54 protein-coding genes (1 of these 54 cut by a window edge) are annotated in these 54,619 nt (G+C 72.1%); 32 read left to right on the top strand and 22 right to left on the bottom strand.

What is annotated here, in order from left to right; all coding sequences use genetic code 11:
* The 7 genes from BSB02_RS28505 to BSB02_RS28475 all read left to right on the top strand — a co-directional run.
* On the top strand, positions 1–2,167 hold the 3' portion of the coding sequence (locus tag BSB02_RS28505) for a BTAD domain-containing putative transcriptional regulator (RefSeq protein ID WP_084963655.1). Its footprint begins 674 nt before the window's first position; only the last 2,167 of its 2,841 coding nucleotides appear in the window; its start codon lies off the left edge, out of view; it ends in the stop codon at positions 2,165–2,167.
* The gene (locus tag BSB02_RS28500; protein ID WP_143591259.1) at positions 2,164–2,793 is read left to right on the top strand and encodes a hypothetical protein; all 630 of its coding nucleotides are present in this window, start codon (positions 2,164–2,166) and stop codon (positions 2,791–2,793) included. Before BSB02_RS28505 ends, BSB02_RS28500 begins: the two co-directional genes overlap by 4 nt.
* Positions 2,793–3,704 carry a hypothetical protein gene (locus BSB02_RS28495; RefSeq protein WP_240506703.1) on the top strand — a complete coding sequence of 304 codons (912 nt, stop codon included), beginning with the start codon at positions 2,793–2,795 and terminating at the stop codon, positions 3,702–3,704. The genes BSB02_RS28500 and BSB02_RS28495 overlap by 1 nt, the downstream gene beginning before the upstream one ends.
* A 59-nt stretch (positions 3,705–3,763) precedes the next feature.
* Positions 3,764–4,174, top strand: coding sequence for a VOC family protein (locus BSB02_RS28490; RefSeq protein ID WP_084963652.1), 411 nt, complete (start codon positions 3,764–3,766; stop codon positions 4,172–4,174).
* An 18-nt stretch (positions 4,175–4,192) separates the two neighbouring features.
* On the top strand, positions 4,193–4,657 hold the full coding sequence (locus tag BSB02_RS28485; protein ID WP_084963651.1) for a helix-turn-helix transcriptional regulator: 465 nt from the start codon (positions 4,193–4,195) through the stop codon (positions 4,655–4,657).
* A gap of 5 nt (positions 4,658–4,662) precedes the next feature.
* Positions 4,663–5,130: a pyridoxamine 5'-phosphate oxidase family protein gene (locus tag BSB02_RS28480; RefSeq protein ID WP_240506702.1), complete on the top strand. Its 468-nt coding sequence runs from the start codon at positions 4,663–4,665 to the stop codon at positions 5,128–5,130.
* 97 nt (positions 5,131–5,227) lie between these two features.
* Positions 5,228–5,716: an iron chaperone gene (locus tag BSB02_RS28475; RefSeq protein WP_084963649.1), complete on the top strand. Its 489-nt coding sequence runs from the start codon at positions 5,228–5,230 to the stop codon at positions 5,714–5,716.
* A gap of 52 nt (positions 5,717–5,768) precedes the next feature.
* Here the strand turns inward: BSB02_RS28475 and BSB02_RS28470 are convergent, their stop codons facing one another.
* Positions 5,769–6,248, bottom strand: coding sequence for a MarR family winged helix-turn-helix transcriptional regulator (locus BSB02_RS28470; protein ID WP_084963648.1), 480 nt, complete (start codon positions 6,246–6,248; stop codon positions 5,769–5,771).
* Between the two features lie 51 nt (positions 6,249–6,299).
* Between BSB02_RS28470 and BSB02_RS28465 the strand changes: the two genes are divergently transcribed.
* Positions 6,300–6,716 carry a nuclear transport factor 2 family protein gene (locus tag BSB02_RS28465; RefSeq protein ID WP_240506701.1) on the top strand — a complete coding sequence of 139 codons (417 nt, stop codon included), beginning with the start codon at positions 6,300–6,302 and terminating at the stop codon, positions 6,714–6,716.
* Here BSB02_RS28465 and BSB02_RS28460 read toward each other — a convergent pair.
* The gene (locus BSB02_RS28460) at positions 6,713–7,144 is read right to left on the bottom strand and encodes a MarR family winged helix-turn-helix transcriptional regulator (protein ID WP_084963646.1); all 432 of its coding nucleotides are present in this window, start codon (positions 7,142–7,144) and stop codon (positions 6,713–6,715) included. The genes BSB02_RS28465 and BSB02_RS28460 overlap by 4 nt on opposite strands.
* Before the next feature lie 88 nt (positions 7,145–7,232).
* Between BSB02_RS28460 and BSB02_RS28455 the strand changes: the two genes are divergently transcribed.
* Positions 7,233–8,429 carry an MFS transporter gene (locus tag BSB02_RS28455; RefSeq protein WP_084963645.1) on the top strand — a complete coding sequence of 399 codons (1,197 nt, stop codon included), beginning with the start codon at positions 7,233–7,235 and terminating at the stop codon, positions 8,427–8,429.
* On the opposite strand, the gene BSB02_RS28450 is transcribed toward BSB02_RS28455, so the two are convergent.
* The 3 genes from BSB02_RS28450 to BSB02_RS28440 all read right to left on the bottom strand — a co-directional run bounded on the left by BSB02_RS28450 (position 8,426) and on the right by BSB02_RS28440 (position 11,707).
* Positions 8,426–8,926, bottom strand: coding sequence for a methylated-DNA--[protein]-cysteine S-methyltransferase (locus BSB02_RS28450; RefSeq protein ID WP_084963644.1), 501 nt, complete (start codon positions 8,924–8,926; stop codon positions 8,426–8,428). The genes BSB02_RS28455 and BSB02_RS28450 overlap by 4 nt on opposite strands.
* A 1-nt stretch (position 8,927) precedes the next feature.
* Positions 8,928–10,382, bottom strand: coding sequence for a DNA-3-methyladenine glycosylase 2 (locus BSB02_RS28445; RefSeq protein WP_084963643.1), 1,455 nt, complete (start codon positions 10,380–10,382; stop codon positions 8,928–8,930).
* Positions 10,383–10,480: 98 nt separating this feature from the next.
* Positions 10,481–11,707 carry an MFS transporter gene (locus BSB02_RS28440; protein WP_084963642.1) on the bottom strand — a complete coding sequence of 409 codons (1,227 nt, stop codon included), beginning with the start codon at positions 11,705–11,707 and terminating at the stop codon, positions 10,481–10,483.
* 61 nt (positions 11,708–11,768) lie between these two features.
* Here BSB02_RS28440 and BSB02_RS28435 point away from each other — a divergent pair, with 61 nt between their 5' ends.
* A complete protein-coding gene (locus tag BSB02_RS28435; RefSeq protein ID WP_084963641.1) occupies positions 11,769–12,737 on the top strand; it encodes an ArsR/SmtB family transcription factor in 969 nt (322 codons plus the stop codon).
* Here the strand turns inward: BSB02_RS28435 and BSB02_RS28430 are convergent.
* Entirely contained in the window at positions 12,692–14,332 is a 1,641-nt protein-coding gene (locus BSB02_RS28430) for an amidohydrolase (RefSeq protein ID WP_084963640.1), read from the bottom strand. The genes BSB02_RS28435 and BSB02_RS28430 overlap by 46 nt on opposite strands.
* Before the next feature lie 12 nt (positions 14,333–14,344).
* Positions 14,345–15,634 carry an MFS transporter gene (locus tag BSB02_RS28425; protein WP_084963639.1) on the bottom strand — a complete coding sequence of 430 codons (1,290 nt, stop codon included), beginning with the start codon at positions 15,632–15,634 and terminating at the stop codon, positions 14,345–14,347.
* 122 nt (positions 15,635–15,756) lie between these two features.
* Between BSB02_RS28425 and BSB02_RS28420 the strand changes: the two genes are divergently transcribed.
* Positions 15,757–17,295 (top strand): PucR family transcriptional regulator, encoded by a 1,539-nt coding sequence (locus tag BSB02_RS28420; RefSeq protein ID WP_158088743.1) that lies wholly within the window; start codon positions 15,757–15,759, stop codon positions 17,293–17,295.
* On the opposite strand, the gene BSB02_RS28415 is transcribed toward BSB02_RS28420, so the two are convergent.
* From BSB02_RS28415 to BSB02_RS28405, 3 genes are all read right to left on the bottom strand, one after another.
* Entirely contained in the window at positions 17,253–18,194 is a 942-nt protein-coding gene (locus BSB02_RS28415; protein ID WP_084963637.1) for an NYN domain-containing protein, read from the bottom strand. The genes BSB02_RS28420 and BSB02_RS28415 overlap by 43 nt on opposite strands.
* A gap of 102 nt (positions 18,195–18,296) precedes the next feature.
* Complete coding sequence (locus BSB02_RS28410; protein ID WP_084963636.1) at positions 18,297–18,497, bottom strand: acyl-CoA carboxylase subunit epsilon; 201 nt, start codon at positions 18,495–18,497, stop codon at positions 18,297–18,299.
* A 42-nt stretch (positions 18,498–18,539) separates the two neighbouring features.
* On the bottom strand, positions 18,540–20,129 hold the full coding sequence (locus BSB02_RS28405) for an acyl-CoA carboxylase subunit beta (protein ID WP_084963635.1): 1,590 nt from the start codon (positions 20,127–20,129) through the stop codon (positions 18,540–18,542).
* Between the two features lie 65 nt (positions 20,130–20,194).
* On the opposite strand from BSB02_RS28405, the gene BSB02_RS28400 reads away from it, so the two are divergent.
* The 3 genes from BSB02_RS28400 to BSB02_RS28390 are packed head-to-tail and all read left to right on the top strand — an operon-like array spanning position 20,195 to position 25,190.
* Positions 20,195–20,956: an ABC transporter ATP-binding protein gene (locus BSB02_RS28400; RefSeq protein WP_084963634.1), complete on the top strand. Its 762-nt coding sequence runs from the start codon at positions 20,195–20,197 to the stop codon at positions 20,954–20,956.
* Positions 20,953–22,512, top strand: coding sequence for a hypothetical protein (locus tag BSB02_RS28395; RefSeq protein ID WP_084963633.1), 1,560 nt, complete (start codon positions 20,953–20,955; stop codon positions 22,510–22,512). Before BSB02_RS28400 ends, BSB02_RS28395 begins: the two co-directional genes overlap by 4 nt.
* 59 nt (positions 22,513–22,571) lie before the next feature.
* A complete protein-coding gene (locus BSB02_RS28390; RefSeq protein ID WP_084963632.1) occupies positions 22,572–25,190 on the top strand; it encodes a phosphoenolpyruvate carboxylase in 2,619 nt (872 codons plus the stop codon).
* On the opposite strand, the gene BSB02_RS28385 is transcribed toward BSB02_RS28390, so the two are convergent.
* The 6 genes from BSB02_RS28385 to xylA all read right to left on the bottom strand — a co-directional run bounded on the left by BSB02_RS28385 (position 25,153) and on the right by xylA (position 32,965).
* Positions 25,153–26,301: a DUF418 domain-containing protein gene (locus BSB02_RS28385; protein ID WP_084963631.1), complete on the bottom strand. Its 1,149-nt coding sequence runs from the start codon at positions 26,299–26,301 to the stop codon at positions 25,153–25,155. The two genes, BSB02_RS28390 and BSB02_RS28385, sit on opposite strands and share 38 nt — an antisense overlap.
* Before the next feature lie 73 nt (positions 26,302–26,374).
* Complete coding sequence (locus tag BSB02_RS28380; RefSeq protein ID WP_084963630.1) at positions 26,375–27,814, bottom strand: MFS transporter; 1,440 nt, start codon at positions 27,812–27,814, stop codon at positions 26,375–26,377.
* Positions 27,815–28,006: 192 nt separating this feature from the next.
* Positions 28,007–29,101, bottom strand: coding sequence for an epoxide hydrolase family protein (locus BSB02_RS28375; RefSeq protein ID WP_084963629.1), 1,095 nt, complete (start codon positions 29,099–29,101; stop codon positions 28,007–28,009).
* 87 nt (positions 29,102–29,188) lie between these two features.
* The gene (locus BSB02_RS28370) at positions 29,189–30,271 is read right to left on the bottom strand and encodes an epoxide hydrolase family protein (protein WP_084963628.1); all 1,083 of its coding nucleotides are present in this window, start codon (positions 30,269–30,271) and stop codon (positions 29,189–29,191) included.
* 121 nt (positions 30,272–30,392) lie between these two features.
* Positions 30,393–31,814, bottom strand: coding sequence for a xylulokinase (locus tag BSB02_RS28365; protein WP_084963627.1), 1,422 nt, complete (start codon positions 31,812–31,814; stop codon positions 30,393–30,395).
* Positions 31,811–32,965, bottom strand: coding sequence for a xylose isomerase (xylA, locus tag BSB02_RS28360; RefSeq protein WP_084963626.1), 1,155 nt, complete (start codon positions 32,963–32,965; stop codon positions 31,811–31,813). The genes BSB02_RS28365 and xylA overlap by 4 nt, the downstream gene beginning before the upstream one ends.
* A gap of 21 nt (positions 32,966–32,986) precedes the next feature.
* On the opposite strand from xylA, the gene BSB02_RS28355 reads away from it, so the two are divergent.
* On the top strand, positions 32,987–34,129 hold the full coding sequence (locus tag BSB02_RS28355; RefSeq protein WP_240506700.1) for an ROK family transcriptional regulator: 1,143 nt from the start codon (positions 32,987–32,989) through the stop codon (positions 34,127–34,129).
* On the opposite strand, the gene fdhD is transcribed toward BSB02_RS28355, so the two are convergent.
* Positions 34,107–34,955, bottom strand: a complete 849-nt coding sequence (fdhD, locus tag BSB02_RS28350) for a formate dehydrogenase accessory sulfurtransferase FdhD (RefSeq protein ID WP_084963624.1) — start codon at positions 34,953–34,955, stop codon at positions 34,107–34,109. The two genes, BSB02_RS28355 and fdhD, sit on opposite strands and share 23 nt — an antisense overlap.
* Positions 34,952–37,150, bottom strand: coding sequence for an FdhF/YdeP family oxidoreductase (locus BSB02_RS28345; protein ID WP_084963623.1), 2,199 nt, complete (start codon positions 37,148–37,150; stop codon positions 34,952–34,954). The genes fdhD and BSB02_RS28345 overlap by 4 nt, the downstream gene beginning before the upstream one ends.
* Before the next feature lie 31 nt (positions 37,151–37,181).
* Between BSB02_RS28345 and BSB02_RS28340 the strand changes: the two genes are divergently transcribed.
* The 7 genes from BSB02_RS28340 to BSB02_RS28310 all read left to right on the top strand — a co-directional run bounded on the left by BSB02_RS28340 (position 37,182) and on the right by BSB02_RS28310 (position 42,529).
* Positions 37,182–38,039: a biotin--[acetyl-CoA-carboxylase] ligase gene (locus BSB02_RS28340; RefSeq protein WP_084963622.1), complete on the top strand. Its 858-nt coding sequence runs from the start codon at positions 37,182–37,184 to the stop codon at positions 38,037–38,039.
* On the top strand, positions 38,036–38,551 hold the full coding sequence (locus BSB02_RS28335) for a PH domain-containing protein (RefSeq protein WP_084963621.1): 516 nt from the start codon (positions 38,036–38,038) through the stop codon (positions 38,549–38,551). The genes BSB02_RS28340 and BSB02_RS28335 overlap by 4 nt, the downstream gene beginning before the upstream one ends.
* Positions 38,552–38,577: 26 nt before the next feature.
* Positions 38,578–39,540 (top strand): adenylate/guanylate cyclase domain-containing protein, encoded by a 963-nt coding sequence (locus BSB02_RS28330; RefSeq protein ID WP_084963620.1) that lies wholly within the window; start codon positions 38,578–38,580, stop codon positions 39,538–39,540.
* Between the two features lie 139 nt (positions 39,541–39,679).
* Entirely contained in the window at positions 39,680–39,859 is a 180-nt protein-coding gene (locus tag BSB02_RS28325; RefSeq protein ID WP_084963619.1) for a (2Fe-2S)-binding protein, read from the top strand.
* Between the two features lie 17 nt (positions 39,860–39,876).
* On the top strand, positions 39,877–40,362 hold the full coding sequence (gene bfr / locus BSB02_RS28320; protein ID WP_084963618.1) for a bacterioferritin: 486 nt from the start codon (positions 39,877–39,879) through the stop codon (positions 40,360–40,362).
* 217 nt (positions 40,363–40,579) lie between these two features.
* Complete coding sequence (locus BSB02_RS28315; protein ID WP_084963617.1) at positions 40,580–41,248, top strand: response regulator transcription factor; 669 nt, start codon at positions 40,580–40,582, stop codon at positions 41,246–41,248.
* A gap of 3 nt (positions 41,249–41,251) precedes the next feature.
* Positions 41,252–42,529 carry an ATP-binding protein gene (locus tag BSB02_RS28310; RefSeq protein ID WP_084963616.1) on the top strand — a complete coding sequence of 426 codons (1,278 nt, stop codon included), beginning with the start codon at positions 41,252–41,254 and terminating at the stop codon, positions 42,527–42,529.
* Here BSB02_RS28310 and BSB02_RS28305 read toward each other — a convergent pair.
* Positions 42,513–42,995 (bottom strand): GtrA family protein, encoded by a 483-nt coding sequence (locus BSB02_RS28305; RefSeq protein WP_084963615.1) that lies wholly within the window; start codon positions 42,993–42,995, stop codon positions 42,513–42,515. The two genes, BSB02_RS28310 and BSB02_RS28305, sit on opposite strands and share 17 nt — an antisense overlap.
* Positions 42,996–43,214: 219 nt before the next feature.
* Here BSB02_RS28305 and BSB02_RS28300 point away from each other — a divergent pair, with 219 nt between their 5' ends.
* From BSB02_RS28300 to purE, 3 genes are all read left to right on the top strand, one after another.
* Positions 43,215–43,988 (top strand): hypothetical protein, encoded by a 774-nt coding sequence (locus BSB02_RS28300; RefSeq protein WP_143591255.1) that lies wholly within the window; start codon positions 43,215–43,217, stop codon positions 43,986–43,988.
* A 63-nt stretch (positions 43,989–44,051) separates the two neighbouring features.
* The gene (locus tag BSB02_RS28295; protein ID WP_084963613.1) at positions 44,052–45,209 is read left to right on the top strand and encodes a 5-(carboxyamino)imidazole ribonucleotide synthase; all 1,158 of its coding nucleotides are present in this window, start codon (positions 44,052–44,054) and stop codon (positions 45,207–45,209) included.
* Entirely contained in the window at positions 45,206–45,721 is a 516-nt protein-coding gene (gene purE, locus BSB02_RS28290; protein ID WP_084963612.1) for a 5-(carboxyamino)imidazole ribonucleotide mutase, read from the top strand. Before BSB02_RS28295 ends, purE begins: the two co-directional genes overlap by 4 nt.
* Here the strand turns inward: purE and BSB02_RS28285 are convergent.
* Positions 45,704–46,315 (bottom strand): VOC family protein, encoded by a 612-nt coding sequence (locus BSB02_RS28285; protein WP_084963611.1) that lies wholly within the window; start codon positions 46,313–46,315, stop codon positions 45,704–45,706. The two genes, purE and BSB02_RS28285, sit on opposite strands and share 18 nt — an antisense overlap.
* A gap of 236 nt (positions 46,316–46,551) precedes the next feature.
* On the opposite strand from BSB02_RS28285, the gene BSB02_RS28280 reads away from it, so the two are divergent.
* The 6 genes from BSB02_RS28280 (at position 46,552) to BSB02_RS28255 (ending at position 51,504) form a co-directional block, all read left to right on the top strand.
* Positions 46,552–47,469 carry a GNAT family N-acetyltransferase gene (locus BSB02_RS28280; protein WP_143591253.1) on the top strand — a complete coding sequence of 306 codons (918 nt, stop codon included), beginning with the start codon at positions 46,552–46,554 and terminating at the stop codon, positions 47,467–47,469.
* Between the two features lie 66 nt (positions 47,470–47,535).
* The gene (locus BSB02_RS28275; protein ID WP_084963609.1) at positions 47,536–48,720 is read left to right on the top strand and encodes a sugar ABC transporter substrate-binding protein; all 1,185 of its coding nucleotides are present in this window, start codon (positions 47,536–47,538) and stop codon (positions 48,718–48,720) included.
* Between the two features lie 92 nt (positions 48,721–48,812).
* Positions 48,813–49,847: a carbohydrate ABC transporter permease gene (locus BSB02_RS28270; protein WP_240506699.1), complete on the top strand. Its 1,035-nt coding sequence runs from the start codon at positions 48,813–48,815 to the stop codon at positions 49,845–49,847.
* Positions 49,847–50,677 carry a carbohydrate ABC transporter permease gene (locus tag BSB02_RS28265; RefSeq protein ID WP_206184937.1) on the top strand — a complete coding sequence of 277 codons (831 nt, stop codon included), beginning with the start codon at positions 49,847–49,849 and terminating at the stop codon, positions 50,675–50,677. Before BSB02_RS28270 ends, BSB02_RS28265 begins: the two co-directional genes overlap by 1 nt.
* 89 nt (positions 50,678–50,766) lie before the next feature.
* Positions 50,767–51,051: a hypothetical protein gene (locus BSB02_RS28260; protein WP_084963606.1), complete on the top strand. Its 285-nt coding sequence runs from the start codon at positions 50,767–50,769 to the stop codon at positions 51,049–51,051.
* 267 nt (positions 51,052–51,318) lie between these two features.
* The gene (locus BSB02_RS28255) at positions 51,319–51,504 is read left to right on the top strand and encodes a hypothetical protein (RefSeq protein WP_084963605.1); all 186 of its coding nucleotides are present in this window, start codon (positions 51,319–51,321) and stop codon (positions 51,502–51,504) included.
* A gap of 114 nt (positions 51,505–51,618) precedes the next feature.
* On the opposite strand, the gene BSB02_RS28250 is transcribed toward BSB02_RS28255, so the two are convergent.
* Positions 51,619–52,950: a UDP-glucose dehydrogenase family protein gene (locus tag BSB02_RS28250; RefSeq protein WP_084963604.1), complete on the bottom strand. Its 1,332-nt coding sequence runs from the start codon at positions 52,948–52,950 to the stop codon at positions 51,619–51,621.
* Positions 52,951–53,047: 97 nt separating this feature from the next.
* On the opposite strand from BSB02_RS28250, the gene BSB02_RS28245 reads away from it, so the two are divergent.
* Positions 53,048–54,214, top strand: a complete 1,167-nt coding sequence (locus tag BSB02_RS28245) for an acyl-CoA dehydrogenase family protein (RefSeq protein WP_420855893.1) — start codon at positions 53,048–53,050, stop codon at positions 54,212–54,214.
* A gap of 89 nt (positions 54,215–54,303) precedes the next feature.
* Here the strand turns inward: BSB02_RS28245 and BSB02_RS41630 are convergent.
* Positions 54,304–54,619 (bottom strand): hypothetical protein (locus BSB02_RS41630; protein WP_206184936.1); only part of this gene is annotated, 316 nt, incomplete at its 5' end.

The raw sequence follows: 54,619 nt of genomic DNA, 5'->3' as shown, positions 1-54,619 counted from the left end.
CATGCCGGATGACGCGCGCAACGTGCACATCGTGCCCCGCGACCAGGGACGGGCGGAGATCCTGGCGCGGCATCCGGGCGTCCCGGGTGAGGCGCGGTCCGGGGTGGAGGGCCCGGCCGTACGCGATGACCGCGCCGACCGGGCCGAGCGCGCCGACCGGGCCGACCGCGCCGACCGGGGTGCTCGTCACGAGGCCGGTACGCCGGAGGGGCGGGGACAGCGGCAGGAAGAGCGCCGCCCCGAGCACCGGCAGGCCGACGCCAAGAGCCGTCCAGGCACGCCTGCCGAAAGCGGCAAGGACGTGCCCGCCCAGAGCGGCCAGGACGCGCCCACGCCCAGCGCCGGGAACGGGCAGACCGCCACCGGCCACGAAGACGCCTCAACCCCCGCCCTCGACCTCGTCGACTACCTCGCCGGAGCCTCCCTCGCCGCCGCCGGGCTGCTCGTGCTCCTCGGCCGGCGCCGCCGCCATCAGCTCTGGCGCAGGGTGTCCGGCCGCCGCCTGGCACGGCCACGGGACGACGCCGCCAAGGCCGAGGTGGCCCTGCGGCTCGGCGCCGACGCCCCCGGCACGAGGATGCTCGACATCGGCCTGCGCGTCCTGGGCGCCGAGCTGGCCGCGCGGGGCCGCACCCCGCCCACGGTCTACGCCGCCCACCTGTCGGCCAGGACCCTCGACCTGTGGATCCACCCGCCCGACGAGGACGCGCCGAGCCCCTGGACCGCGTTCGACGGCGGCCAGATCTGGCGGCTGGCCGCGCACGAGGGCCGGCTGCTGGAGGACCAGCGGGGCGGCGCGCCGTACCCGGGCCTGGTGTCCCTGGGCACCGACGCCAACGGGCGCGTGCTCGTCGACCTGGAGGCGGCGCAGGGAATCGTCAGCGTCCGCGGTCCCCAGACGACGGCGGCGCTCGCCGCGCTGGCCGTCGAGCTGGCCACCAACCGCTGGTCGGACCGGATGCGCGTCACACTGGTCGGTTTCGGCGAGGAGCTGACCGCGATCGCGCCGCACCGCGTGAAGGCGGTGGGCAGTCTGGGGGAGATCCTGCCCGAGCTCGAGGCGACGGCCGCGCCGCGTGAGGAGGTGCTGAGGGGCCGCGTCACCGGGCGCCCGCGCGACGCCCACTACCTGCTGTGCGCGCACCCGCCGACCCTGGAGGAGGCGCGCCGGCTGGCGTTGCTGGCCAGGCGCGACACGGCCGGGTACGTCGTCGCGGGCGACGTCCCGCACGCCACCTGGACGATCGACATCACCGAGGACGGCCGGGCCAGGCTGGCCGAGCTCGGCCTGGAGGTGACCGCCCAGCTGCTGCCGCGGCGGCACTACCAGGCGCTGATCGACCTGTTCACGACCGCCGAACGCCTGGACGGCGAGGCGATCCCCGAGCCCGAGCCGCTGGCGGAGCCGACGCCGCCGCAGGTCGAGATCAGGATGCTCGGCCCGATTGAGATCGTCGGCGTGGAGCCGCTCGAGGAGGGCCGGATGGCGCTGGCCGCGGAGATGCTGGTGTATCTCGCCACGCATCCGGGGGGCGTCCATCCGGTGGTGCTGGGCGGCGTGCTGTGGCCTCGCGGCGTGCAGTCCATGATCAGGGACGCCACGATCGCCAGGGTCATGGCGTGGATCGGGCGCGAGCACCTGTTCGCGGACGACGCGGGACGGCTGCGGCTCGGCCCGGGCGTGCGCACCGACTGGGCGCTGTTCCGCGAGCTCGTGCGCCGCTCGCGCCGCGACCCGGCGGCGCAGGCCGTCCTGCTGGAAAGGGCCCTCGCGCTGGTGAGGGGGCCGCTGCTGGCCGGGCGCCCGGCGGGCCGGTATGCGTGGCTGGCGGCCGACGAGCTGGAGTACGACGTGGCGGCCGAGGTTGCCGACGCCGCACACCAGCTGTGCGAGGTACGGCTGGCGCAGGGCGAGCCGGAGCAGGCGGTGGCGGCGGCGCGTGCGGGGCTGCTCCTGGCCGCCGACGACGAGAGCCTGTGGCGCGACCTGCTGCGGGCCACGCACGCGACGGGCGACCTGGTGCAGCTGCGCGCCGTCGTCGACGGGCTGGCGCGCCGGTCGGCGTCGCACCCGTACGGCGGGGGCCTGGCCCCCGAGACGGAGGCGCTGATCGACGAGCTGCTGCCGTCGTGGCGGATCCACATGGTGAAGGAGTCCACCGCATGACAGCCGTCCACCGCATGAGAGCCGCTCATCGCATGACAGCCGTCTACGGCCGGCCAGTCGCCCGGATCGGAGTCGCAGCAGCCGCCGCCCTCCTCGCCGCCGGGTGCGCGCCCGCCGCCGACCCGCCGTTCGTGCCGAGCCAGGCGACCCCCGTCGCCTCGGCGAGCGTCCGCGCCACGCCCGCCATCGAGACCATCCGGATAAATCCGGAAATGTCGGTCAGCATCGAGTGGCCCGCCGGCACCGACACCACCCTGGTCCAAGCCTTCACCGACCTGTACGTCAGCTCCTGGCGCGCCGTCCTGTCCGGCGACGAGACCTACCTCGACATGGTCGAACCCCCCGCCACCGGACAGGCCCACGCCTGGGTGCGCGGCTTCGGGAGCGCCAAGGTCAGGGGCTCCGCCCGCCTCTACGCCCTGCGCGTCACCGCCGTCATGGGCGACGGCGCCCGGGTCGACGCCTGCGTCGATGAGACGGGCGTCCGCCTGGTCTCCCCGAGGGGCCGCGAGAGCCGCCCGAGCTGGGCCCACGCCCCCTACCTGCAGGCCGCAGTGCTGCACCGCGCCCGCGACGGCGTCTGGCGGGTGAAGGACTTCCGTCACGACCTGAAGGGATGTGCCTGATGCTGCTGCGCGTTCTGACAGCCGCTGTGCTGGTGCTCGATCCCGGCGGCCCGCGCGGCGAGGGATTCCAGGACGACCGTACGGCCGGCGTCAAGCTGGAGAACTCCAGCATCGTCGTCACCGGCAACGGGGTGCGCGGCGGCAGGGGCGACGGCTACCGGATCAAGCGGCCCTGCTGGTACGAGCCCGGCCCCGACGGCGCCTCCATGCTCAGGACGCAGGAGAGCCTGCGGGCCTACTGGTTCCGCCAGTACCCCAAGGGCACCGAGGAGCAATACCAGAAGTTCCTCAAGCAGTTCAGGGACAAGGCCGGCAGTCAGGGCCGCTGGTGGACGCCCGCCTACAACGGCTCGGACCCGCGCGGGCACGCCTGCTGGGCGGGGCTCGAGCCGTTCGTGTGGGTGCCGCCAGGCGCCACGCCGCCCGCCGGGATCACGCTGGCCGAGCTCGTGGAGATCGCCCGCGCCGCGCTGACCGTGCCGGAGCCGCGCATCAGGCTCAACCCCGACGCCAAGAGCTACGTCAACCTGCCCACCTACGTGTGGCTCGCCGGCATCGGCGAGCCGCGCCGCTCGGTCACCGCCACCCTGCCGGGCGTCATGAGCGCCACCGTGACCGCGCGCCTCGACAGCGTCAAGATCGATCCCGGCACCACGCCCGACCGGGCCGAGGTGCGCCAGCGGTGCGGGGCGGGCGGCACGCCGTACCGCAAGGGCGCGGCCTTCACCTGCGGCGTGCGGTACCTGCACTCGTCGGTCGACTGGGACCGGCAGGTCTACCGGCTCACGGTCACCACGGTGTGGCCGGTGGAGGTCGAGGACGACGTCGTGCCGTTCTCCTACTCGCCGATCGAGGTCGGTGCCTCGCGAGACGTGCCGGTGGGCGAGGTCCAGAGCGTGGTCAGACCCTAGAGCCGACCGGTCAGGATCCGAGAAGCACTGGTCACGAAGCCGTGGATAACGTGACAGCCATGGACATCACCATCCACACCAGCTACCTCCCGCACGACGACCCGGACGCCGCCCTGGCCTTCTGGCGCGACACCCTCGGCTTCGAGGTGCGCAGCGACGTCGGACACGGCAAGATGCGCTGGATCACGGTCGGCCCCAAGAACCAGCCCGGCACGTCCATCCTCCTCGCGCCGCCGGCCGCCGACCCCGGCGTCACCGAGGAGGAGCGCCGCATCATCACCGAGATGATGGCCAAGGGCACCTACGGCTGGATCCTGCTGGCCACCCGGGACCTCGACGCCGTCTTCGAGAAGCTGCAGGCCGGCGACGCCGAGGTCGTCCAGGAGCCGATGGAGCAGCCGTACGGCGTGCGCGACTGCGCCTTCCGCGACCCCGCGGGCAACCTGGTCCGCATCCAGGAGATTCGCTGAGCCGGAAGGAGTCGTTTCATGTGTCATCCCGCATGGGGGCGCGCGCTCACCGAGGCGCACCGCCTGAAGGACCTCGCGCGGCTGCGCCGCGTCCGCGACCGGATCGACCGGGAGTACGCGCAGCCGCTGGATGTGGAGGCGCTGGCCCGCGGCGTGCACATGTCGGCCGGGCATCTGAGCCGGCAGTTCCGGGCCGCCTACGGCGAGTCGCCGTACTCCTATCTGATGACCCGGCGCATCGAGCGCGCGATGGCGCTGCTGCGCCGGGGCGACCTGAGCGTCACCGAGGTGTGTTTCGCGGTCGGCTGCTCCTCGCTGGGCACCTTCAGCACGCGCTTCACCGAGCTGGTGGGCGTGCCGCCGAGCGTGTACCGGCGTGAGGCGGCGCGGGCGACCGTGGGGATGCCGCCGTGCGTGGCCAAGCAGGTGACCCGACCGGTCAGGAATCGAGAAGCGCAGGTCAAGGAGCCGCAACTAGCGTGACGGACATGACTGGAGGAAGCGTGACAGACGTGCCGCCCCGTGAGCTGGAGGAGAGGCTGCGGGACACTCGCGCGAAGCTGGAGAACGACGTCGATCTCTGGGTCGCGACGTCGGGCCCCGCGGGCGTCCACCTCGTCCCGCTCTCGTACCTCTGGGACGGGTCCGCGTTCCTCATCTCGACGCCCCGGGCCTCGGTCACCGGCCGCAACCTGCTGGCGGACGGCCGGGTGCGGCTCGGTCTCGGGCCGACTCGCGACGTCGTCGTCGTGGACGGCACCGCCGAGCCGGTGGACCTCGCCGACCTGCCTCCGGGGACGGGTGACTCGTTCGCGGCCAAGACCGGGTTCGACCCGCGCAAGCTCGACGAGCCCTACCAGTACTTCCTGATCCGGCCTCGGCGCATCCAGGCCTGGCGGGAGGCGAACGAGTTGCCGGGACGCGACCTCATGCGCGACGGCCGCTGGCTCGGCTGACCGCCGTACGGGATCATGCCGTCGCCGTTCTCACCCGGGCGACGAGCGATCAATTGCGAAGAATCCCCCTAAGACCTGTTATGAGAGGAAATTTGCCATGAAGGACACGCGGACGTCCGTCAAGACCACCGGCGCGGCCAAGGAGAAGGCCGAGGAGAAGTACGACGGGTTCACGGACGAGGAACGCAGCGCGATGAAGGAGCGCGCCCGGGAGCTGAAGGCGTCCACGCGGCGCGGCTCGCGTGCGGCCAAGGCGGACGCGGAGGGCGAGGTGCTTGCGAAGATCGCCGAGATGGAGGAGGCGGACCGCGTCATCGCCGAGCGGCTCCATGAGATCGTCAAGGCCAACGCGCCGGCTCTGTCGCCGACGCTCTGGTACGGGATGCCCGCCTATGCCAAGAATGGCAAGAACGTCTGCTTCTTCCAGCCCGCGAAGAAGTTCAAGACGAGGTACGCCACGCTCGGCTTCAACGACCCGGCGAACCTCGATGAGGGCACCATGTGGCCGACCGCCTACGCTCTGACGGAGCTGACCGCCGACGCCGAGGCACGGATCGCCGAGCTCGTCAAGAAGGCCGCGAGCTGAGGCGGACCTTTCCACGGGCGCGGCCCGGCACCGGGCCCCGGCACGGGGCGGCTCAGCGGGGCGGGCGGACTTCGCGGCGGCGGACGGCGCCGGTGCCGCCCAGCTCGTCGAGCAGGTCCGCGAGGACGGCACGCGCCTCCCCCAGCTGGTCCTCGCCGATGCGACGCCGGAAGCGCTCCTCCAGGGACCGCCGGGCGCGCCGGGCCGCCTCCACCGCGTCCCTGCCGCGCGAGGTCAGGCGCACCCGGCGGACGCGGGCGTCGCGGGGATCGGCGAACCGCTCGGCGTAGCCGAGGCGTTCGAGCTCGGCCACCGCCTTGGACGCGCCCTGCTGCGTCACCTCCAGCTTGACGGCGAGCTCGCCCACCGTCGGCTCGCTCTCGACCAGGTGCTGAACGAGGTAGCCGTGTGAGAGCCGCAGGCCGGTGAAGCCGGCGGCCTCCAGGTCGTCCTGCACGACGGCGGCGGCGGCCGTGCCGAGGAACAGGGCCAGCGTGCCGGTGTCCAGGTCGCGAGCGTCGACGGGCTGCATGGAGCCCATCGTGCATTGAACAACCATGGTTGTACAACTATGGTTGTCGATATGCCGAACCTTCAGACCCACCCCAACGTCGAGATCGCCGTCCGCTACCACGAGGCCGTCTCCCGCTTCGCCGCCGGCGAGGAGCTCGCCCGGTTCCTCCACGAGGACGTCGTGCACCACGAACTGCCCAACGCGCTCTTCCCCGAGGGCAACGTGCGCGACCTGGCCGGCATGCTGAAGGCGGGCGAGGCGGGCCGCGGGGTGCTCAGCGACCAGGTGTTCGAGGTCGTCAACGCGGTCGCGGCCGGCGACCAGGTCGCGCTGGAGGTCAAGTGGCGCGGCACCCTGGCCGTCCCGCTGGGCGAGCTGCCGGCGGGCCACGTCCTGCGCGCCCACATCGCGGCGTTCCTCGACTTCCGCGACGGCAAGATCGTCGCCCAGCGCAACTACGACTGCTACGAGCCCCGCCGCCTCTAGGCGATCGCCGCGGCGAGCGCCGCGAGCTCCGGGGTGCGGGCGGCCTCGTCGAGCACCTCGCGCAGCACCGCGTCATGCGTGGGCCGGGCGGCGTCGAGCAGTTCCCGCCCCTTATCGGTGACCTCGGAGTAGATGCCGCGCCGGTCGTCCTCGCACAGGTAGCGCCGCAGCAGCCCGCGCGACTCCAGCCGAGTGACCAGGCGCGTGGTGGCGCTCTGGCTCAGCACGACGGCGCGGGCCAGCTGCTGCATGCGCATGTGCCAGCCGTCCTGCCGGGCGAGCACGTCGAGCACGGTGTACTCGCTCACGCTCAGGTCGTGCGCCTTCTGCAGCTCCCTCTCCAGCCGTTCCTCGATCTTGGCGTGCAGCGCCGCGAGGGTGCGCCAGCCCTGGGCGCGCGCCTCGACGGCGTCGTCGGCGATGGGCATGGTTTGCCCTCCCAGCTACTTGTGTGCTCATATAGTGAGCGTCTGCAATTATTTCTCACGCTCACTAACGTCTCTTGGGAGCAATTCTATGCCTCTCGCCCTGTTCGCGCTCGCGATCAGCGCCTTCGGCATCGGCACCACGGAGTTCATCATCAACGGCCTGCTGCCGGAGATCGCCCGCGACTTCGGCGTCTCCATCCCGGCGGCCGGGCTGCTGGTGTCCGGCTACGCCCTGGGCGTGGCCGTGGGCGGGCCGCCGCTGACCATGCTGGGCGCGCGGCTGTCGCGCAAGACCATGCTGCTGGCCCTGATGGGCCTGTTCGTCGCCGGCAACCTGCTGTCCGCCCTCGCCCCGTCGTACGGCGTGCTCATGACCGGGCGCTTCCTGGCCGCCTTCGCCCACGGCGCGTACTTCGGCGTGGGCTCGGTGGTCGCCGCCGACCTGGTCGAGCCGCGCAGGCGGGCCAGCGCCATCGCGTTGATGTTCACCGGCCTGACGCTGGCCAACGTGCTCGGCGTGCCGCTGGGGACGTGGATCGGCCAGGGGTACGGCTGGCGCGCGACGTTCTGGGCCGTGGTCGCGATCGGCGTGGTGGCCGCGCTCGGCGTGATCGCGCTCGTGCCGCGGCAGCCGCGTCCGGCCGGGTCGGGCGTGCTGCGGGAGCTGGCGACCTTCCGCGAGGGCGGCGTGTGGCTGGCCCTGGCGATGACGGTGTTCGGCTTCGCGCCGGTCTTCGCGGTGATCACGTTCGTCGCGCCCACGATGACCGGCCCCGGCGGCTTCTCACCGGGCGCGGTGCCGGTGGTCATGGCGCTGTTCGGCGTCGGGCTCGTCGTCGGCAACTTCGTCGGCGGACGCCTCGCCGACCGGGCCGTGATGCCGGCCGTCTACGGCTCGGTCGGGACGCTCGCCGTCCTGTCGGCGATCGTGGCGCTGGCAACGGCGCACCAGGTCGCCTTCGTCGTGGCGATCACGCTGTTCGGGGTGGCCGCCTTCGCCACCGTGCCGCCGCTCCAGACCCGCGTGCTCGATGCGGCCGGCGGCGCGCCGACCCTGGCCTCCGCGGCCAACATCGGGGCGTTCAACGTCGGCAACGCGCTCGGCTCGTTCGCGGCGGGCCTGACCATCGACGCCGGGTTCGGCTACACCGCTCCGGCGTGGACGGCGGCCGTGCTCGGGCTCGTGGGACTGGCGACGGCGGGCCTGGCCGGGAGGCAGGCCCGCCGCTCGGCGCCGTCGCCGGCCCGCGCGCCCGAGCCTGGCGCGCGGGCGGGCGTCGGCTAGCGCCTGGCGCCCTCGTGGGCCAGCAGCCACTCCTTGACCGTGGTGCCGTAGTAGTAGCCGCCGAACCCGCCGGTGGACGGCAGCACGCGGTGGCAGGGCACGAACGGGGCGACCAGGTTCTGCGCGCAGGCGCCGCCGGCCGCGCGGGCCGCCGTCCTGGGCAGCCCGGCACGCTCGGCCAGCTCCGCGTACGACACCGTGGTCCCCGCCCGCACCTCGCGCAGCGCCTTGTGGAGCCGCCTGCGCGTGGCCGAGCCCGGCTGGTCGACCGGCACGGCGTCCAGGGCGTCCAGGTCGCCGGCGAAGTAGGCGCGGACGGCGGCGGACGCCGCGCCCAGGTCGTCGACCACCTCCAGGCCCTCGGCCTGGAGCGCGGGCGACAGCCGCATGAACATCTCCTTCGGGTCGGCGGTGAAGCCCGCCGCCACCAGCACGCCGTCGCGCTCCAGCACGGACAGGGGGCCGATGGGGGTCGTCTCGACGCTTGCCTTGATCATGTCAGCTGCTCCAGAGGTAGAGGGCGGCGTAGGCCCGCCAGGGCCGCCACCGTTCGATGTCGTCGTCGGTCAGGTCCAGGGCGGCCATGCGCCTGCGCAGCACGAGGTCGCCGTCGGGCCAGGCGTCGGGGTCGCGCAGCGAGCGCAGCGCGATGTAGCCGGCCGTCCACGGGCCGATGCCCGGCACCTCGAGCAGGCGCTCCCGCGCCTCGGCGGGGTCCTGGCCGCCGTCGAGGTCGATCTCGCCGCTCGCGACGCGCTCGGCGAGGACCTTGAGCGTCGTGATCCGGCGGCCGGTCAGCCCCAGGCCGTCGAGGTCGGCTTCGGCGAGGCCGGCCGCCGTGGGGAACAGGTGCGTCAGCCCGGCGTCCGCGGCGCCCGGCGTGTCGGCCGGGCGTCCCGCGCGCCGCACGATGCGCCCGAGCAGGGTCCTGGCTCCCGCGACCGAGACCTGCTGGCCCACGATCGCGCGTACGGCCAGCTCGAAGCCGTCGAACGCGCCGGGCACGCGCATCCCGGGACGGGCGGCGACCAGGGGCGCGAGGGAGGTCTGGGCCAGCGTCTCGGCGATGGCCACGGGATCGGCGTCCAGGTCGAGCAGCCTGCGGCAGCGGGCGACGACCCTGGCCAGGTGCCGGGTGTCGGCGACGGACACGTCGAGCACGACGTGGCCGTCCCGGGGGGTGAGGGTGACGGCGCCGCCCGGCACGGCCCGGGAGTAGCCGTGGACGCTCGCCGCCTCCAGGCCGGGAACCGCCCGGGCGGCCAGGAAGCCGAAGATGGCCTCCGCGTCGTACGGCTCGCGCCGGTGCAGCCGCAGCCGCAGGCTCGCGCCGCCCGGCACGCCGGGCTCCGCCTCCCCGATCTCCGCGGCCGGGGAGACGGCGCGGGCGGTGGCGCGCAGCTCGCTGGGCGTGAAGCCGTAGGTGTCCCGCATGGTCGCGTTGAACTGCCGGACGCTGCCGAAGCCGGCCGCGAAGGCCACGTCGGTGACCGGCAGGTCCGTCTCCGTCAGCAGTTGCTTGGCCAGCAGCAGCCGCTTGGTGCGGGCCACCGCCAGCGGCCCGGCCCCCAGCTCGGCCACGAACAGCCGGTGCAGATGCCGCTCGGTGATGTGCAGCCTGCGGGCCAGTCCCGCGACGCCGACGTCGTCGGCCGCGCCGTCGTCGATGAGCCGCAGCGCCCGCCCCACGAGGTCGCCCCGCACGTCCCACCCCGGGTCTCCGGGGGACAGCTCCGGGCGGCACCGCTTGCACGGGCGGAAGCCCGCCGCCTCGGCCGCAGCCGCGTGCCGGTAGAAGCGCACGTTGCGCGGGGCCGGGGTGCGGGCCGGGCAGATCGGCCGGCAGTAGATGCCCGTCGTCTTCACCGCCGTGTAGAACCGCCCGTCGAACCGGACGTCGCGGGCGGCGACGGCCCGGTAACAGGCCTCGAAGTCAAGCTCCTGAGCGGTCATGCGTCGACTCTATGCGGCCGTTCCCGGCTCCACTGGCGGAAATCGGACCTCACCGCCGACAGGCGAACGACCTGGTAGAGGGCATCGAGTGGCGGGTTTCAGACGTCGCTGCGGATCGGCGAGCGCCAGATCGGCAGCCAGCTGAGCGCGCACACGGCCGCCCCCGCCCACAGCGCCGCCCGCACGCCCCACAGCTCCCCGATCAGGCCGCCGAGCAGGCCCCCGACGCCCACGGCGCCCATGAACAGCAGCCGCATCGTGGCGTTCATCCGCCCCAGCATCGCGTCGGGCGTGACCCGCTGCCGGAAGCTGATGAGCAGCACGTTGTTCAGCCCCGCCCGGTAGGTCAGCACGAACCACCCCAGCGCCGCGACCCACATCCCCGCGCCCCGGTCCAGCAGTGGCACGGCCGGCGCCGCCGGCATGGTCGTCAGGCTGACCACCCACACCGCCCGCCCCCGGCCCAGCCACGTGCCGACCAGGTGCGCGGTGGCCGAGCCGGCGAGCATGCCCACGCCCCCGACCGCGAGGAAGACGCCCAGCACCCACTCGGGGTACCCCAGTTGCCGCACCACCAGCACGGGCAGCAGCACGGCCATGAGCACGTAGCCAAGGTTGTGCAGCGCCCCCTGCTCGGCGATGGGCCGCAGCACGGGATGGCGGGCCATGAACCGGACGCCCTCCGCGATCTGGGCGCCGAGCCGCTCGCCGGACGCCGACGGAGCGGGGTCCGGCTCGGGCCGGCGCAGGCGCCTGAGGAGCACGGCGGAGGCCAGGTAGGAGGCGACGTCGGCGAGGACGGCCGGCGGCGCGCCGACGAGGCCGACCAGCACGCCGGCGAAGCTCCTGCCGGAGACGTCCATGGCCGCGGTGGTGCCGACGAGCATGGAGTTGGCCGCCGTGAGCCGCTCGCGCCCCACGATGTGCGGCAGCGCGCTGTGCGAGGCCACGTCGAAGAACAGCGTCCCGATGCCGGTGGCCATGGCCACGCCGTACAGCTGCCACATCGACAGCCAGCCCTGCCACCAGGCCAGCGGCAGCGAGGCGAGCAGGAGGGCGCGGGCCAGGTCGGCGCCGACCATCACCGGGCGCCGCCGCACCCGGTCCAGCCAGGCGCCCGCCGGCAGGCCCACGACGAGCACGGTGATGGTGGTCAGCGAGCTGAGCAGGCCCACCTCGGCCGGCCCGGCGTGCAGGGTGGTCACCGCCAGCAGGGGGAGCGCCACGTAGGTGATCTGGGAGCCGAACTGGCTCACCGCCGAGGCGGCGTAGAAGTTGCGGAAGTCCGCGTCGCGCAGCAGCGGGGTCTCGAGGGTCGCCGTCATGCCGCCAACCATGCTGAAATGGCCGCGAGAACCGGAACAGATTAAGCGAGGCGTTAATCCGATGCCGCTGGAGCTGAGGTTCACTACCGACGACGTCGCCACCACGCGCTTCGCCGTCTCGCCGCTGTGGGAGGTGATCGCCAGCGTCCGCGTGGTCAAGAACCCGGCCGGCCACGCGCTGCTGCGCCCGTGGGCCGAGCAGGTGGCCAGGCGCCTGGCCGACGTGGACTGGCGGCTGCTGTCGGACCTGGTCCCCGTGCCGACGCGCGCCATCGTGGGCTTCGTCTGCCCGCCGCCCAGCGCCTCGGTGCCCGACCTGGAGGTGGAGCTGGCGACGCTGCGCGCCCACGCCCACCTGGTACGGCAGGACCTGGAGGAGACCGGGCTGCGGCACACCGGGCGGCTGCGGGCCCTCCACGACGACCCAGAGCGCGGCCTGGAACGCCTGGCCGGGGAGATCCGCGCCTACTGGGCGGCGGCCATCGCCCCCTACTGGTCCAGGATCGGCGCCCTGCTGGAGGGCGACGTGCTGTACCGGGCGCGAACGCTCGCCGAGCACGGCCTGCGCCACATGCTCGCCGAGCTCGACCCGGGCGTCAGCTGGGACGGCGACCTGCTGCGCCTGCCCAGCGCCTACTGCCACGGGGAGCGTCCGCTGCGCGGCCTCGGGCTGCTGCTGGTGCCGTCGGTGTTCACCTGGCCGCGCATCTTCTCGGTGACCGCGCCGCCGTACCAGCCCACGGTCCGCTATCCGCCCCGCGGGCTGGCCACGCTGTGGGAGCGCCGGGAGGTGGAGCCGCCGCGGGCGCTGGCCGCCGTACTGGGCAGGACCCGCGCCCGGCTGCTGGCCGAGCTCGACCAGCCCGCCTCCACCCGCGACCTGGCCCGCCGGACCGGCCTGACCGAGCCCGGCGCCAACCAGCATCTGACCGCGCTGCGCAGGGCCGGCCTGTGCACCGCCCACCGCACCGGCCGCTACGTCCTCTACGCCCGTACGGCCGTCGCCGAGGCGCTGCTCGCCGAGCGGTAGACGATCCGGCCGCCGAGCATGGTGAGCCAGGCGTCCACGCCGGGCAGCGCCTCGGCGGGCAGGCTCGCGACGTCGGCGTCGAGCACCACGACGTCGCCCAGCTTCCCGGGCGTCAGCGACCCGATCCGGTCCTCCATCCGCAGGGCGTGTGCCGCGTCGATCGTGTGCGCCCGCAGCGCCTCCTCCAGCGTGATCGCCTGATCGGCCCCGATCGGGTCGCCTTCCCTGGTACGGCGGCGCACCGCGTTGGCCACGGTCTCCATGGGCCGCAGCGAGGAGACGAACGAGTCGCTGGACAGCACCGGACGCAGCCCGGCATCCAGCTCCTCCCGGATCGGCTGCAGCCGGTGCGCCCGCTTCGGGCCGAGCCGCCGCACGAAGTCGGCGCCGCTGTCGAACAGGAAGTTCGGCTGGTTGACCGGGATGACGCCGAGCGAGGCGAACTCCTGGACCTGGCCAGGCGTGGGATGGCCGCAGTGCTCGATGCGGGGGCGCGCGTCGTCGCCGGAGACGGCGACCGCGGCCCTGATCGCCTCCAGCGAGTAGCCCATCGCCCGGTCGCCCTGGGTGTGGATGCCGACCTGCCAGCCTGCCGCGGCGGCCCGCCGTACCAGCTCCACCAGCTCCTCGGGGCGGTGGTAGAGCGAGCCGGTGAAGCCCTCGCCGTAGGGCTCCTCGAACATGGCGGTGCCGCCCAGCAGGGTGCCGTCGCAGTAGAACTTCATCGCGCCGAAGCGCAGCCACTCGTCGCCGAACGGCCCGGCCAGGCCGATGGCGGCCAGCTCGTCCAGCATGTGCGACAGCGGCATGACGACCGTGCGCACCGGCAGCGTCCCGGCGTTCCACGCCGAGCGGTAGACCAGCAGCTCCCGGCGCGAGACCTGCGGGTCGCACACGGTGGTCACCCCGGCGCGCAGGTAGGTCTCCCCGGCCGCCTCCAGCCAGGACCGCAGCTGCTCCCGGGGCAGGTCGACGTGGAAGTTGGGGCCGTGGCAGCCGATGTCCACGGCCACCGGCAGCAGCAGCTCCATCGCCGAGTCCAGCACCATGCCGGTCAGGCGCCCGCCCTCGTCGCGCACGAACGAGCCGCCCGGCGGGTCGGCCACGTCCTCGCCGATGCCGCGCCAGGCCAGCGCCGCGGAGTTGACCACCGCCTGGTGCCCGGAGACGTGGTAGACGATCACCGGATGGTCGGTGGTGGCCTCGTCGAGCTGCCGCCGGGTGGGCCGGCCGCCGGGGAACTTCGCGTCGTCCATGCCGTAGGCGCGGATCCACTGCCCGGCCGGGGTCCTGGCCGCCTCCGCCGCGACGGCGGCGACCAGGTCGGCGGCGCTGCCGACGGCCGGGTAGCGCACGTCCACCGCCACCAGCGTCTCGGCGGTGGACAGCAGGTGGTTGTGGGGGTCGACGAACCCCGGAAGCACGCTGCGCCCGCCCGCGTCGACGACCTCGGCGCCCGCTCCGGCCGCGGTGAGCACGTCCGGCTCGCGGCCGACGGCCAGGATCCGGCCGTCGCGCACGGCCAGCGCCTCGGCGGCCGGGTTCGCGGGATCCATGGTCAGGACCTTGCCGCCGGTGATGACGGTGGTGGACAAGGGGCACTCCTTCTAGATCGGGTTCTCGACCGGGCTGTGGACCGGGGCGGGGACGGGGTCGCGGTACCGGGGAGCCGCAGCCAGGCAGACCACGCTGAGCACGCACATCGCGACCAGCAGCGCCACGGCCGGCCAGGCGGCCCCGCCGAACGCGCCGACGAGGGCGGTGGCGGCCAGCGGGGACAGCCCGCCGAAGATCGCCCCCGCGCCCTGGTAGGCGAGCGAGATGCCGGTGTAGCGGACCTGCGGCGGGAACATCTCGGCCAGGATCGCCGCCATCGGCCCGTAGGTGCCGGAGGTGGCCAGGCGCATCAGGCCGAGCATCAGGAAGATCAGGAAGGCGTTGTGCGAGCCCAGCACGGCGAACTGCGGGACGGCCAGCGCGGCGGTGGCGACGAGGAACCACACGGCGACCTTGCGGCTGCCGAGCCGGTCGCCCAGCCACGCGATGCCGAGCGTGGCGACCAGCTCGACGAACGCGGCGAAGCTCAGCCCGTTGAGGATCATCTGCTCCGACTCGCCGACCGAGGCGCCCGTGGCGTACGACAGCAGGAAGGTCGTCAGGATGTAGTAGCCGCCGATGGCCACGGGCAGGGTGCCGACGCCGAGCAGGACCGAGCGCCACGACACCCGGAACACCTCCTTGATCGGCACGCCGGTCTTCTCGGTCTGCTCGAAGACCGGCGACTCCTCCACCCGCAGCCGGATGAACAGCCCGACCAGGACCAGCACGGCCGAGACGATGAACGGCACGCGCCAGCCCCACGAGTGCAGGGCGTCCTCGCCCAGCGCGCTCATCAGGCTGAACGCGCCGGTGGCCAGCAGCGCGCCCGCCGGGTTGCCGAGCTGGGCGAAGCCGCCGTAGAAGGTCCTGCGGTCGGCGGGCGCGTGCTCCACGGCCATGAGCGCGGCCCCGCCCCACTCGCCGCCGACCGCCAGGCCCTGGACGAACCGGAGCAGCACGAGCAGGACCGGGGCGAGCGCGCCGATCGAGGCGTAGGTGGGCAGCACGCCGACCGCGAAGGTGGCCACGCCCATCATCAGGAGGGTGACGACGAGGGCGGACTTGCGGCCGACGCGGTCGCCGAAGTGGCCGAAGACGACGCCGCCGAGCGGCCGGGCGAAGAAGCCGACCGCGTAGGTGGCGAAGGACGCCAGGAGCGCCACGGTGGGGCTGGAGGCGTTGGGGAAGAACAGGTCGTCGAAGACGAGCGCGGCCGCCGTGGCATAGACGTAGAAGTCGTACCACTCGATCGTGGTCCCGACGAAGGCGGCGCCGGCCGCTCGGGTGGCGCGGTTCATGGGTCCTCCGGATGTCAGGGGGTGCGACGACGATAAGCGCAGGTCAGCGCCGCCGGGCCCGGGACGGATCGCACCACCTGCGGTGCAATACAGTGCGGTATGCACACCGCTCGGAGACGACAGTGGCGCTGACGGTCGGCCAGGTCATGACGCTGCCGGGCATGCGGATGCGCCTGCTCGCGGGGCGCGCCGGGCTGACCCGCGTGGTGCGGTGGGCGCACGTGTCGGAGCTGACCGACCCGGTGCCGTGGCTGCGCGGCGGCGAGCTGGTCATGACGATCGGGCTGGGCCTGCCCGCCGACGCCGAGGGGCGCAAAGCCTACGTCGAGCGGCTGGCCGCCTCCGGCTGCGCCGCGCTCGCCTTCGCGCTCGGGGAGGCCATCGCCGAGGTGCCGGGGGAGGTGCTGGAGGCGGCCGAGGAATGCGGCCTGCCGGTCCTGCGGATCCTCACCCCGTTCATCGCCGTCACCGAGGCCGTGGCCCGCTGGCACGCCGACGAGCGGGTGCGCGGCGAGCGGCGCGTGGTGGCCGCCCAGGAGGCCATGGCCAGGGCCGCGCTGCTGTCGGGCACGGCGGGCATCCTGCGCGCCCTGGCCGACCACGCGGGCGGGGAGGTCCTGCTGCTGGACCAGCACCACGCGCCGCGGGCGGCGGTCCCGGCGGGGGAGCGGCCCTGGCACGCCAGGGCGGCCGAGGCGGCGGCCGGCAGCGCGGCCCGGCCCAGCTCCGGCGTCCTGGACGACGGCGTCCACGCCGTCCAGGTCCACAGCCTCGGCTTCGCCGGGCCGCCCACCGGCTGGCTGGCCGTGCGCACCGCCTCGCCGCTGGAGTGGCACGTCAGGATGCTCACCAACCACGCCGCCTGCCTGCTGGCCATCGAGCTGCTCGGCCTGCGGGCCGGCCGGGCCAAGGCGCACGCCCAGCGGGCCGCGCTGCTGGCCGCCGTGCTGGAGGGCGGGCTGTCCACGCGCCAGCTGGGCGAGCTGTGCGCGGTGGCGGCTCCGCCGTACGAGGTGGTGGTCGTGGCGGCGGAGGTGACGGCGCAGGCCGCGGTCGAGGCGCTGGAGGACGTCGTGGCCGACCCGGACGCCGAGGAGCTGGCGTTCGTCTGCCCGCGGCCGGAGGGGACGCTGTTCGTGCTGCCCGAGCGGGGAGGGCGGCGCGGCGGCGAGCTGTGCGCGCGGCTGGGCCTGCCCGGCGGCGGCTGCCGCGCGCTGGACCTGGACGAGCTGCCCTCGGCGGTACGGCACGCGAGCGCCCTGGCCGCCCGCGGCGACGGCTACACCCACGTCGACGACCTGGAGCCCTGGGCGCTGCTCAGGGACGCGGTCGATCCCGGCGCCGCCAGGCGCTTCTCCGACGCGGTGCTGCGGCCGCTGCGCGAGCACGAGGCCCGGCACGGCGGCCGGCTGGTCGCCTCCGTCCGCGCCTACCTGGAGGCGGGCGAGAACCTGGAGAGCGCCGCCCGGCGGCTCGGCGTGCACCGCAACACGCTGCGGCGCCGGCTGGCCGCCGCCGAGCGCGTGTCAGGGCGCCCGCTCACCGATCCCGACCACCGCCTGCAGCTGTGGCTGGCCGTCTCGCTGGCCGACCTCGTGCCGCCCGGGCGCCTGGCCGGTCACTTGGAGGAGATGCCCACGCCCAGGTCGAACTCGCGGTAGACGCGCGCCCAGAAGCCGTCGCGCAGCCAGACCCTGGCCTCGGGGTAGGGCCGCAGCGAGTGGCCGAGCTCCTTCTCCGCCTCGATCAGCAGCTCGGTGTCGATGACCGTCGGCAGGATGGGACCGGGCAGCAGGTCGCGGATGTTGTCGCGGCCGCGGGTGAGGATCCACTTCTGCGCGACGTGCTCGCCCACCTCCTCCACGCGCGGGCGCGAGGGGCCCAGCTTGGCGACCTGGCCGGGCTTGAGCGACGGCTTGGCCGTACGGCCGGCGAACACCTGCGCGGGCGAGGGGGTGGTGGCCGGCGGGGCGACGGGGACGGGGGGCTGCGGCGCGCGGTCGAAATAGGGACGCAGGAAGTCGGCGGAGATCACCTCGACGGTGTCGGCCTCCCACACCAGCCGTTCGGCCTGGTTGGTGCCGTACGGCGGCTCGACGCCCCACAGGTGGATCCGCACGCCGTACGCCTGGGCGGCCTCCACGGCGGGCACCATGTCCTCATCGCCCGCCAGCAGGATCGTGTCGGTCACCGCGTGATGCCTGGCCAGCGCCTCCAGATCGCTCCTGATCTGGGCGTCCACGCCCTTCTGCTGGCCGCGGGCGTTGAGGTTGCCAAGCCGTACCTTGACCCAGGGCAGCTGGGCGATGACACGCTGGTCGACGGTGGGCACACGGTCACGGGCGGCGTCATACCAATAGATCCGCAGTAGTTCGCCGGAAATACGTTGCTCTGCATGTTTTTGGAGAGCCTGGATGAGCTCATCCGCCTTCACCCGGTATTCCTTGCGCTCCTTGGCGCCCAGCAGCACTTCGCCCGCCGCGGCGTACAGATAACCGACATCCACGAGCACGGCGTACTTCGCTGCGACAGGATGCGGCGTGAGGTCTGGGATGGCCATGTCGTCCTCCGGGCCGCGCACTTAAGTTGATCGGCCGACTATATACGCCTACTTTTCTAGATAGTCCCAACTCCCGGGGAAGTTGACACCCGTTTCTTGGCACTATCTAGGCAGCGCACTGTCCCGCCAAGCCGACTTCCCGGGGAAGAGCGGCTTACGCATGGCTCTGGCCGGACTCCGCCATGACCCGCGCGAGGGGGCGGCCGGCGGCTCCGGCTCCTGTCGGCGCAGCGAGAGAACGACCGCCAGCGCGGCGACCTCCTCGGCCGTCGCGTCGCCCTTGATGATCCTCAACTCCGCCATCCGCTGCCTCCGGGCTCCATCATCGCAGCCATCGGCCGCCCTTCACAGCGGAATGTTGCCGTGCTTCTTGGGCGGCAGCGACGCCCGCTTGTTACGCAGCGCGCGCAGCGCCCTGACGACCTGGGGCCGGGTGTCGGACGGGCGGATCACCGCGTCGATGTAGCCGCGCTCGGCGGCGATGTAGGGGTTGGCCAGCGTGTCCTCGTACTCGGTGACCAGCCTGGCCCGCTCGGCGTCGGGGTCGGCGGCGGCGGCCAGCTCGCGCCGGTAGAGGATGTTGACCGCGCCCTGCGCGCCCATGACCGCGATCTGGGCGGTGGGCCAGGCCAGGTTGATGTCGGCGCCCAGGTGCTTGGAGCCCATCACGTCGTAGGCGCCGCCGTACGCCTTGCGTGTGATGACCGTGACCAGCGGGACGGTCGCCTCGGCGTAGGCGTACAGGAGCTTGGCGCCGCGCCGGATGATGCCGTTCCATTCCTGATCGGTCCCCGGGAGGAATCCCGGAACATCGACAAAAGTAAGAATGGGGATATTGAATGCATCACATGTTCGGATAAAGCGGGCGGCCTTCTCGGATGCGTTGATATCCAGACATCCGGCGAAATGCATGGGCTGGTTGGCCACCACGCCCACCGACTGCCCGTCGACCCGGCCGAACCCCACGATGATGTTGGGCGCGAACAGCGCGTGGACCTCCAGGAACTCCCCGTCGTCCAGCACGTGCTCGATCACCCGGTGCATGTCGTAGGGCTGGTTGGCCGAGTCGGGGATGAGCGTGTCGAGCTCGGGATCGGGGTCCATGTCGGCCGCGGGCTCGTAGGAGGGCGGCTCGTCGAGGTTGTTGGAGGGCAGGTAGGACAGCAGCGCCTTGACGTACTCCAGGGCGTCGTGCTCGTCGGCGGCCTGGTAGTGGGCCACGCCCGACCTAGTGTTGTGCGTGTGCGCGCCGCCGAGCTCCTCGAAGGTGACCTCCTCGCCGGTCACCGTCTTGATCACGTCGGGGCCGGTGATGAACATCTGGGAGGTCTGGTCGACCATCACGATGAAGTCGGTCAGCGCGGGTGAGTAGACGTGCCCGCCCGCGGCGGCCCCCATGATGAGCGAGATCTGCGGGATCACGCCGGAGGCGTGCACGTTGCGCTTGAAGATCTCCGCGTACAGGCCGAGCGCGACCACGCCCTCCTGGATGCGCGCGCCGCCGCCCTCGTTGATGCCGATGATCGGGCAGCCGGTCTTGAGCGCCATCTCCTGGACCTTGACGATCTTCTCGCCGTAGACCTCGCCGAGCGAGCCGCCGAAGACCGTCACGTCCTGGGAGAACACGCACACCTGGCGGCCGTCGACGGTGCCGTAGCCGGTGATGACGCCGTCGCTGTACGGCCGGCGCCTCTCCATCCCGAACATGGTCGAGCGGTGCCGGGCCAGCTCGTCGAACTCCACGAACGAGCCCTCGTCCAGCAGCGCCATGACCCGCTCCCTGGCGGTCATCTTGCCCTTGGCGTGCTGCTTCTCGACGGCTGCCGCGGAGCCCGCGTGCACCGCCTCCTCCAGGCGGCGCTCGAAATCGGCGATCTTCCCCGCGGTGGTGTGGATGTCGATCTCGGGAACCTTTGGCATGGGCTCAGCGCTCATAGCGAAGAGGGTAACGGCCGTCACCGGCCGTTCCATAAAAGGGAGGAGATCGTAGGCTGTCCACCATGACCGACGCCGTCCGCACCCACGGGCTCTTCAAACGTTTCGGACCTCAGGTGGCCGTCGCAGGCGTGGACCTGGCGGTGCCCGCGGGCAGCTTCGCCGGCCTGGTCGGGCCCAACGGCGCCGGCAAGACCACGACGCTCAGCATGATCACCGGTCTGCTCCGGCCGGACGGCGGCGCCGCCCAGGTCGACGGCTTCGACGTCTGGCGCGACCCCGTCCAGGTCAAGGCCCGCATCGGCGTCCTGCCCGAGGGCCTGCGGCTGTTCGAGCGGCTGTCGGGCCGCGAGCTGCTGATCTACAACGGGCGGCTGCGCGGCATTCCCAGGGCCGAGGTCGAGCGCCGCGCCGAGGAGCTGCTGCAGGTCATGGACCTGACCGACGCGGCGGACAAGCTCGTCGTCGACTACTCCACCGGCATGCGCAAGAAGATCGGCCTGGCCGCGGCGCTGCTGCACAACCCCTCCGTGCTCTTCCTCGACGAGCCGTTCGAGGGCGTGGACCCCGTCAGCGCCAACACGCTGACCGAGGTGCTGCGGCGCTTCACCGCCTCCGGCTCCACCGTGATCTTCTCCAGCCACGTCATGGACCTGGTCGAGCGGCTGTGCGACTGGGTGTCGGTGATGAACGGCGGCCACATCGTCGCCCAGGGCCCCATCGCCGAGGTGCGCGCCGGGCGCAGCCTCAACCAGGCCTTCCTGGACCTCGTCGGCGCCCGCGGCAACGGCGAGGAGGGCCTGAGCTGGCTGGGAGCCAAGCCATGAGCACCTTCGCGCTGTTCGCGCAGCTGAAGCTCAGGCTGATCAGCGGCAACCTGCGCGGCGCCACCGAACGCAAGATCGGTTTCATCTTCTCCGTGCTGGCCGCGCTCTTCCTGGGCGGGCTGGGCTTCCTGCTCATGTCGCTGCTGCGGCTGGCCCGTCCCGACATCGCCACGGACCTGGGCATCGTCGCCTACAGCGCCTTCGCCGTCGGCTGGGCGATCATCCCGCTGATGTCCTTCGGGCTGGACGACACGCTGGACCCGGCGCGGCTGGCGCTGTTCCCGCTGCGCACGCGCGAGCTGGCCGTGGGGCTGTTCGCCTCCTCGGCCACCGGCGTGTGGCCCCTGGCCACGCTTTTGGCGCTGGCCGGATCGCTGGTGGGGCTGCCCCGCGGCTGGAGCGGCGTGCTCGTCGGGATCCCGGCCGTGCTGCTGGCGTTCGCGCTGTGCCTGGTGCTGTCCCGGCTCGTCACGACCGCGCTGTCGGGCGCCCTGCGCTCGCGGCGGGGGCGCGACGCGCTGGCCGTGGCGGCGATCGGGCTCGTGCTGGTGTTCCAGCTGCCCAACCTCGTCGTGAACCGCGGCATCGGCGATCCGGCGGCGTTGCTGAAGGACGCGGCGGCCGTCCTGCGGTGGACCCCGCCCGGCATGGCCGCGCACGCCGTGGCCGCCGGCGGCCTGACCGCGCTGGGCGAGTTGGCCGTCGTCGCCGTCGCCGTCGTCCTGGTGGCCTGGCTGTGGATCAAGACGCTCAACCGGGCCCTCGTCACCCCCGAGGCCACCACGAGGGCCGCCTCGGTGCGCAGGTCCAAGGGCGTCCTGGACCGGCTGCTGCCCGACGGGCCGCTGGCGGCGGTGGTGTTCAAGGAGGTCCGCTACATCCGCCGCGACCCCCGCTTCCGGGTGGGCTGGCTGGTGTCCGTCGTGGTCACCGGCGTGCTGGCCTTCTCCATGAGCGGCCAGGGCGGCGGCCAGCCCGCGGTGGTCATCGGCATCACGTGCCTGGGCGCCGCGATGATCGGCGCGCAGCTCAGCAACGCCTACGGCATCGACGGCCGCTCGCTGTGGATGAACGCCGTGGTGTACGGCTCCGAGCAGGACCTGCGCCGCGACTTCGCCGGCCGCCACCTGGCCGCGTCCATGGTCGCCGTCCCGCTGCTCGCCCTGCTGGCCCTGGCCGCCGGGTTCTTCGCCGGCGACCTGGGCGCCTCCCTCGCCGGGATGCTCACCGCCTGGGGCGTGTTCGGCATCGCCCTCGGCACCGGCGCGGTGACCAGCGTGCTCATCCCCTACACGGTGCCCGACCGGCTCAACGCCTTCACCGGCGCCGCGCCGGGCCAGGGCGGCACGGCCTTCCTCGGCTCGATGGGCGCCATGATGGCCACCGGCCTGCTCGCGCTGCCCGTCGTCCTGCCGGTCATCCTCGGGCTGAGCTGGCTCAGCGTGCTGGCCCTGCCGTACGGCGTGGCGGCGACCCTGGTGGGCGAGCGGATCGCGGGGAAGATCGGCCGCATGCGGATGCCGGAGATCCTGGACGCCGTCACCAAGCCCGCATGAGTGTCCAATACCTGAGACCCGTATCCGTGTTCTGAGAAGCGGTCGCTACGCTTCGAAGCATGATTGACCAGGCGGTTGGGCGCAGCAGCGCCGTCACCGAGATGCCGGACGAGCTTCGGGCGAACGTCAAGCTGCTCGGCAGGATGCTCGGGCAGGTCATCGCCGAGCAGGGCGGCCAGGACCTGCTCGACGACGTCGAGCGGCTGCGCAAGGCGGTCATCGCCGCGCGCAGAGGGGAGACCTCGGCCGACGAGATCGCCCGGATGGTCGCCACCTGGGAGATCGACCGCGCGGTGCAGATCGCGCGGGCGTTCACCTGCTACTTCCACCTGGCGAACCTCGCCGAGGAGCACTACCGCATCAAGACGCTCCGCGATCGCGACGCCGGCGGCACCGTGCTGCCCGAATCGCTGGCGCAGGCCGTCCAGGAGCTGGGCGCCGAGCGGGCCGCCGAGCTGGTGGAGGGCCTGGAGCTGCACCCCGTCCTCACCGCCCACCCCACCGAGGCGCGCAGGCGCGCCGTCGTCACCGCGATCCAGCGCATCAGCGCCCAGCTGACCGAGTACAACACCCCCGGGCGCGGCGCCTCCGAGCGCGCCGAGAGCGAGCGCCGCCTGCTGGAGGAGATCGACCTGCTGTGGCGCACCGCCCAGCTGCGCAGCACCAAGCTGGACCCGCTGGACGAGGTCCGCACCGCCATGGCCGCCTTCGACGAGACGCTCTTCCGCGTCGTGCCGCAGGTCTACCGGTCGCTCGACGCTGCCCTGGCGCCCGGCACCGGCACCCGGCCCCCGCTGGCCCGGCCGTTCATCCGCTACGGCAGCTGGATCGGCGGCGACCGCGACGGCAACCCCTACGTCACCGCCAAGGTCACCCGCGAGGCCCTGCTCATCCAGGCCGACCACGTGCTGACCGCGCTGGAGACCGCCTGCACCCGCATCGGCCGCACGCTCACCGCCAACGCGACGTTCACCCCGCCGTCGGCGCGGCTGCGCGCTGCCATCGCCGCCGCCGAGGACGCCAACCCCGACGCCGTGTCGGAGATGGCCACCCGCTCGCCGCAGGAGCCGCACCGGCAGTGGCTGCTGTTCGTGGCCTCGCGCATCGCCGCCACCCGCACCCGCAACCTCGACCTGGCCTACCGCTCGCCCGCCGAACTGCTCGCCGACCTGCGGCTGGCCCAGGAGTCGCTGGAACAGGCGGGAGCCGTACGGCAGGCGTACGGCGAGCTGCAGCACCTCATCTGGCAGGTGGAGACCTTCGGCTTCCACCTGGCCGAGCTGGAGGTGCGCCAGCACTCCCAGGTCCACGCCGCCGCGCTGGAGGAGCTCAGGGCGGGCGGCCCGCTGTCGGAGCGCACCGAGGAGGTCCTGGCCACGATCCGGACCATCGGCTGGATCCAGGAACGCTTCGGCGTCACCGCCTGCTCCCGCTACGTGGTCTCCTTCACCCGCGGCGCCGCCGACGTGGCCGCCGTCTACGAGCTGGCCTCCCACGTCGACCGGCCCCCGGTGCTGGACGTCGTGCCGCTGTTCGAGTCCGGCGCCGACCTGGACAACGCCACCGCCGTGCTGACCGGCATGCTGGAGATCCCGCAGGTACAGGCCAGGCTCGCGGACAACGACCGGCGCATGGAGATCATGCTCGGCTACTCCGACTCGGCCAAGGAGCTGGGCCCCACGGCGGCGACCTTCAAGCTGTACCGCGCCCAGGAGCGGCTGACCGCCTGGGCCGCCAAGCACAAGATCACGCTCCGGCTCTTCCACGGCCGGGGCGGCGCGCTGGGCCGCGGCGGCGGCCCGGCCAACCGCGCCGTGCTGGCCCAGGCCCCGGGAAGCGTCGGCGGACGCTTCAAGGTCACCGAACAGGGCGAGGTGATCTTCGCCCGGTACGGCCACCTGGCCATCGCCCGCCGCCACATGGAACAGGTCGCCAACGCCGTGCTGCTGGCCTCCTCGCCCGTGGTCAGCGAGCGCACGGCGGCCGCCGCCGAACGGTTCGGCCGGCTGGCCGAGAAGGTCGCCGCGGCCTCCGAGCAGGCCTACCGGGCGCTGACCGAGGCGCCCGGCTTCCCGGAATGGTTCGCCCTGGTCAGCCCGCTGGAGGAGATCGGCTCGCTGCGCATCGGCTCCCGCCCGCCCCGCCGCGGGCTCGGCGCGCCCCGCTCGCTGGACGACCTGCGCGCCATCCCGTGGGTGTTCGCCTGGGCGCAGACGCGGGTCAACCTGCCCGGCTGGTACGGCCTGGGCAGCGGCCTGGCGGCGGTGGAGGACCTGGCCGAGCTGCAGGCCGCCTACGCCGAATGGCCGCTGTTCAACTCGCTGCTGGACAACGCCGAGATGTCGCTGGCCAAGACGGACCGGTCGATCGCCGAGCGCTACCTCGCGCTGGGCGGCCGGCCCGACTTCGCCGAGCAGGTGCTGCGCGAGTACGACCTGACCAGGAGCCTGGTGCTGAAGGTCACCGGCCACACCCGGCTGCTGGAGAACCGCCGGGTCCTGTCGCGAGCGGTCCAGCTCCGCGACCCCTACGTGGACGCCCTGTCCCACCTGCAGCTGCGTGCCCTCACGCGGCTGCGGACCGCCGAGGACCTGTCGGACCACGAGCGCGAGCGCCTGTCGACGCTGCTGCTCCTGTCGGTCAACGGCGTGGCGGCCGGCCTTCAGAACACAGGGTGATCCGGCGCAGGACCCACTCCACGGGGCCGTAGCGGTGCGAGCGCAGCCACCAGGCGCTCAGCACCAGCAGGACCGCGTAGATCGAGGCGGCCACGCCCATGACGGCCAGGGGCGGCAGCCTGCCGCCCAGGGCCAGGCCGTACCCGGTGAAGACCAGGCAGCACAGCACCGACTGGCCGACGTAGTTGGAGGCGGCGACGCGGCCGGCCGGCGCGAGGGCCGGCCACAGGCCGGGCAGGCGGAGCAAGGTGGCGACGTAGGCGGCGGCGAGCAGGGGCGAGGTGATCGTGCCGAGGCCGAGCCCCACGAGCTCCAGCGGGCCCTGGCCCTGCGTCCCCCAGGCGAAGAGCACCGCGCAGGGCAGGCCGACGGTGAAGCCCACGGCCTGGACGCGGGGCAGCAGCGCGGCCCAGCGTTCGCGGTCCTCCAGCAGGCGGACCTTGCCCGCGGCCAGGCCGAACAGGAACATCGCCAGCGCGGGCGGCCCCTGGAAGCCCCAGATGAACAGCGCCAGCACGGGATAGGTCTCCAGCTGGAAGCGGAGGAAGCCGAGGGGGCCGCCGGTGGCCAGGCGCAGGGCGCGGTCCGCTTCGGCGGGGTCGCCCGCCGGTTGCGCGGCCGCGGCGGGGTCCAGCGTGCTGAGCGCGGCCAGCAGCAGTAAGGCCGCGGCGATGACGCCGAGGATCACCGAGCCGATGATCACCGCGGTCTTCGGCCTGACGTTGCGCATCAGCAGCAGGACGACGCCGAGCGCCGCGTAGAGGGTGAGGATGTCGCCGATCCACAGCAGGAACCCGTGGAGCAGGCCGATGACGAACAGGCCCAGGCAGCGCCGCAGGGTCCGGCCCTTGACGCTCGCCCCGTCACGCTCGGCGGCCCGCATCTGGAGGGTGAACGAGTAGCCGAACAGGAAGGAGAAGATGACGTAGAACTTGCTGAGGACCAGCGTATTCACCACGAACGAGACGGGGTCGTGGGTGACCGGCACGGCGCCCAGCACCGACTGGCGGGGGTCGGCGAAGAAGCCGATGTTGGCGATGAGGATGCCCGCCAGCGCGAAGCCCCGGACGGCGTCGACCTGGTGGACCCGCTGCGTGAGCGTCTGCGTCATGGGGCGACAGTAGGCAGGGGCCAAGGTTCGGCACATCGAACCTTGGCCCCTGCCGCCCGGTACCAAAGTCGGGTCAGTGGGCGAAGCCGGCGTCCTGCCTGGCCTGCTTGGGCAGCAGCAGGCCGACCACGAGCACCAGCGCGGTCATCCCGGCCGCGACCCCGAAGGTGATCTCGGCGCTGCCCGAGCCGAAGAAGACCGTGCCCAGGACGGCCAGGCCGAGGGCGTTGCCGACCTGCTGGATCGCGGTGAGCGTGCCGGAGGCCGAGCCGGTCTCGGCCGGGTCGACCGCGGCCATCACGATGCCGAAGTAGGGACCCATGACCAGGCCGCTGCCGACGCCCAGGAAGGCCAGCGCCGGAGCCAGCTGCCAGGGCGAGACGCCGGGCTCGGCCACCACGAGCAGGGCGGTGGTCGCCAGGCCCATCACCACGGCGCCGGCGAGCAGCACCCGGCGGCCGTGCCTGGCCAGCCCCTGCGCGGCGCCCATGCCGAGGATCATGCCCAGGGAGGACGGCACGCTGGTCAGCGCCGCCTTCAGCGGGGAGAAGCCCAGGCCCAGCTGGGTGTAGAGCCCGATCACCATGAACACACCGCCGAAGGCCGCGAAGTAGATGGCGCCGACGGCCAGGCCCGACAGGAACGCGGGCTTGCGGAGCAGGCTCGGAGCGACCAGGTGGTGCGCCTTGCGGTGCTTCTCGTAGACGACGAAGAGCGCGAAGGTGACGAGGGAGGCGGCCATCATCGCGAACGACCAGGCCGGCCAGCCGTGCTCGCGGCCCTGGACCAGCGGGAAGACGATCAGCACGGTGCCCAGCGAGGCCAGCAGCGTGCCGGGCAGGTCCAGCTTCACACCGCCGGCGGGGCGGGTGGCGGGCAGGAAGCGGGCGGCGGCCAGCGCCGCGAGCAGGCCGACCGGCAGGTTGATCAGGAAGATCATCCGCCAGCCGGTGCCGAGCAGGTCGGCCTGGACCAGCCAGCCGGCCAGGATCGGCCCGCCCACCGCGGCCAGGCCCATGACCGGGCCGAACATGCCGAAGGCGGCCTGCAGTTCCTTGGGCGGGAACATCTCCTTCATCAGGCCCATGCCCTGTGGGATCATCGCGGCCCCGAACAGGCCCTGCAGGACGCGTGCGGCGATGACCGTCTCGGGGGAGACGGCGACGGCGCACAGCAGCGAGCCGACCGTGAAGCCGGCCATGCCGATGAGGAACATCCGCTTGCGTCCGACGATGTCGCCCAGGCGCCCGCCGGTCAGCAGGCCGGCGGTCATGGCCAGGACGTAGGCCGCGCCGAGCCACTGCAGGAGCGCGGGACCGCCGCCGAGGTCGGCGCGGATGGTGGGGCCGGCGATGTTGGTGACGGTGGCGTCGAGCAGCTCCATCACCGAGCCGGCGAGGATCACGCCGAGGGCGGGCCAGCGCCACTTGTAGGGGGCGGGTTCTGCGGCGGGTTTGGCGGCGGGCTCTGTGGCGGGCGGGGTGTCGACCGGGCGGGCGTCGAGGACGGTCATCGAATCTCCTAGAACGGAATGCTTCGTTCTGTTTCAGAGTATCAGAACGGAATGATTTATTCCAGTAGTTGGGGTCAGATCTGCCGGGCGTGGTCCGCCGCCCACTCGGTGGCGGCGGTGACGAGAGACATGGCTTGAGGCCCTTTCGACACCGCCACGCTACGAGCTAATACGGCAAGAACCTTTCCGCGTTCAGCGCAGGCCGGCGAAGAATTCGACGACGTCCTGGGCCAGCAGGTCGGGCGCCTCCATGGCGGCGAAGTGCCCGCCACGGTCGAACTCCGTCCAGCGCACGATGGTGTTCAGCGGCTCGGCGAAGCGGCGGATGGCGATGTCCTCGGCGAAGTTGGCCACGGCGGTCGGCACCTTGGAGGGGGTGGGCCAGTTGTGGCTGTTCATGCTCTCGTAGTACATCTGCGCCGAGGAGGCGCCCGTGTTGGTCAGCCAGTAGACCGACACGTTGGTGAGCATGAGGTCGCGGTCGATGGAGCCGGCCGGGTGGGCCCAGTCGTGCAGCTTCTCGCCGATCCACGCCAGCAGCCCGGCGGGGGAGTCGGCCAGGCCGAAACCGATGGTGTGCGGCTTGGTGGCCTGGATCTGGAAGTAGCCGTTGCCGGTGGACAGGAACGTGCTCATCCGCTCCAGGCGGGCGAGCTCGCCTTCGGTCAGCCCCTCGGTGTCGGCCTCGCCGAAGGGGATGAATCCCGCGGTGGCGGCGTTGACGTGGACGCCCACCACGCGGTCCGGAGCGACCCGGCCCAGGTCGGGCGCGACGAAGGCGCCGAAGTCGCCGCCCTGTGCGCCGTAGCGGTGATAGCCCAGGCGCTCCATCAGCACCGCGTACGCCCGGGCGATGCGGTGGCTGTCCCAGCCGGCCCCGGCCGGGCCGGAGAAGCCGAAGTTCGGGTGCGACGGGATGACCAGGTGGAAGTGCGGCGACAGCAGGTCGACGACGGGCAGGAACTCCACGACCGAGCCCGGCCAGCCGTGCGCCAGCAGCAGCGGCAGGGCGTCCTCGCGGGCGGAGCGGACGTGGAGGAAGTGGACGGTCTGCCCGTCGATCTCGGTGGTGAACTGCGGATGGGCGTTGAGCCTGGCCTCCCACGCCCGCCAGTCGTAGCCGTCGGCCCAGTAGGCGGCCAGGTCCTTGAGGTACTCCAGCGGCACGCCGCGGCTCCAGCCCGCCCCCGGCACCTGGGACGGCCAGCGGGTGGCCTGGAGGCGGCGGCGCAGGTCGTCCAGCTGCTCCTGGGGGACGTCGACGGTGAAGGGCCGGATGTCGGTCATGGCATCGCTCCTCGATTGGTTGGTCCCGACACTACGGGCGATCGCGGAAAGTTTCCTTCCGCGATCGCCCCGGCCTGCCGATGGAGATCAGCTCAGCTTGCCGAAGAAGCCGATGACGTCCTGCGCGTAGACGTCGGGCACCTCGTGGGCGGCGTAGTGGCCGCCGACGTCGTAGGTGTTCCACTGCGCGATGGCCGTGTGGTCGCGCTCGGCGAAGCGGCGGATGGACTGGAAGTCGTCCTTGAAGTTGGCCAGCCCGATCGGCACCGTCGTCGGCTCGGTGAACGGCTCGGCCTTGTCGTTTTCGTAGTAGAAGCGCGCCGAGGAGCCGGCGGTCCGGCAGAACCAGTGGACGGCGATGTTGCCCACCACCCAGTCCAGGCCCAGCTCCTCGCCCATGAGCTGGCCCATCCAGCCCAGCAGCCCGGCGGGGGAGTCGGCCAGGGCGTGCGCGAGGTGCTGCGGCGCCTGGGACTGCATCTTGTTGAAGGCGCCCATGTTCTCCCAGAACCACTGCAGGAACTGCACCTTGCCAAGGTCCTCCTCGCTCATGCCCTCGAACTCGGCCGGGTCGCCGGAGGGGAAGGAGAAGATCTGGGTGACGTGCACGCCGACCACGTGCTCGGGGTCGATCCGGCCCACGGTGGGGGAGATGATCGAGCCGCCGTCGTTGCCGGCCACGCCGTACCGGTCGTAGCCCAGGCGGCGCATCAGCTCGGCCCAGGCCTTGGCGACCCGGATGTGGTTCCAGCCGCGCTCGGTGGTGGGGCCGGAGAAGCCGAAGCCGGGCACCGAGGGGATGACCAGGTGGAAGTGCCGCGACAGCGGCTCGATGACGTCGAGGAACTCCAGCACGGTGCCCGGCCAGCCGTGGGTGAGGACGAGCGGCAGGGCGTCCTCGCGGGCCGAGCGGACGTGCAGGAAGTGGACGGTCTGGCCGTCGATCTCGGTGGTGAACTGTGGGTAGGCGTTGAGCCTGGCCTCCAGTGCGCGCCAGTCGAAGTGCTCGCGCCAGTGGTCGACCATGCGCCGGACCCGGTCGACGCTGACGCCGTAGTCGTCGCCCGAGCCGGGGATCTGGTCGGTGTAGCGGGTGCGCGCCAGGCGCTCGCGCAGGTCGTCCAGGTCGGCCTGCGGGATGTCGACGCGGAAGGGACGGATCTCGGCCATCGGTGCCTCGCTTGGGATCGGAATGTTTCGTTCTGCTGCACAGCCTATCAGAACGGAATGTTTCATTCCAATAGAAGAGTCGAAAAAGCTCGGCGTCGCGGAGTTCCGCGGCGCCGAGCAGCTAGAACGAGGTCACCGACCGGTAGCGTTCCCTGATCGCCGGGACCGGATCGCCCTGGTAGACCTCCGACGAGCCCAGCGTCCACGCGGGCGGCTCGGCCCCGCCGGACAGGACCCAGGCGGCCTGGCGGGCTGCCCCGTCCGCGACGTACTCCCCGGGCGGCGGCACGGTCACCGGACGGCCGAAGACCGTCGGAGCGATCCTCCTGACCGCCTCCGAGCGCGCCCCGCCGCCGATCAGCAGCACCCGCTCCGGCTCCAGGCCCAGGGCGTCCAGCGCGTCGGCCAGCCCGCACAGCATGCCCTCCACGGCCGCCCTGGCCAGGTGGGCCGGGGTGGCGGTGGCCAGCCGCAGGCCGTGGATCTCGCCGGTGGCGTCGGGCCGGTTCGGGGTCCGCTCGCCTTCCAGGTACGGCACGAGCACCAGCCCGCCGGCCCCGGCCGGGGCGGAGAGCGCGAGCTCGTCCAGCCGGGCCAGGTCCACGCCGGTGACGCGGGCCGCCGCGTCCAGCACCCGCGCGGCGTTGAGCGTGCACACCAGGGGCAGGAACCGGCCGGTCGCGTCGGCGAACCCGGCCACGATCCCGGAGGCGTCACGGCTGGGCCGCTCGGCCACCGCGAAGGCCGTCCCCGAGGTCCCGATCGACACGACCGCCTCGCCCGGCCCGAGCCCGACGCCCAGGGCGGCGCCCATGTTGTCGCCCGTCCCGGGCGCGAGCAGGACGCCGCCGGCCGCCTCGCCCGCCGCCTCCGCCGGGCCCAGCACCCGGGGCAGCAGCGGTGTCGCGCCGAAGGCTGCCTTGAGCAGGTCGAGCCGGTATGCCTCGGTGACGGGCGACCAGTAGCCGGTGCCCGAGGCGTCGCCGCGGTCGGTCACGAGGTGGTCCAGCGGCGGCGCCGGGGCCTGCGGCCAGGCGGCCAGGTCGGCGCCCGCGTGGCGCAGCGCGCCCTGGAGCCGCCAGGTCAGCCAGTCGTGCGGCAGGCACACCGCCGCGGTGCGGGCGGCGCTGTCCGGCTCGTGCTCGGCCAGCCAGCGCAGCTTGGTGACCGTGAACGACGCGACCGGCACGCTGCCCACCGCCTCGGCCCAGGCCTGCGGCCCGCCGAGTTCGGCCACCAGGTCGGCGGCGGCGCGGGCCGAGCGGGTGTCGTTCCACAGCAGCGCGTCGCGCACGACATTTCCGGACTCGTCCAGGCAGACCATGCCGTGCTGCTGCCCCGCCACGCCGACGGCCGCCACGTCGTCCAGCCCGCCCGCCTCCTCGATCGCGGCGACGAGCGCGGCCCACCAGTGGGCGGGATGCACCTCGGTGCCGTCGGGGTGGGGGGCGCGGCCCTGCCGTACCAGCCGGCCCGTCTCGGCGTCGCGGATGACGACCTTGCAGCTCTGGGTCGAGGAGTCGACCCCGGCGACGAGCGTCACCCCCGCACTCCCAGCAGGTGTTCCAGGGCCAGCTGGTTCAGGCGCGTGAAGTGGTAGCCGCGCTCGGCGTGGGCGTCGCGGTCGAACTCCTCGCCCGCCAGGTCCGCCAGCGTCTCGCCGGGGGCCAGCGTCGGCTCGGCCAGCTCGGTCACCCGCGAGGCGGCCAGCGCCTCCTGGACCTCCGGGTCGGCGCGGAAGCGCTTGGACTTCTCCTTCAGGATCAGGTAGGTGCGCATGTTGGCGGCGGCCGAGTCCCACACGTCCTGGGCGTCCTCGGTGCGCAGCGGCTTGTAGTCGAAGTGCCGCGGGCCGTCGTAGCCGCCGTTCTCCAGCAGGTCCACCAGGAAGAACGCGCTCTTCAGATCGCCGTGGCCGAAGACCAGGTCCTGGTCGTACTTGGGCCCGTGCTGGCCGTTGAGGTCGATGTGGAAGAGCTTGCCGTGCCACAGCGCCTGCGCGATGCCGTGGACGAAGTTCAGCCCGGCCATCTGCTCGTGCCCGACCTCGGGGTTGAGCCCGACCATCTCGGGGTGTTCCAGCTCGTTGATGAAGGCCAGCGCGTGCCCGATGGTGGGCAGCAGGATGTCGCCGCGCGGCTCGTTCGGCTTGGGCTCGATGGCGAAGCGGATGCCGTAGCCCTGCTCGATCACGTAGGAGCAGAGCAGGTCCAACGCCTCCTTGTAGCGGTCGAGCGCGGCCCGCACGTCCTTGGCCGCGTCGGACTCCGCGCCCTCGCGCCCGCCCCAGCAGACGTAGGTGGTCGCGCCGAGCGAGGCGGCCAGGTCGAGGTTGCGCATGACCTTGCGGATCGCGTACCGGCGCACGGCGCGGTCGTTGCTGGTGAAGGCGCCGTCCTTGAACACCGGGTGGGTGAACAGGTTGGTGGTGGCCATCGGCACCTTCAGCCCGGTCTCGCCCAGCGCCTTGCGGAAGGCGGCGATGGCGCGCTCCCGGTCCGGCTCCACGGCGAGCAGGTCGTCGTCGTGGAAGGTCACGCCGTAGGCGCCCAGCTCGGCCAGCTTGTGCACGGTCTCCACGGGGTCCAGCGGCGCGCGGGTGGCGTCGCCGAAGGGGTCTCTGGCCTGCCAGCCGACCGTCCACAGGCCGAAGGTGAAGCGGTCTTCCGGCGTTGGCGCCAAATTAGTCCACATAATGCACTTAATATTCCTCCTGTGGAGACACCGTCAAGAGGCATCCGGCACGACGCCATGCGGGCGAGCAACCTCGCCGCCGTGCTCGGCGAGATCCACAGGGCCGGGCCGCTGACCAGGGCGGCGCTCAGCGAGCGGACCGGGCTGACCAAGACGACCGTGTCCAAGCTCGTGGCCGACCTGCTCGCGGCCGGCTACGTCACCGAGTCGCAGGCCGCCTCCGACGGCGAGCGCGGCAGGCCAGGCGTGCTGGTACGGCTCAGCGGCGAGCGGCTGGCGGCGCTGGGCCTGGAGATCAACGTCGACTACCTGGCCGTGTGCGTCGTCGACCTCACCGGGACCGTACGGCTGCGCCGTACCAGGAAGGTCGACAACCGGGCGCTGGCCCCGCAGAAGGCCCTGGACCAGCTGTGCGACCTGGCGGCCGAGGCGATGGCGGCCACCGGCGAGCTGACCGTCGCGGGCGCCGCGCTCGCGGTCCCCGGACCCGTCCACGACGGCGTCCTCGTCCACGCCCCCCACCTGGGCTGGCACGACGTGCGGCCGCCCGAGCTGCTGGGGCTGCCGCTCACCGTCGACAACGAGGCCAACCTGGCGGCGCTGGGCGAGCTGTGGTTCGGCCAGGTCGGCCCCGGCTTCCTCTACGTCTCCGGCGAGATCGGCATCGGCGCCGGGCTCGTGGTGGACGGCGCGCTGTTCCGCGGCGCGCACGGCTTCGCGGGCGAGCTCGGCCACGTCCTGATCGCCCCCGGCGGGCCGCCGTGCCACTGCGGCGCCCACGGCTGCCTGGAGGTCTACGCGGGGCAGGACGCGCTGCTGGAGGCCGCGGGCAAGCCGGCCACGGTGGAGGAACTGCTGGCCCTCCTGGAGCGGGGCGACACCAGGGCGCTGGCCGCCTGCGCCGGGGCCGGCCGGGCGCTGGGCCTGGCCCTGTCCTCGGCCGTCCAGCTCGTCGACCCCGGGCTGATCGTGCTCGGCGGGACGCTGTCGGCGCTGTTCCCCTGGCTGGCCGGCCCGATCACCGAGACGCTGGAGGGGCGGCTGAGCGGCATGCGGCGCACCGCGCCCCGGCTGACGGCCTCGCGGCTGGGCCGCGACGCGGCGATCCTGGGCGCGGCGGGCCACGTCATCCGCCGGCTGATCACCTCTCCGGTGGCGCCGTGACCCGCTCCTCGCCCGCGTAGAGGTTGCAGCGCTCCCCGCGCAGGAACCCCACCAGCGTCATGCCGAACTCCCTGGCCAGCTCCACGGCCAGCGAGGACGGCGCCGACACCGCGCACACCGCCGGGACGCCCGCCGCGAGCGCCTTCTGCATGATCTCGTAGCTGGCCCTGCCGCTTACCATGAGGACGTGGTCCGACAGCGGCAGCCGCCCGCTCAGCGCCGCCCAGCCCACGAGCTTGTCCACCGCGTTGTGCCTGCCCACGTCCTCCCTCACCGCCACGAGCTCGCCGTCGCCGGTGAACAGCCCGGCCGCGTGCAGGCCGCCCGTCTTGCCGAAGACCCCCTGGCCCTCCCTCAGCCGGTACGGCAGGCCGTACAGGACCTCGGGCGTGAGCACGAGGTCGCCGCGGGGCAGCGGCGTGCACCTGGCGTGCAGGTCCTCCAGCGTGGCCGACCCGCACACGCCGCACGCGCTGGAGGTCAGGAAGTGGCGCTCCAGCGTCGCCAGGTCGGGCAGCGGGCCGCGCAGCCGCACCGTGACCGTGTTGTGCCGCGCCTCGGGCGGCAGGTCCGCGTCGGTGCAGTACGCGATCCCCGCGATGCCGCCCGGCCGCACGACGCCCTCGCCGTGGAGGAAACCCGCGGCCAGCTCGAAGTCGTGCCCGGGCGTGCGCATCGTGATCGCCACGGTCCGCGTGCCGTCGTCGGCCTGCAGGCGGATCTCCAGCGGCTCCTCGGTGGCCAGATCGTCGCGGCGGTCGCGGGCGCTCGTCCCCGACAGCTGCCGGATGCGCACCGGCGTGGTGGGACCCGGACGGACCTTCATGAGGGGAGCTTCCGCAGGGTCGCGACGGCGTTGAAGTCGGGGATCCGGGCCTCGGGCGAGCGGCGGGACTCATCCAGCAGCACGTTGCCCTCCGGCCAGTGGATCTGCAGGTTGCCCGGCATCAGCGGGGCACGCAGGACCCTCCCACGGAAGGTGCGCGAGCCTGATGCCAGCTCCACCGGCGCGCCGTCGGGCAGGCCGAGCCGGTCGGCGTCGTAGGCGCTGATCAGCACCGCCTCGCGGGTGGCGCCGTTGAAGGCGTCGCGCCGCTCGTGGACCATGCTGTTGAACTGCTTGCCGCGCCGGGTGGCGACGAGGAAGGCGCCGTCCGGGCGGTCGAGCGCGGGCAGCCGGACCGCGGAGAAGCGGGCCCGGCCGTCGGGGGTGGAGAAGCGGCCGTCGGCGAACAGGCGGGGCCCGCCGTACTGGACGTTGTCCCCGAACCTGCGCAGGGCGGCGATGCCCCGGTAGAAGGGCACGGCCGCCTCGATGTCCTCGCGGATCGCCGGGGTGCCGGTGTAGCGGATCTTCCCGGCGACCTCGGGCCGGACACGGGCGGCCAGCTCGGTGAAGATCTTCCACTCCGGCCACGCCTCGCCGATGCGCGGCCCCTCGACCTCGGGCGAGAAGATGATCCGCCGCTCGGTGGAGGTCTCGGTCACGCCGCCGGCCATCTCGTAGCGGGTCTGGGCGGGCAGCAGCAGCACGTCGCCCTCGCAGGGGACGAGCATCTGCGAGGACAGCACGATGTCGATGTGGACGCGCAGCTTCAGCCGCGACAGCGCCTCGCGGCAGTAGCCCGGGTCGGGCAGCACCTCCAGGAAGTTGCCGCCGCTGGAGATCAGCGCGTCCAGCTCGCCCGCGTGGGCCGCGTCGATCATCTCGGTGGCGGTCAGCCCCGGCGCGTCCGGCACCTCGAAGCCCCACAGCTGCGCGAACCTCGCGGCGTTCTCCGGCGTGACGGGCAGCCCGCCCGGCAGGCCGGTGGCATAGGCGCCCATCTCGGCTCCGCCCTGCACGCCGCTGTGCCCCCGGATCGGCATCAGGCCGCACTTCTCCCGCCCCACGAACCCCCGGGCCAGCGCCAGGTTGACGATGGCGCGCACGTTGTCCTCGCCGAAGGTGTGCTGCGTGATGCCCATCGACCAGACCAGGACCGCCGAGCGGGCCCGGCCCAACAGCTCGGCCAGGCGGAACATGTCCTGCCGCGGCGCGCCGGAGACGGCTTCCAGCTCCTCCCACGACTGGCCGGCCAGCGCCCGCCGTACCTCCTCGAACCCGGTCGTGTGCGCGTCGACGAACTCCTTGTCGATCCAGTCGTTGTCGACGAGATGCTTGAGGACGCCGCTGAGGAAGCCGATGTCGCCGCCCACGTTGACGCCGAAGAACTCGTCGGTGATCTTCGTGCCGAAGACCGCCGACTCCACGTTGGAGGGCACCCAGTAGCGCTCCATGCCCGGCTCGCGGTAGGCGTTGACCATCGCGATGCGAGTGCCGGCGTTCTTGGCGTGGTAGAGGTACTTCATCGCCACCGGCTGGTTGTTGGCCGGGTTGGAGCCGATGAAGACGATCAGGTCCGAGCCGATCCAGTCCCGGTAGGAGCAGGTCGTGGCCGCGGCGCCGACGGTCTGCTTGAGCGCGACCGTCGAGGGGGAGTGGCAGATGCGGGCGGCGTTGTCGATGTTGCCGCTGCCCATGGCCCGCACCGCCTTCTGGGCGGCGAAGTAGTTCTCGTTGGGCACGCCGCGGCTGGTCAGGTACGCGCCGAAGCGCGCCCCGCGCAGCCGCCCGGCCGCCAGCTTCAGCGCCTCGTCCCAGGAGATCCGGGTGAAGCCGGGCTCGCCGGCGCGGCGCAGCATCGGGTACGGCAGGCGCCCCAGGCCGCGGAGCTCGGCACTCTTTTTACCGACAAGTCCGGAAATGTCACCCAAAAGTGAGGTGTCGAGCGCGGGCATGGTGTTGAGCGGGAGCAACCGCAGCCGGATGTTGCACAGGTGGATCTCGTCCATGGTCCAGTCGCGCATGCCCATCGTGCCCAGCGCGCACCCGTCGCAGGTGCCCTGGTTGAGGATGCGCCAGGCGTAGCGGCGGTTGCCCTTGACCGCCCTGAACGCCTTCCACAGCTCCAGGTAGTTGTTGGGCTTGCGCAGCCCTATGCCGAACGGCCGCCACGAGGCCCAGTTGCGCGGGTTCATCTTCCCATCTTCCCTCCGGGATGATGGCCATATGGCAGAGCCTCCACGGTCCCGCTACACCGACCTCGACCGGCCGCCGCTGTCGCAGGCCGCGCTCACCCGGGCGCTCGTGCGGCCCGGCGGGCTGTGGACCGGCGTGACCGTCGTCGAGCGCACCGGGTCCACCAACGCCGACCTGGCCAGATCCGCCAGAGCCGGCGCGCCGGAGGGGACCGTGCTGGTCGCCGAGGCGCAGTTCGCGGGGAAGGGACGGCTGGGCCGCCCATGGACGGCTCCGCCGCGCTCGGGCCTGACGTTCTCCGCGCTGTTCCGCCCGCGGGTGCCCGTGATGCGGCAGGGCTGGCTGCCGCTGCTGTTCGGCGTGGCCGCGGCCTCGGCGGTGCGCCGCCTGGCCGAGCTCGACGTGCGCCTGAAGTGGCCCAACGACCTGCTGGTCGGGGAGCGCAAGCTCGCCGGGATCCTCGCCGAGCGGGTCGACGACGCCGTGATCGTCGGCATGGGGATCAACGTGTCGCTGCGGCCGGGCGAGCTGCCCGTCGAGCGGGCGACGTCGATCGCCATCGAGCTGGCGGGCCGTACCCGCCACCGCGAGCGCACCGCGGGGCTGGACCGCGACCCGCTGCTGCGCGAGATCCTGCGCGAGGTCGAGACCCACTACCGCGACTGGACGGCCGCCGACGGCGACGCCGACCTGTGCGGGCTGCGCGCCGCCTACCTCGCGGCCTGCGCCACGGTCGGCCGCGACGTGCGCGTGGAGCTGCCCGGCGAGCGCCTGCTGACCGGCCGGGCGACCGGCGTCGACGCCGGCGGCCACCTGCAGGTCACCGCCGAAGGCAAGCACTACACGCTCAGTGCGGGAGACGTGGTCCACGCTAGCCTTTCGCCATGACACTCCCCGACCACCACCTGACGGAGGGCGAGCGGCGCATCCGCTCCTTCCACCCCCACTGGAAGCAGCTCCTCGGGCCGGTCCTCGCCCTGCTCCTCATCGCCCTCGCGGCGGGCGCCGGGCTCTACCTCATCCCCGGCGACTGGCAGTACGCCTTCTACGCCAGGCTGGCGGTCGGCGCCATCGCGCTCATCCTGCTGACGGTCTGGTCGTTCGTGCCGTACCTGCGGTGGAAGAACACCGGCTACGTGCTGACCACGCACCGCTTCACCATCAGCACCGGGGTGCTCAACAAGTCCACCGACGAGATCCCCATGACCAAGGTCAACACCGTCAGCTCCGACCAGACCCTCTTCGAGCGCCTGCTCGGCTGCGGCACGCTCACGGTGGAGTCGGCGGGGGAGAAGGGGCAGATCGCGCTGAAGGACATCCCGCGCATCCAGGAGGTCCGCGCCGAGCTGTTCCGCCTGGTCGAGGACGCCTCCGACGGCGACGTCGACCAGCATGCCTAGGCCGGCGCCCCGGGAGACCGTACGGCATGCCTAGGCCGACGCCCGAGGAGATCGAGCGGCTGTTCGTCGGCCCGGGCCCCCGCTACACGCGCCTGGAGGTGGCCGAGAAGGCGGGAGTGTCCTCGGCGCTGGCCGAGCGGCTGTGGCGGGCGCTGGGCTTCGCCACGCTGCCGGACGACGCGGTGGCCTTCACCGACGCCGACGTCGCCGCGCTGCGCCGGGTCAGGACCATGCTCGACACCGGGCTGCTGGACGAGGAGACCTCCGTCCGCATGGCCAGGGCGCTGGGCCAGACCACCGCCCGGCTGGCGCAGTGGCAGACCGAGATCATGCTGGGCGCCATGCTGCCGCCCGACCGGGAGCCCTCCGACGAGGACCTGGCCCGCGTCATGCGGGTGGCGGAGATGCTGCTGCCCGACTTCGAGCAGGTGCTCGTCCACGTCTGGCGCGCCCAGCTGGCCGCCGCCGGCACCCGGCTGCTGACGATCGCCGACACGAGTGAGGAGGCGGTGCCGACCCGCGCCACCCTGGCCGTGGGCTTCGCCGACCTGGTGTCCTTCACGCGGCGCTCGCGCGAGCTGGACGAGGCGGAGCTGGCCGCGCTCGTGGAGGGGTTCGAGGCGCGCGCCGCCGACGTCATCGCCGCGCACGGCGCGCGGCTGGTCAAGACGCTGGGCGACGAGGTGCTGTTCACCGCGCCCACGCCCGGCCAGGCCGCCGACATCGCCCTGGCGCTGGTGGGCGAGGACATGCGCATCGGCATGGCGTACGGGCCGGTGCTGCCCATGATGGGCGACGTCTTCGGCACCACGGTGAACCTGGCCGCCCGGCTGACGGCCATCGCGAGGCCCGGCACGGTGCTGGTGGACCAGGCACTCGCCGAGGGGTTGCGGGACGTCGTAGGGGTCGAGACCGTACGGCTGCGGCGCAGGCCGGCGCGGGGATTGGGGCTGGTCCAGCCCTACGTGATCCGGAAGAAGACGTCCTAGGCGGAGTGTCCACTCATGGGTGGATCATGCCTGTGTCGCACTTGTCATGCCTGTGTCGCACCCCACGTAGGCAAGCCTAACCATAGTGAGCTATCTTAGGTGTGCCTAACCTTATGGATCAGAGAGGGTCGTCTCCCGCATGTACGTCTGCATCTGCCGAGCCGTGACCGAAAACGAGGTCCACGACTGCATTGCCGCAGGTGCTCGCTCCGCCAGGCAGATACGCGACACCACCGGCGCCGGAGCGGACTGCGCCTCTTGCGTGCGGAAGATCTGTGCAATGCTGAAGCGGTCTGAAGAGTTGACAGCGACCGCATAGCACGAGGAGCCCGTTCCATGCAGGGCGACAAGCAGATCATCGAACTGCTCAACGAGCAGCTGACGGCCGAGCTGACGGCCATCAACCAATACTTCCTGCACGCCAAGATGCAGGAGAACTGGGGCTACACGCGGCTTGCCAGGCACACCCGCGAGGAGTCCATCGAGGAGATGCGCCACGCCGAGTGGCTCACCGACCGGATCCTGTTCCTCGAGGGCCTGCCCAACTACCAGCGCCTGGGCACGCTGCACATCGGGCAGACGGTGGAGGAGCAGCTCCGCGCCGACCTGGAGGTGGAGATGGGGGTGGTGCAGCGACTGCGCCCCGCCATCCAGCTGATGCGCGAGAAGGGCGACACCACCTCCGCGCGCATCTTCGAGAAGATCCTCGAGGACGAGGAGCAGCACATCGACTACCTGGAGACCGAGCTGTCGCTGATCCGCAGCCTCGGTGAGCAGCTGTACCTGGCCCGCTACGCCGAGCCGCCCTCGGGCGACGACTGATCCCGACTTCACGCGACACGCCCGCCGGAAGGTGTTCCGGCGGGCGTGTCTGCTTTGTCGCAAGCCCGGTTTTCCCCTGCCCAACGAAGATCGCGCTAATTTAACGCCGACTAGCCGACATTTATCTGCGTTTGCCCAGTCCAATGGATAGGTCAACGACAAGTCAAACCGCGCGCTGTGGCCGGGAAACGATCGCTTAAGGTCCTACGATCGCTTCATGACCAGCGTACTTCTCGCCGAGGATGACGCCTCGATCTCCGAGCCGCTCGCCCGCGCGCTGCGCCGCGAGGGCTATCAGGTCGAGGTGACCCCCGACGGCCCGCAGGCCCTGGAGCGGGCCCTGTCGGGTGGCATCGACCTCATCGTGCTCGACCTGGGCCTTCCCGAAATGGATGGCCTGGAGGTCGCCCGCCGCATCCGCGCCGAGGGTCACGGCACCCCGGTGCTGATCCTCACGGCCCGTGTCGACGAGGTCGACACCGTGGTCGGGCTCGACGCGGGTGCGGACGACTACGTCACCAAACCCTTCCGGCTCGCCGAGCTGCTCGCCCGGGTCCGCGCGCTGTTGCGCCGCGGCACCAGCGAGACCCCCGTGGTCCAGGGTGTGCGGATCGACGCGGACTCCCGGCGCGCCTGGATGGGCGACAAGGAACTGCACCTGACGACCAAGGAGTTCGACCTGCTCCGCGTGCTGGTGCGCGACGCCGGCAAGGTGGTCACCCGCGAGCAGATCATGCGCGAGGTGTGGGACACCAACTGGTGGGGCTCGACCAAGACGCTCGACATGCACATCTCATGGCTGCGCCGCAAGCTGGGCGACGACGCCGCCAAGCCGCGTTACATCACCACGGTCCGGGGAGTCGGCTTCCGGTTCGAGCGTGAGTAGGCGATGCGGCGTCGCCTGCTCTCCTCGACCCTGGTCGTGGCGGTCATCGCGGTCCTGCTGCTCGGAGTCCCCCTGGGGATCGTGGTCAGCCGCCTGATCGTGGAGGACGCGGCCCAGCAGCTCCAGGGGGAGGCCAACCGCCTGGTCCAGGAAGTCGAGTACGCCCAGATCCAGGAGACGCCGATCGATCCGCGCCAGATCGAGCAGAACTATCCGGATCGCTTCATCCAGATCTACACGACGGGAAACCCGCCGAGGGCTCTGATCGTGGGCACCGAGGTGCCCGCCGACCGCGTGATGTGGGAGGACGCCAAGTCAGAAGACGGCGTCTACGTGCGCGTGAGCAGAGACAAGGGGGCGGTGGAGCAGGACGTCCGCGCGCGTCTGCTCCTCATCGTCGCGCTGGCCGCCGCGGCGCTGGCCGTGGCGGTGGGGCTGGCCATCGTCCAGTCCCGGCGGCTGACGCTGCCCCTGCAGGACCTGGCCAGGATCGCCGAACGGCTGGGCTCGGGCAACGCCAAGCCGAGCAGGCACCGCTACGGCATCCCCGAGCTCGACCGCGTGGCCGAGGTGCTCGACCGCAGCGCGGCGCGCATCTCCGACCTGCTCACCAGGGAGCGCGAGTTCGCCACGGACGCCTCCCACCAGCTGCGCACGCCGCTGACGGGGCTGACCATGCGGCTGGAGGAGATCGTCGCCGCCGCCGACCAGCCCAGCATCGTCCGTGAGGAGGGCGAGGCGGCGATCGTCCAGGCCGAACGGCTGACCGCGGTCATCGACGAGCTGCTGGCCGCCGCCCGGCGGCAGCGCCATGCCCAGGCCAGGCCGCTGTCGGTGGACGAGGTGATCATCCAGCAGATCACCGAGTGGGAGCCCGCCTTCCGCCGCGAGGGCCGGCAGTTGCTGCTGGACGGCTCGCGGGGGCTGTGCGCCCTGGCGACCGAGGGCGGCCTGGGCCAGGTGATCGCCACCCTCCTGGAGAACTCGCTGCGCCACGGCGGCGGCCCGACCACGGTGACGACCAGCAACAGCGACAACTACATCGTCATCGAGGTGGCCGACCAGGGCCCGGGCATCGACGACAAGCTGGCGCCGCGGGTCTTCGAGCGCAACGTGAGCGGCGGCGGGGGCACCGGCCTGGGGCTGACGCTCGCCCGCGCCATGGCCGCCGCCGACGGCGGCCGTCTGGAGCTGGTACGGCGGCGCCCCGCGGCCTTCGCCGTGTTCCTGCGCCCGGTGGAGGAGACCAGCCGCAACCGCGTGGTCAGCGGCCCCGCTTGATCCCGGCCTCCGGCAGCTCCTGGGGGATCGGCTCGGTCGCCTCCAGGAACACCCAGCGCTTGTAGGACCAGTAGCGGAACAGCGTGCCCAGGGCGACGCCGATGATGTTGGCGACGTTGTAGCTGATCGGGTCGGTGAGGCCGAGCGTGTAGGCCGTGAAGCCGATCACCAGCAGGCCGATGAGCAGCGCGATGCCGTTGAACAGGAAGAACAGGAAGTACTCCCGGCCCAGGCCGCTCTGCTCGCGGTGCCGGAAGGTCCAGTGGCGGTTGGCGAAGTAGGCGAACGTCGTGGAGATGATCGTGGCGAAGACCTTGGAGGTCAGCGGGCCGAGGCCGATGGCCACGTGAAACAGGTTGAGCATCGCGAAGTCGAGCACGAACGCCAGCGCGCCGACGGTGCCGAACTTCGCGAGCTCGTGGACCAGGTGGGCGAACCGCTGGTAGGCGGCTTTGATGACCCTCACGTCCGGCTCGGTTCCTTCCTGGTCAGCTGCACGACCTCCCCAGGGTACCGGCCGGACACCCCAGCCGGGGCCCGCCGGACCTCATCATCCACGCACAAAGAACGCTCCCCCAAATATCGCCATATGAACGGAATTTGCGTTATCGGGGAAATCGCGGGAGCTCACCCACTACGCTGACGTGCCATACCAGACCTCGAGGGACCTACCGTGCGGCGACCTTTGATCGTTGTGCTGATCGGCTTGTCCATGGCGGCCACGGGATGCGGCGCGGCGCACATCGACCAGGTGGCCGGGTCCACCACCGCGCCCTCGCCTGCCTCTGCCGCCGCCGTCACCCGCACCGAGGCCGAGGAGGCCTTCAAGGTCCTCGGCCCGCTGGAGAAGGCGTGGAAGGAACGCGACTGCGCCGCGGTCAGGCATTACACGACCTGGGCGGAGAACGTGCTGGGCCGCGCCTGCCCCGACGCCGCCCCGGACGGCGACCTGGCCGCCTACCGCGACCCCGAGTTCTTCCTGCCCGAGGACGGCGGCTGGTTCGCCGCGCTGGCCCGGGCGCCGCGGCCCGCCTACTTCGTGTTCGCCCGGGACGACGGCCGCTGGCGGCTCGCGTCCGGGCCCATCCCCGTCGTGGGGGACGCGCCGGCCCACGCGGCGCAGGCCAGCCCGGCGCCGGGCACCGCCGTGCGGGCCCGCCTGGTGCCGCAGCGCCACCTCACCTACCTCACCGACCCGGCCGGGGTCAGCGGCATCCGCTTCCCCGCCGGCGACCCCATGCGCGAGCTGCGCGAGGAGGTGACGGCGCGCGAGGCCGAGGTGGAGCTGCTGCCGGGCGGCGGGCGCACGCTGGCCCTGTCGGAGGGCGCCATGCTGGTCTTCCACGCGCTGCGGGTCACCGGCGGCGGCAAGACCGAGCTCGTGCTGCTCGCCACCGAGATCACCGCGGCCAACAAGCTGTCCACGGTCGCCGTCCGCCGCGCGGAGCTGCCCGCCTGACGTGCGGTCCGGCACGGAACGCTCGACGTGCCCACTCGACGTGCCCAGGTATGCTCAGGTCACGTGAAAGACCCCGTAGTCGGCCCTGTCGTCGCTCCCGTGGTCGGCATCGTCGGCGCCGGCCAGCTGGCCCGCATGACCCAGCCGCCCGCGATCGCCCTGGGCATCGCGCTGCGCGTGCTGGCGAACTCCCACGACGAGAGCGCCGCCAAGGTGATCGTGGACACCCGCGTCGGCGACTACCGCGACCTGGCGGACCTGCGCGAGTTCGCCAAGGGCTGCGACGCCGTCACCTTCGACCATGAGCACGTGCCCACCGAGCACGTCCGCGCCCTGGCCGCCGACGGCCACGCCGTCCACCCGGGTGCCGAGGCCCTGGTGCACGCCCAGGACAAGGCCGTCATGCGCGAACGGCTCACCGCGATCGGCGCGCCGTGCCCGGCCTGGGCCCGGATCTCCTCGCGGGCGGACGTCGAGGCGTTCGGCGGCGAGCACGGCTGGCCGGTCGTGCTCAAGGCGGTCAGGGGCGGCTACGACGGCCGCGGGGTGTGGGTGTGCCGCTCGGCCGATGACGCCGCCGAGGTGCTGGACAGCGGGGTGCCGCTGATGGCCGAGGCGTTCGTGCCGTTCGAGCGCGAGGTGGCGGTGCTCGTCGCCCGCTCCCCGCACGGGCAGGGCGTGAGCTACCCCGTCGTGGAGACCGTGCAGCGCGACGGCATCTGCGTCGAGGTGCTGGCGCCGGCCCCCGGGCTGGACCCCGAGCAGGCCGCGCAGGCGCAGCGCATCGCCCTGACGATCGCCGACGAGCTCGGCGTGACCGGGCTGCTGGCGGTGGAGATGTTCCAGACCGCCCAGGGGTTCGTGGTCAACGAGCTGGCCATGCGCCCGCACAACTCCGGGCACTGGACCATCGAGGGCGCCCGCACCTCCCAGTTCGAGCAGCACCTGCGCGCCGTCCTCGACCTGCCGCTCGGCTCGCCCGCGATGACCGCGCCGGTCGTCGTCATGGCCAACCTGCTCGGCGGCGAGGACCCCGACATCTACGCCCGCTACGAGCACGTGATGGCCCACGACCCCGGCGTCAAGGTCCACTTCTACGGCAAGGACGTACGGCCGGGCCGCAAGATCGGGCACGTCACGGCGCTCGGCGACGACCTGGAGACCGTGCGCGCCCGCGCCCGCCACGCGGCCGTCTACCTCATGACGGGGGAGTACACATGATCGGGATCGTCATGGGGTCTGATTCCGACTGGCCGGTGATGCGGCAGGCGGCCGAGGCCGTCGCCGAGTTCGGCGTGCCGTTCGAGGCCGACGTGGTCTCCGCGCACCGCATGCCCGCCGAGATGATCGAGTACGGCAGGCGCGCGGCCGAGCGCGGCGTCAAGGTCATTATCGCGGGCGCCGGTGGCGCGGCGCACCTGCCCGGCATGCTGGCCTCGGTCACCCCACTGCCGGTGATCGGCGTGCCGGTCCCGCTGAAGTACCTCGACGGGATGGACTCGCTGCTGTCGATCGTGCAGATGCCCGCCGGAGTGCCGGTGGCCACGGTGGCGATCGGCGGCGCGCGCAACGCGGGCCTGCTGGCCGTCCGCATCCTGGCCGCCTCCGACGAGGGCCTGCGCGCCCGCATGGCGCAGTTCCAGGAGCGGCTGAGGGAGCAGGCCCACGCCAAGGGCGAGAAGCTGCGGGCCGAGGCGGCCGGGCTCGGCGCGGTCTCAGGACAGCCGGATTAGCCCGTTCGGGGTCAGCAGCCGGGCCTCCAGAGCCGGCTGCGGCCCCTCGGCGACCTCCAGCTCGGCCTCCAGCGCCGCGAGGGCGGCCCGCACCGGGCCGGGCTCCGGATGCGTGCCCCTGAACGACACCAGCTCCAGCCGCGGCAGGCCGGAGGCGGCGGGATGGGCCGTCGCCCCCCAGTCGATGAGGAAGGGCACCAGGGCGATCGGCTCGGGGTCGGGCCACCGGGTCAGCCGCCACTCCAGCAGCGTGCCGTCGGGCTTGCGGCGCGACAGCGGCACCACCTCGCCCGGATCGTGGCCGCGTTCGCGGGCCAGCCGTACCTGCCGGTCGATGTCGCCGGTGCGCACCGCCCACGCGGCCAGGCGCGGCTCGGTGAGCCGGTCCAGGCCGAAGACGGGCGGGCGCGAGCCGGGCTCGTCGGGGCCGATGATCTCCAGGTAGGCGGCCGGTCCCAGGCCGACGAGGTAGTTGGCCGTGCCGACGGGATGCCTGCCGCCCTGCACCGGGGTCACGCCGGTGAGCTTGGCGAACTCCTCGGTGGCGGCGACGAGGTCGGGCACGGCGTAGACGAGGTGGTCGAGCTGTGTCATGGGATTCACGAAGCTCCCTCTCGCGACAAAGCTGGCAGTACTGGCAGAACTGGCGGAGCACAAAGCACACTCGGGCGGGGTACAGCGAGCAGTACCGCATCCCCCACGTGAAATCCTCGACCCGGCGGGGGCGGGGAAGAAGACCCAAGCGGCCATTCCGTGAGGCGGGCGTGAGCCCTCGACGGGACAGGTCTTGATCTTTTTTCGGGGCGGGTCGAGCGTCTACGGTGGTCGGCGTGGATGCGATCGAACGGCACGCCGAGCGCGTGCGCCGCGTGGACCCGCTCGTCGCCGGGCACGACTCGCTGCCGCAGGCCGGTGAGGGGGAGAGCGTCATCGAGGTGCCGGGCGCGGTGGGCCTGGCCGGTGTGACGCGGAACGATCCGGACTCGCTCAACGCGCCCTGGAGCCCTCCCGTCGTCTACACCCTGCGGCCCCGCGTGGGCGATCCGGAGGCGTTCGGGCCGCTGCTCGAGCGCTGGCAGGAGATCGTCGACGCCGACCCGGGCTCCCGGGGGCCGGGCCGGGCCATGGCGGTGACCTGGCCCTCGCGCGACACCGTCCCCGTGGGCGCGCTGCCGCGGCACGGCTTCGCGCCGACCACGGCCGTCGCCGCCCGCCCGGGCGGCTCCGCCGTACCGGCCGGTGACCTGGAGGCACGGCGCGCGCCCGGGCAGGCGCGGGTACGGCGGGCCGGGCCCGAGGACCTCGACGCCATGCACCCGTTGTATGAGGAGCTGCATGCCTTCGACGCGCAGTTCGGGTGGCTGTGGGCGGGGCCCTCGACGTCGATGCGGCTGCGCGAGCACCTGGCCGAGCTGCTGGGGCTGGAGGAGGGCTGGTGCTGGGTGGCCGAGGAGGACGGCCGGCTCGTCGGGATGCTGACGGTCGAGCCGCCCTCGCACTCGGGCTGGATCGCCTCCGCGGTGACGGCCGACCCGGTTGCCTACCTCGGCCTCTGCTACATCCACCCGCGGGCGCGGGGCCGGGGCATCGGCGCGGCGCTGGCCGCCCGGGCGCACGCCACCGTGGACGCCGCCGGGGTGCGCGTCACCCTGTTGCACCACGCCATCGCCAACCCCCTGTCCGCGCCGTTCTGGGCGCGGCGGGGATACCGGTCGCTGCTCACGGTGTGGGGTAAGCACCTGTCCTAAACGGTGACTTTATTGTGACCGAAAGGGATCTTGACCCGCAGCGCGGCCCGGAGTTAGGAAACGCCCATGCTGCGCGCCCTGATCGCTGTGCTTTTAGTGGTGTCGGTAGCTGCCTGCGGAGGCGGGGAGGGGTTCGACAAGCCCGAAGCCTCCTCCGCCGCCTCGCCCGCCCAGGGCGGCGAGCTGCGCGTCCTGGCCGCAAGCTCCGGCAACGTCGAAACCGAGGCCCTGCAGAACGCCTTCAAGGCCTTCGAGGCGACCGGCAAGGGCAAGGTCAAGCTCGAGATCGCCACCGACCTGACCACCCAGCTCACCACCGCCCTGGCCGGCGGCAACCCGCCCGACCTGTTCTACGTCCCGGTCGAGAACGTGCGCGACCTCGTCAAGGCGGGCGCCCTCGAACCCTACGGCGACAAGGCCGGCATCGAGGTCTACCCGGCGCTGAAGGAGGCCTTCACCGTCGACGGCGCCTACTACTGCGTGCCCAAGGACTTCTCCACCCTCGCGCTGGCCGTCAACACCTCCATGGTCTCGAGCCCGCCCACCACGTGGGAGGAGCTGAAGGCCGAGGTGCGCAAGCACGAGGTCGGCCTGACCATCGCCCCCGAGCTGGTGCGCGTGCTGGTGTTCATGCAGCAGGCCGGCGGCTTCGTGCTCTCCGACGACCTGAAGCAGGCCACCGGTGACACCCCGCAGAACCGGCAGGGCCTGGCGTTCCTGCGGGAGCTGGGAGCCAAGACCCCCAAGCAGCTGGGCGCCGGATGGGCCGGCGAGGCCTTCGGCAAGGGCAAGGCCGCGATGACCATCGAGGGCAACTGGATGCTCGGCGCCATGAAGAAGGACTTCCCCGACCTGAAGTGGCAGGCCGTGGAGCTGCCCGCCGGGCCGGCCGGCAAGGGGACGCTGGCGTTCACCGTGTGCTGGGGCATGGCGGCGGCGTCCAAGAACAAGGAGCTGGCGCTGGAGCTGGTGAAGTTCCTCATGAGCGACGAGCAGCAGCTGGCGCTCACGCGCGGGTTCGGTCCCATGCCGGCCACTCCCCGGCTGCGCGACAAGTGGCTGGAGGCCTACCCGGACGCCAAGGCGTTCATCGCCGGGGCCGAGTACGCCAAGACGCCCCTGTGGCCGGCCGGGTTCAAGCCGGTGATCGACGAGACGAACACCGAGATCGACAAGCTGCTGCAGGGATCGGCCAAGCCTGAGCAGGTACTGCAGGCGTTCGACGAGGCGGCCAAGGGCGTCCTGGAATGACGGGCTCCGCCGTACCTGGTGACCCGGGGATGGCGGCGTCGCCGGAGGCCGGCCGCGGGAGGTCTCCGGCGGCCGGCGGCGGGAAGTCGCCGGTGTCCGGCCGTGGGAAGGGGAGAGCGCGGGGACCCGGGATCCGGGGCCGCGAGGGCCTGTGGGGCTGGCTGTTCATGGCGCCGGCGCTGGTGATCCTCGGGCTCTTCATGGTCATCCCGATCCTGCTCGCCCTGTGGGTGAGCTTCCGCAGCTGGTCGGGGCTGGAGAGCCCGTTCGGGCCCGGGTCTCAGCCCGTGGGGCTGGACAACTACGCCGAGCTCCTGGTCGAGCCCGGGCTCGCCCAGCGCGACTTCGCCCGCGGGCTGCGCAACAACCTCTACTACGTGCTCGGGGTCGTGCCGGTCCAGACGGCGATCGCGTTCTTCCTGGCGCTGGTGCTGCACCAGAAGGTGCTGCGGGCGCGGGGGTTCTTCCGGTCGGCGTTCTACTTTCCGTCGATCACGAGTTCGGTGGCGGTCGCGCTGGTCTTCATGGCGATTTTTCAGCCTAACGGCGTGCTTAACCGGACATTGGAGTTCTTCGGGCTCGATGGGTCGGTATGGCTGGACGATCCCCGGGGCCTGGTCCACATCGTGCTGGGCTGGTTCGGGGTCTCCGAGGCGCCCGGCTTCCTCCAGGGCCGCTTCATGGGCCTGTCGTGGTGGGACTGGCTGTCCGGGCCGAGCGTGACGCTGACCGCCATCATGGCCATCGCCGTCTGGACCACCATCGGCACGTTCATGCTGATGTTCCTGGCCGGGCTGCAGAACCTGCCGCGGGACGTCGACGAGGCCGCCGTCGTCGACGGCGCCAACCGGTGGCAGCTGTTCTGGCGCATCACGCTGCCCCAGATGCGGCCCACCCTCTTCCTGGTGCTCACGCTCGGCATCATCGGCACCTGGCAGGTCTTCGACCAGATCTTCGTCATCTCCGACGGCGGCCCGCAGAAGACCTCGCTCACCCCGGCCTACCTGGTCTACGTCTTCGGCTTCGAGACCCGCCAGATGGGCCTGGCCTGCGCGGTGGCCTTCCTGCTGTTCCTGGTGATCGTCCTGTTCACGCTGCTCCAACGCCGGCTGCTGAGGGAGCGATGATGCGGCGCGTCGTCGGATACGCCATCCTCACCTTCTTCGCGGTGCTCTTCCTCGGGCCCTTCGTGCTGTCCGTGGTCACCTCCTTCAAGACCCGGCCCGACTTCGCCCAGAACCCCGTCTCGCTGGTGCCCGACCCGGTGACCACCGAGTGGTGGCGCCAGGCGCTCGGCCTCACCGAGAGTCCCGTCGCCGACGTGCCGCGCTGGCTGGTCAACACGGTCGTCGTCGCGCTGGTCGTCATGGTGGCCCGGGTGCTGCTCGACAGCCTCGCCGGGTACGCCCTGGCCCGCATGAACTTCCCCGGGCGGCGGCTGCTGTTCGCGGGGATCATCGCGGTGCTGGCCGTACCGCCCATCGTGCTGCTGGTGCCGCGCTTCCTGGTGCTGAAGGAGCTGTCGATGTACGCGACGTACTCGGCGCTCATCCTGCCGCTGGCCGCCGACGCGACGGGCATCTTCATCATGCGGCAGTTCTTCCTCGCGATGCCGAGGGAGCTGGAGGAGGCGGCGCGCATCGACGGCGCGGGCGTGCTGCGCACGTGGTGGTCGGTGATCCTGCCGCTGGCCCGCCCCGGGGTCATCACGCTGGCCATCCTGTCGTTCCAGTCGTCGTGGAACGAGTTCCCGCACATGCTGATCGCGAACAACAAGCCGGAGCTGTACACGCTCCCGGTGGGCCTCGCGCTCATCCGGGGAAGCCAGGGGCAGGACTTCAACTTCCCGTTCTTCCTGGCGACTGCGACGCTGACCATGATCCCGGTGGCGATCGTGTTCTTCGTGTTCCAGCGGTACTTCGTGCGCGGGCTGATGGAGGGCGCGGTCAAGGGGTGACGGTCAAGGGGTGACGGCGATACGGCATGCGGGCATGTCCTCGGGGCACGGGGAAGGTCATGTGATCGACGCCCCTGGAGGTGATCCCCATGCCGTTGCCGGCGCCCATCACTCGCCGGACCGTCGACGTCGACGGCATCGAGGTCTTCTATCGGGAAGCCGGGCCCGCCGATGCTCCCGTGGGTGATGTCGACCGCGCGCAGGTCTATGCGGCCGCCGACCGAGCCCAGGCGCGCGTCGGCATCCCGGTCAACCCCGTCGTGGCCTCGAAACGTCGCTGGGAGGACGCATCGGACGCATTGATCCGGCAGATCAAAGCCAGCCCGACTGTTGATCTTTCTCCCGCCGCGGTGTCCAAGGAGGCCGGTGGTTGATGAGGTGGACACGTGGCGAGGCGGATGTCGAACGAATGCTGGCAGCCAACGAACTCCAGCGCGTCCAAGGTGCAGCCGCCGACGGGGCAGGATGGCTGGAAAAGGGCCAGGACTGTCCTCTCCAGCGCACGTGAGCTGCTGGGCTCTGATCCGAACTCGGCCTACACCCTTGCGTAGGACGCTGCCCGGTTCGCCTGCACTGGACTCCTGGCTCAGCAGGGCCTCCGGGCGACCACGACCGGCGGGCACTATGCCGTACAGCAGGCCGTGCTGCGCCAGTTTGGTTCCACGTTCGAGCCATTCGGCGTCATGCGACGGCGGCGGAATGAGCTGGAATATCCGGTATATCCCGATGAAGCCGTAGACCATGAAGAGGCGGAGCAGGCCGTAGCCGCCGCCGACGCCATCATTGACGCGGCTCACCGAATCGTCGGCCACTTGGGGTTGTTCTGAGGCGATGGCCGGGACGACACCGCGATCGTCCACGCGACCGGTCGAAAGGCTCCAGGGGACTGAGCCGGGCCCAGCCGTACATCCGCTGAGGCCCAGCCGTACACGAGCAGAAGGCTAGGGACGCCCCAGAGCGCGGTAGTGCCAGCCGGCGGCCCGCCACACGGCCGGGTCCAGCGCGTTGCGGCCGTCGACGATCTTCCGCGTGGCCACGACCGAGCCCAGCTCCTCCGGGTCCAGCTCGACGAACTCCCGCCACTCCGTGAGCAGAAGGACGACATGCGCCCCCCGCACCGCCTCGACGGCCGAGGTGGCGTAGCTCAGCTCCGGGTGCGCCTTGCGCGCGTTGTCCTGGGCGACCGGGTCGTAGACGGACACCAGGCCGCCCTGGTGCCCGATGGTGACCGCGACGTCGAGGGCGGGGGAGTCGCGGATGTCGTCGGAGTTGGGCTTGAAGGCCGCGCCGAGCACGCCGACGGTGCAGCCGCGGAAGGAGCCCCCGGCCAGCTCGCGGGCCAGGTCGACCATCCGAGCGCGGCGCCGCATGTTGATCGCGTCGACCTCGCGCAGGAACGTCAGCGCCTGGTCGGCGCCCAGCTCGCCCGCCCGGGCCATGAACGCGCGGATGTCCTTGGGCAGGCAGCCGCCGCCGAAGCCGAGCCCGGCGTTGAGGAAGCGGCCGCCGATGCGGTCGTCGTAGGACAGCGCCTTGGCCAGCTGCACGACGTCCGCATGGGCCGCCTCGCAGACCTCGGCCATGGCGTTGATGAAGGAGATCTTGGTGGCGAGGAAGGCGTTGGCGGCGCTCTTGACCAGCTCGGCGGTGGCGAAGTCGGTCACCACGAACGGGACGTCGCCGAGCGGCTGGTAGACCTCGCGCAGCACCTTCTCGGCGTGTTCGGAGCGGACGCCGATGACGATGCGGTCGGGCTTGAGCGTGTCCTTGACGGCGTACCCCTCGCGCAGGAACTCGGGGTTCCAGGCCAGCTCGGCCTGCTCACCGGCGGGGGCCAGGGCGAGGAGCTTGGCGGCCAGCCGCTCCGCCGTACCGACCGGGACGGTGGACTTGCCGACGACCAGGCACTCGCGCGTCAGGTGCGGGGCCAGCGCCTCGACGGCGGCGTCGAGCTGGGAGACGTCGGCGGCGTACTCGCCCTTCTTCTGCGGCGTGCCCAGGCACAGGAAGTGGACGTCGCCGAACGCGCCGGCCTCCTCATAGGAGGTGGTGAACCGCAGGCGGCCGGAGTCGAGGCCGCGCCTGAGCAGCTCTTCCAGGCCGTCCTCGTGGATGGGCAGCTCGCCGTCGTTGAGCCGGCGGATCTTGTCGGCGTCGATGTCAACGCCGAGAACCTCGTATCCGAGATCCGCCATGCACGCCGCGTGGGTGATCCCAAGGTATCCGGTTCCGATCACCGTCAGGCGATATGGCACGAGCTGGCTCCCTTCCATCGGCACGCATGTTACCGGCCGCCGGTAGTACCTCTGTGCCACGGGGAGGATCCCACAAACCGTACCGGCTGGTAACAAACTACTCGGACGTCCTACTATTTATGGCATGTCTTACTACGCGCCCACCGAAGAGCACGAGATGCTCCGGGAGACCGTCCGCGCGCTGGCGGAGGAGAAGATCGCGCCCCGCGCCGCCGAGACCGACGAGACCGAGGAGTTCCCCTGGGACGTCTACAAGGCGCTCGTGGCGGCGGACCTGCACGCGGTGCATGTGCCCGAGGAGTACGGCGGAGCGGGCGCGGACGCGCTGGCGACCGTGATCGTCATCGAGGAGGTCGCCCGCGCGTGCGCCGCCTCCTCGCTCATCCCGGCCGTCAACAAGCTCGGCACGGTGCCGTTGCTGCTGTCGGCCTCGGAGGAGCTCAAGCGGCGCTACCTGCCGCCGGTGGCCTCCGGTGAGGCGATGTTCTCCTACGCGCTCTCGGAGCCGGACGCCGGGTCGGACGCGGCGGCGATGAAGACGCGCGCCGTGCTCGACGGCGACCACTACGTGCTCAACGGCACCAAGATGTGGATCACGAACGCGGGCGTGTCCGAGTACTACACGGTGATGGCCGTGACGTCGCCGGGGGAGGGCGCCCGGGGCATTTCCGCATTTGTCGTGGAAAAGTCCGACGAAGGCGTCTCCTTCGGGCCGAAGGAGAAGAAGCTCGGCATCAAGGGCTCGCCCACCCGCCAGGTCATCCTCCAGGACGTCCGCATCCCCGCCTGGCGTATGATCGGCGAACCCGGCACCGGCTTCAAGACCGCCCTGGCCACGCTCGACCACACCCGCATCACCATCGCCGCCCAGGCCATCGGCATCGCCCAGGGGGCGCTGGACTTCGCGATCGGGTACGTCAAGGAGCGCAGGCAGTTCGGCAAGCCCATCGCGGACTTCCAGGGCGTGCAGTTCATGCTCGCGGACATGGCGATGAAGCTCGAGGCCGCGCGCCAGCTGACCTACCACGCGGCGGCCAAGTCGGAGCTCGCGATGAACGGCCAGCCGCAGAAGGACCTGACGTTCCTGTCGAGCGCGGCCAAGTGCGCGGCGTCGGACGCGGCGATGGAGATCACCACGGACGCGGTGCAGCTGCTCGGCGGGTACGGCTACACGCGGGAGTTCCCGGTGGAGCGGATGATGCGGGACGCCAAGATCACCCAGATCTACGAGGGCACGAACCAGATCCAGCGCGTGGTGATGGCCCGCCAGCTCCTGAAGTAGGCGCTGACATGCGAAAACCCCGTCCGAGGTTTCCTGCCGGACGGGGTTCGCCATGCGAGGCAGCCGAGTCAGACGGTCAAGGGCGACAGCTACGGCAAGGCGCCGCGGACGATGGCATAGCGATCCGTCTCCTGGTCGCGGCGAAGCCGTGACGTGATCAGCAGGAGCACCGCCCCGGCCAAGTAGTGAAACATCGGCCCATCCTTCACGGCGCCCCACCCGGTGAAGCGGAGCGTGTCCCTGCAGCTGTCGGAGACGATCTCGACGGCCCAAGGGATCGTGAACACCACGGCGCTCACCACGAACAAGGCCGCCATCGCCCACGCCGCGACCGCGCCCCACCGCCCTGTCAGGGCGAGAGTCTGAACCACTCCGACTTTCGTGGAGGCCCTGAAGCCAGCATCA

The organism is Thermoactinospora rubra (assembly GCF_002093975.1).
Lineage (GTDB): Bacteria > Actinomycetota > Actinomycetes > Streptosporangiales > Streptosporangiaceae > Nonomuraea > Nonomuraea rubra_A.
The sequence above is the reverse complement of the archived record's forward strand: the minus strand, read 5'-3'. Positions and strand labels throughout refer to the sequence as shown.

What these genes read in the sequence shown, in the direction of transcription:
- BSB02_RS28500 (WP_143591259.1), top strand. Translation starts at nt 2,164, where the DNA reads ATGACAGCCGTCCACCGCATGAGAGCCGCTCATCGCATGACAGCCGTC.
- BSB02_RS28495 (WP_240506703.1), top strand. Translation starts at nt 2,793, where the DNA reads ATGCTGCTGCGCGTTCTGACAGCCGCTGTGCTGGTGCTCGATCCCGGC.
- BSB02_RS28490 (WP_084963652.1), top strand. Translation starts at nt 3,764, where the DNA reads ATGGACATCACCATCCACACCAGCTACCTCCCGCACGACGACCCGGAC.
- BSB02_RS28485 (WP_084963651.1), top strand. Translation starts at nt 4,193, where the DNA reads ATGTGTCATCCCGCATGGGGGCGCGCGCTCACCGAGGCGCACCGCCTG.
- BSB02_RS28480 (WP_240506702.1), top strand. Translation starts at nt 4,663, where the DNA reads ATGACTGGAGGAAGCGTGACAGACGTGCCGCCCCGTGAGCTGGAGGAG.
- BSB02_RS28475 (WP_084963649.1), top strand. Translation starts at nt 5,228, where the DNA reads ATGAAGGACACGCGGACGTCCGTCAAGACCACCGGCGCGGCCAAGGAG.
- BSB02_RS28470 (WP_084963648.1), bottom strand. Translation starts at nt 6,248, where the DNA reads ATGCAGCCCGTCGACGCTCGCGACCTGGACACCGGCACGCTGGCCCTG.
- BSB02_RS28465 (WP_240506701.1), top strand. Translation starts at nt 6,300, where the DNA reads ATGCCGAACCTTCAGACCCACCCCAACGTCGAGATCGCCGTCCGCTAC.
- BSB02_RS28460 (WP_084963646.1), bottom strand. Translation starts at nt 7,144, where the DNA reads ATGCCCATCGCCGACGACGCCGTCGAGGCGCGCGCCCAGGGCTGGCGC.
- BSB02_RS28455 (WP_084963645.1), top strand. Translation starts at nt 7,233, where the DNA reads ATGCCTCTCGCCCTGTTCGCGCTCGCGATCAGCGCCTTCGGCATCGGC.
- BSB02_RS28450 (WP_084963644.1), bottom strand. Translation starts at nt 8,926, where the DNA reads ATGATCAAGGCAAGCGTCGAGACGACCCCCATCGGCCCCCTGTCCGTG.
- BSB02_RS28445 (WP_084963643.1), bottom strand. Translation starts at nt 10,382, where the DNA reads ATGACCGCTCAGGAGCTTGACTTCGAGGCCTGTTACCGGGCCGTCGCC.
- BSB02_RS28440 (WP_084963642.1), bottom strand. Translation starts at nt 11,707, where the DNA reads ATGACGGCGACCCTCGAGACCCCGCTGCTGCGCGACGCGGACTTCCGC.
- BSB02_RS28435 (WP_084963641.1), top strand. Translation starts at nt 11,769, where the DNA reads ATGCCGCTGGAGCTGAGGTTCACTACCGACGACGTCGCCACCACGCGC.
- BSB02_RS28425 (WP_084963639.1), bottom strand. Translation starts at nt 15,634, where the DNA reads ATGAACCGCGCCACCCGAGCGGCCGGCGCCGCCTTCGTCGGGACCACG.
- BSB02_RS28415 (WP_084963637.1), bottom strand. Translation starts at nt 18,194, where the DNA reads ATGGCCATCCCAGACCTCACGCCGCATCCTGTCGCAGCGAAGTACGCC.
- BSB02_RS28410 (WP_084963636.1), bottom strand. Translation starts at nt 18,497, where the DNA reads ATGGCGGAGTTGAGGATCATCAAGGGCGACGCGACGGCCGAGGAGGTC.
- BSB02_RS28405 (WP_084963635.1), bottom strand. Translation starts at nt 20,129, where the DNA reads ATGAGCGCTGAGCCCATGCCAAAGGTTCCCGAGATCGACATCCACACC.
- BSB02_RS28400 (WP_084963634.1), top strand. Translation starts at nt 20,195, where the DNA reads ATGACCGACGCCGTCCGCACCCACGGGCTCTTCAAACGTTTCGGACCT.
- BSB02_RS28395 (WP_084963633.1), top strand. Translation starts at nt 20,953, where the DNA reads ATGAGCACCTTCGCGCTGTTCGCGCAGCTGAAGCTCAGGCTGATCAGC.
- BSB02_RS28390 (WP_084963632.1), top strand. Translation starts at nt 22,572, where the DNA reads ATGATTGACCAGGCGGTTGGGCGCAGCAGCGCCGTCACCGAGATGCCG.
- BSB02_RS28385 (WP_084963631.1), bottom strand. Translation starts at nt 26,301, where the DNA reads ATGACGCAGACGCTCACGCAGCGGGTCCACCAGGTCGACGCCGTCCGG.
- BSB02_RS28380 (WP_084963630.1), bottom strand. Translation starts at nt 27,814, where the DNA reads ATGACCGTCCTCGACGCCCGCCCGGTCGACACCCCGCCCGCCACAGAG.
- BSB02_RS28375 (WP_084963629.1), bottom strand. Translation starts at nt 29,101, where the DNA reads ATGACCGACATCCGGCCCTTCACCGTCGACGTCCCCCAGGAGCAGCTG.
- BSB02_RS28370 (WP_084963628.1), bottom strand. Translation starts at nt 30,271, where the DNA reads ATGGCCGAGATCCGTCCCTTCCGCGTCGACATCCCGCAGGCCGACCTG.
- xylA (WP_084963626.1), bottom strand. Translation starts at nt 32,965, where the DNA reads ATGTGGACTAATTTGGCGCCAACGCCGGAAGACCGCTTCACCTTCGGC.
- fdhD (WP_084963624.1), bottom strand. Translation starts at nt 34,955, where the DNA reads ATGAAGGTCCGTCCGGGTCCCACCACGCCGGTGCGCATCCGGCAGCTG.
- BSB02_RS28345 (WP_084963623.1), bottom strand. Translation starts at nt 37,150, where the DNA reads ATGAACCCGCGCAACTGGGCCTCGTGGCGGCCGTTCGGCATAGGGCTG.
- BSB02_RS28340 (WP_084963622.1), top strand. Translation starts at nt 37,182, where the DNA reads ATGGCAGAGCCTCCACGGTCCCGCTACACCGACCTCGACCGGCCGCCG.
- BSB02_RS28335 (WP_084963621.1), top strand. Translation starts at nt 38,036, where the DNA reads ATGACACTCCCCGACCACCACCTGACGGAGGGCGAGCGGCGCATCCGC.
- BSB02_RS28330 (WP_084963620.1), top strand. Translation starts at nt 38,578, where the DNA reads ATGCCTAGGCCGACGCCCGAGGAGATCGAGCGGCTGTTCGTCGGCCCG.
- BSB02_RS28325 (WP_084963619.1), top strand. Translation starts at nt 39,680, where the DNA reads ATGTACGTCTGCATCTGCCGAGCCGTGACCGAAAACGAGGTCCACGAC.
- bfr (WP_084963618.1), top strand. Translation starts at nt 39,877, where the DNA reads ATGCAGGGCGACAAGCAGATCATCGAACTGCTCAACGAGCAGCTGACG.
- BSB02_RS28315 (WP_084963617.1), top strand. Translation starts at nt 40,580, where the DNA reads ATGACCAGCGTACTTCTCGCCGAGGATGACGCCTCGATCTCCGAGCCG.
- BSB02_RS28310 (WP_084963616.1), top strand. Translation starts at nt 41,252, where the DNA reads ATGCGGCGTCGCCTGCTCTCCTCGACCCTGGTCGTGGCGGTCATCGCG.
- purE (WP_084963612.1), top strand. Translation starts at nt 45,206, where the DNA reads ATGATCGGGATCGTCATGGGGTCTGATTCCGACTGGCCGGTGATGCGG.
- BSB02_RS28285 (WP_084963611.1), bottom strand. Translation starts at nt 46,315, where the DNA reads ATGACACAGCTCGACCACCTCGTCTACGCCGTGCCCGACCTCGTCGCC.
- BSB02_RS28275 (WP_084963609.1), top strand. Translation starts at nt 47,536, where the DNA reads ATGCTGCGCGCCCTGATCGCTGTGCTTTTAGTGGTGTCGGTAGCTGCC.
- BSB02_RS28265 (WP_206184937.1), top strand. Translation starts at nt 49,847, where the DNA reads ATGCGGCGCGTCGTCGGATACGCCATCCTCACCTTCTTCGCGGTGCTC.
- BSB02_RS28260 (WP_084963606.1), top strand. Translation starts at nt 50,767, where the DNA reads ATGCCGTTGCCGGCGCCCATCACTCGCCGGACCGTCGACGTCGACGGC.
- BSB02_RS28250 (WP_084963604.1), bottom strand. Translation starts at nt 52,950, where the DNA reads ATGGAAGGGAGCCAGCTCGTGCCATATCGCCTGACGGTGATCGGAACC.